46 protein-coding genes and 2 pseudogenes (1 of these 48 running past the window's edge) are annotated in these 45,282 nt (G+C 60.2%); 29 read left to right on the top strand and 19 right to left on the bottom strand.

Features of this window, described 5'->3' with window-relative positions; translation table 11 throughout:
- Positions 1-566: pseudogene (locus ASD70_RS04910) on the bottom strand (CorA family divalent cation transporter); the annotation flags it as partial.
- Between the two features lie 110 nt (positions 567-676).
- Positions 677-1,156 carry an Lrp/AsnC family transcriptional regulator gene (locus tag ASD70_RS04905; RefSeq protein WP_003194418.1) on the bottom strand — a complete coding sequence of 160 codons (480 nt, stop codon included), beginning with the start codon at positions 1,154-1,156 and terminating at the stop codon, positions 677-679.
- 417 nt (positions 1,157-1,573) lie between these two features.
- Here ASD70_RS04905 and ASD70_RS04900 point away from each other — a divergent pair, with 417 nt between their 5' ends.
- Positions 1,574-2,533, top strand: a complete 960-nt coding sequence (locus ASD70_RS04900; protein ID WP_056845805.1) for a DUF6515 family protein — start codon at positions 1,574-1,576, stop codon at positions 2,531-2,533.
- On the opposite strand, the gene ASD70_RS04895 is transcribed toward ASD70_RS04900, so the two are convergent.
- Together ASD70_RS04895 and ASD70_RS04890 are read right to left on the bottom strand one after the other, a co-directional pair.
- Positions 2,530-3,423, bottom strand: a complete 894-nt coding sequence (locus ASD70_RS04895; RefSeq protein ID WP_046069665.1) for a cation diffusion facilitator family transporter — start codon at positions 3,421-3,423, stop codon at positions 2,530-2,532. The genes ASD70_RS04900 and ASD70_RS04895 overlap by 4 nt on opposite strands.
- A gap of 9 nt (positions 3,424-3,432) precedes the next feature.
- Positions 3,433-3,852 (bottom strand): hypothetical protein, encoded by a 420-nt coding sequence (locus tag ASD70_RS04890; protein ID WP_056845804.1) that lies wholly within the window; start codon positions 3,850-3,852, stop codon positions 3,433-3,435.
- A 148-nt stretch (positions 3,853-4,000) separates the two neighbouring features.
- On the opposite strand from ASD70_RS04890, the gene hrpB reads away from it, so the two are divergent.
- Both hrpB and ASD70_RS04880 read left to right on the top strand, forming a co-directional pair.
- Positions 4,001-6,523: an ATP-dependent helicase HrpB gene (hrpB, locus tag ASD70_RS04885; protein WP_056845803.1), complete on the top strand. Its 2,523-nt coding sequence runs from the start codon at positions 4,001-4,003 to the stop codon at positions 6,521-6,523.
- A 95-nt stretch (positions 6,524-6,618) separates the two neighbouring features.
- On the top strand, positions 6,619-7,674 hold the full coding sequence (locus ASD70_RS04880) for a GNAT family N-acetyltransferase (protein ID WP_108240733.1): 1,056 nt from the start codon (positions 6,619-6,621) through the stop codon (positions 7,672-7,674).
- 9 nt (positions 7,675-7,683) lie between these two features.
- Here the strand turns inward: ASD70_RS04880 and ASD70_RS04875 are convergent, their stop codons facing one another.
- Both ASD70_RS04875 and ASD70_RS04870 read right to left on the bottom strand, forming a co-directional pair.
- On the bottom strand, positions 7,684-8,772 hold the full coding sequence (locus ASD70_RS04875; protein WP_056845802.1) for an endonuclease/exonuclease/phosphatase family protein: 1,089 nt from the start codon (positions 8,770-8,772) through the stop codon (positions 7,684-7,686).
- Positions 8,773-8,813: 41 nt separating this feature from the next.
- Positions 8,814-9,473 carry a YciC family protein gene (locus ASD70_RS04870; RefSeq protein WP_005791669.1) on the bottom strand — a complete coding sequence of 220 codons (660 nt, stop codon included), beginning with the start codon at positions 9,471-9,473 and terminating at the stop codon, positions 8,814-8,816.
- A gap of 182 nt (positions 9,474-9,655) precedes the next feature.
- Here ASD70_RS04870 and ASD70_RS04865 point away from each other — a divergent pair, with 182 nt between their 5' ends.
- From ASD70_RS04865 to ASD70_RS04855, 3 genes are all read left to right on the top strand, one after another.
- Positions 9,656-10,384 (top strand): DUF2076 domain-containing protein, encoded by a 729-nt coding sequence (locus tag ASD70_RS04865; protein WP_056845801.1) that lies wholly within the window; start codon positions 9,656-9,658, stop codon positions 10,382-10,384.
- A 120-nt stretch (positions 10,385-10,504) separates the two neighbouring features.
- Positions 10,505-10,981 (top strand): LabA-like NYN domain-containing protein, encoded by a 477-nt coding sequence (locus ASD70_RS04860; protein ID WP_043050665.1) that lies wholly within the window; start codon positions 10,505-10,507, stop codon positions 10,979-10,981.
- 25 nt (positions 10,982-11,006) lie between these two features.
- The gene (locus ASD70_RS04855) at positions 11,007-11,618 is read left to right on the top strand and encodes a 3'-5' exonuclease (RefSeq protein WP_043050666.1); all 612 of its coding nucleotides are present in this window, start codon (positions 11,007-11,009) and stop codon (positions 11,616-11,618) included.
- A 139-nt stretch (positions 11,619-11,757) separates the two neighbouring features.
- Here the strand turns inward: ASD70_RS04855 and ASD70_RS04850 are convergent, their stop codons facing one another.
- Positions 11,758-12,069, bottom strand: a complete 312-nt coding sequence (locus ASD70_RS04850) for a DUF6124 family protein (RefSeq protein ID WP_056845800.1) — start codon at positions 12,067-12,069, stop codon at positions 11,758-11,760.
- 487 nt (positions 12,070-12,556) lie between these two features.
- Here ASD70_RS04850 and ASD70_RS04845 point away from each other — a divergent pair, with 487 nt between their 5' ends.
- A complete protein-coding gene (locus ASD70_RS04845) occupies positions 12,557-12,808 on the top strand; it encodes a hypothetical protein (protein ID WP_046069638.1) in 252 nt (83 codons plus the stop codon).
- Positions 12,809-12,915: 107 nt separating this feature from the next.
- On the opposite strand, the gene ASD70_RS04840 is transcribed toward ASD70_RS04845, so the two are convergent.
- Positions 12,916-13,377 (bottom strand): Lrp/AsnC family transcriptional regulator, encoded by a 462-nt coding sequence (locus tag ASD70_RS04840; protein WP_056845799.1) that lies wholly within the window; start codon positions 13,375-13,377, stop codon positions 12,916-12,918.
- A 160-nt stretch (positions 13,378-13,537) separates the two neighbouring features.
- Between ASD70_RS04840 and yedA the strand changes: the two genes are divergently transcribed.
- The 4 genes from yedA (at position 13,538) to ASD70_RS04820 (ending at position 16,911) form a co-directional block, all read left to right on the top strand.
- Complete coding sequence (gene yedA / locus ASD70_RS04835) at positions 13,538-14,434, top strand: drug/metabolite exporter YedA (RefSeq protein ID WP_046069637.1); 897 nt, start codon at positions 13,538-13,540, stop codon at positions 14,432-14,434.
- Positions 14,435-14,482: 48 nt separating this feature from the next.
- On the top strand, positions 14,483-15,817 hold the full coding sequence (locus tag ASD70_RS04830) for a DEAD/DEAH box helicase (protein ID WP_046069636.1): 1,335 nt from the start codon (positions 14,483-14,485) through the stop codon (positions 15,815-15,817).
- Between the two features lie 176 nt (positions 15,818-15,993).
- Positions 15,994-16,494 (top strand): hypothetical protein, encoded by a 501-nt coding sequence (locus tag ASD70_RS04825; protein WP_046069635.1) that lies wholly within the window; start codon positions 15,994-15,996, stop codon positions 16,492-16,494.
- A 144-nt stretch (positions 16,495-16,638) separates the two neighbouring features.
- Positions 16,639-16,911: a hypothetical protein gene (locus ASD70_RS04820; RefSeq protein WP_056845798.1), complete on the top strand. Its 273-nt coding sequence runs from the start codon at positions 16,639-16,641 to the stop codon at positions 16,909-16,911.
- Positions 16,912-16,963: 52 nt separating this feature from the next.
- Here the strand turns inward: ASD70_RS04820 and ASD70_RS28135 are convergent.
- A pseudogene (locus ASD70_RS28135) lies at positions 16,964-17,145 on the bottom strand (NAD(P)/FAD-dependent oxidoreductase); the annotation flags it as partial.
- Positions 17,146-17,302: 157 nt separating this feature from the next.
- Between ASD70_RS28135 and ASD70_RS04815 the strand changes: the two are divergent.
- Positions 17,303-17,815, top strand: coding sequence for a hypothetical protein (locus tag ASD70_RS04815; RefSeq protein ID WP_056845797.1), 513 nt, complete (start codon positions 17,303-17,305; stop codon positions 17,813-17,815).
- Between the two features lie 36 nt (positions 17,816-17,851).
- Positions 17,852-18,121: a hypothetical protein gene (locus ASD70_RS04810; protein WP_056845796.1), complete on the top strand. Its 270-nt coding sequence runs from the start codon at positions 17,852-17,854 to the stop codon at positions 18,119-18,121.
- Positions 18,122-18,165: 44 nt separating this feature from the next.
- Here the strand turns inward: ASD70_RS04810 and ASD70_RS04805 are convergent, their stop codons facing one another.
- Both ASD70_RS04805 and ASD70_RS04800 read right to left on the bottom strand, forming a co-directional pair.
- A complete protein-coding gene (locus tag ASD70_RS04805) occupies positions 18,166-19,413 on the bottom strand; it encodes a TIGR03862 family flavoprotein (protein ID WP_046069631.1) in 1,248 nt (415 codons plus the stop codon).
- A gap of 170 nt (positions 19,414-19,583) precedes the next feature.
- Positions 19,584-20,504, bottom strand: a complete 921-nt coding sequence (locus ASD70_RS04800; RefSeq protein WP_046069630.1) for a histone deacetylase family protein — start codon at positions 20,502-20,504, stop codon at positions 19,584-19,586.
- Positions 20,505-20,580: 76 nt separating this feature from the next.
- Here ASD70_RS04800 and ASD70_RS04795 point away from each other — a divergent pair, with 76 nt between their 5' ends.
- From ASD70_RS04795 to ASD70_RS04785, 3 genes are read left to right on the top strand one after another with little or no spacing between them, the layout of a single operon-like run.
- Entirely contained in the window at positions 20,581-21,150 is a 570-nt protein-coding gene (locus ASD70_RS04795) for a GNAT family N-acetyltransferase (RefSeq protein ID WP_046069629.1), read from the top strand.
- A gap of 38 nt (positions 21,151-21,188) precedes the next feature.
- Positions 21,189-22,058 carry an acyl-CoA thioesterase II gene (gene tesB, locus ASD70_RS04790; RefSeq protein ID WP_046069628.1) on the top strand — a complete coding sequence of 290 codons (870 nt, stop codon included), beginning with the start codon at positions 21,189-21,191 and terminating at the stop codon, positions 22,056-22,058.
- A complete protein-coding gene (locus ASD70_RS04785; protein WP_046069627.1) occupies positions 22,055-22,654 on the top strand; it encodes an HAD family hydrolase in 600 nt (199 codons plus the stop codon). Before tesB ends, ASD70_RS04785 begins: the two co-directional genes overlap by 4 nt.
- Positions 22,655-22,680: 26 nt before the next feature.
- On the opposite strand, the gene ASD70_RS04780 is transcribed toward ASD70_RS04785, so the two are convergent.
- From ASD70_RS04780 to ASD70_RS04770, 3 genes are read right to left on the bottom strand one after another with little or no spacing between them, the layout of a single operon-like run.
- Complete coding sequence (locus ASD70_RS04780) at positions 22,681-23,667, bottom strand: hypothetical protein (protein WP_056845795.1); 987 nt, start codon at positions 23,665-23,667, stop codon at positions 22,681-22,683.
- Positions 23,668-24,555: a KPN_02809 family neutral zinc metallopeptidase gene (ypfJ, locus tag ASD70_RS04775; RefSeq protein WP_056845794.1), complete on the bottom strand. Its 888-nt coding sequence runs from the start codon at positions 24,553-24,555 to the stop codon at positions 23,668-23,670.
- A gap of 45 nt (positions 24,556-24,600) precedes the next feature.
- Entirely contained in the window at positions 24,601-25,011 is a 411-nt protein-coding gene (locus ASD70_RS04770) for a membrane lipoprotein lipid attachment site-containing protein (protein WP_046069625.1), read from the bottom strand.
- Between the two features lie 185 nt (positions 25,012-25,196).
- Here ASD70_RS04770 and ASD70_RS04765 point away from each other — a divergent pair, with 185 nt between their 5' ends.
- Complete coding sequence (locus tag ASD70_RS04765) at positions 25,197-26,075, top strand: DMT family transporter (protein ID WP_046069624.1); 879 nt, start codon at positions 25,197-25,199, stop codon at positions 26,073-26,075.
- On the opposite strand, the gene ASD70_RS04760 is transcribed toward ASD70_RS04765, so the two are convergent.
- A complete protein-coding gene (locus ASD70_RS04760; RefSeq protein WP_046069623.1) occupies positions 26,076-27,410 on the bottom strand; it encodes an MFS transporter in 1,335 nt (444 codons plus the stop codon).
- A gap of 224 nt (positions 27,411-27,634) precedes the next feature.
- Between ASD70_RS04760 and quiC the strand changes: the two genes are divergently transcribed.
- A complete protein-coding gene (gene quiC, locus ASD70_RS04755; protein ID WP_056845793.1) occupies positions 27,635-29,536 on the top strand; it encodes a 3-dehydroshikimate dehydratase QuiC in 1,902 nt (633 codons plus the stop codon).
- Positions 29,537-29,613: 77 nt separating this feature from the next.
- Entirely contained in the window at positions 29,614-30,279 is a 666-nt protein-coding gene (locus tag ASD70_RS04750) for a TetR/AcrR family transcriptional regulator (protein WP_046069621.1), read from the top strand.
- Between the two features lie 126 nt (positions 30,280-30,405).
- Here ASD70_RS04750 and ASD70_RS04745 read toward each other — a convergent pair whose 3' ends face one another.
- Positions 30,406-31,254, bottom strand: a complete 849-nt coding sequence (locus ASD70_RS04745) for a shikimate dehydrogenase (RefSeq protein WP_056845792.1) — start codon at positions 31,252-31,254, stop codon at positions 30,406-30,408.
- The gene (aroQ, locus tag ASD70_RS04740; protein WP_056845791.1) at positions 31,254-31,700 is read right to left on the bottom strand and encodes a type II 3-dehydroquinate dehydratase; all 447 of its coding nucleotides are present in this window, start codon (positions 31,698-31,700) and stop codon (positions 31,254-31,256) included. Before aroQ ends, ASD70_RS04745 begins: the two co-directional genes overlap by 1 nt.
- Before the next feature lie 207 nt (positions 31,701-31,907).
- On the opposite strand from aroQ, the gene ASD70_RS04735 reads away from it, so the two are divergent.
- The 9 genes from ASD70_RS04735 to ASD70_RS04695 all read left to right on the top strand — a co-directional run bounded on the left by ASD70_RS04735 (position 31,908) and on the right by ASD70_RS04695 (position 42,583).
- Positions 31,908-32,429 (top strand): RNA polymerase sigma factor, encoded by a 522-nt coding sequence (locus tag ASD70_RS04735; RefSeq protein WP_046069618.1) that lies wholly within the window; start codon positions 31,908-31,910, stop codon positions 32,427-32,429.
- Between the two features lie 63 nt (positions 32,430-32,492).
- On the top strand, positions 32,493-33,491 hold the full coding sequence (locus ASD70_RS04730; RefSeq protein WP_056845790.1) for a FecR family protein: 999 nt from the start codon (positions 32,493-32,495) through the stop codon (positions 33,489-33,491).
- Between the two features lie 201 nt (positions 33,492-33,692).
- Positions 33,693-36,350 carry a TonB-dependent receptor gene (locus ASD70_RS04725; RefSeq protein WP_056845789.1) on the top strand — a complete coding sequence of 886 codons (2,658 nt, stop codon included), beginning with the start codon at positions 33,693-33,695 and terminating at the stop codon, positions 36,348-36,350.
- Positions 36,351-36,431: 81 nt separating this feature from the next.
- Positions 36,432-37,052 carry a heme acquisition protein HasA gene (locus ASD70_RS04720; RefSeq protein WP_046069615.1) on the top strand — a complete coding sequence of 207 codons (621 nt, stop codon included), beginning with the start codon at positions 36,432-36,434 and terminating at the stop codon, positions 37,050-37,052.
- Between the two features lie 119 nt (positions 37,053-37,171).
- Positions 37,172-38,920: a type I secretion system permease/ATPase gene (locus ASD70_RS04715; protein ID WP_056845788.1), complete on the top strand. Its 1,749-nt coding sequence runs from the start codon at positions 37,172-37,174 to the stop codon at positions 38,918-38,920.
- Positions 38,917-40,242, top strand: coding sequence for an HlyD family type I secretion periplasmic adaptor subunit (locus tag ASD70_RS04710; RefSeq protein ID WP_056845787.1), 1,326 nt, complete (start codon positions 38,917-38,919; stop codon positions 40,240-40,242). The genes ASD70_RS04715 and ASD70_RS04710 overlap by 4 nt, the downstream gene beginning before the upstream one ends.
- Positions 40,239-41,567: a TolC family outer membrane protein gene (locus tag ASD70_RS04705; protein WP_046069612.1), complete on the top strand. Its 1,329-nt coding sequence runs from the start codon at positions 40,239-40,241 to the stop codon at positions 41,565-41,567. Before ASD70_RS04710 ends, ASD70_RS04705 begins: the two co-directional genes overlap by 4 nt.
- 135 nt (positions 41,568-41,702) lie before the next feature.
- On the top strand, positions 41,703-42,131 hold the full coding sequence (locus tag ASD70_RS04700) for a DUF4160 domain-containing protein (protein ID WP_046069611.1): 429 nt from the start codon (positions 41,703-41,705) through the stop codon (positions 42,129-42,131).
- Complete coding sequence (locus ASD70_RS04695; protein WP_046069610.1) at positions 42,128-42,583, top strand: DUF2442 domain-containing protein; 456 nt, start codon at positions 42,128-42,130, stop codon at positions 42,581-42,583. The genes ASD70_RS04700 and ASD70_RS04695 overlap by 4 nt, the downstream gene beginning before the upstream one ends.
- Positions 42,584-42,653: 70 nt before the next feature.
- On the opposite strand, the gene trmA is transcribed toward ASD70_RS04695, so the two are convergent.
- Positions 42,654-43,733: a tRNA (uridine(54)-C5)-methyltransferase TrmA gene (gene trmA, locus ASD70_RS04690; RefSeq protein ID WP_046069609.1), complete on the bottom strand. Its 1,080-nt coding sequence runs from the start codon at positions 43,731-43,733 to the stop codon at positions 42,654-42,656.
- Entirely contained in the window at positions 43,730-45,025 is a 1,296-nt protein-coding gene (locus ASD70_RS04685; RefSeq protein WP_034117796.1) for an NCS2 family permease, read from the bottom strand. Before ASD70_RS04685 ends, trmA begins: the two co-directional genes overlap by 4 nt.
- 188 nt (positions 45,026-45,213) lie before the next feature.
- Here ASD70_RS04685 and ASD70_RS04680 point away from each other — a divergent pair, with 188 nt between their 5' ends.
- Positions 45,214-45,282, top strand: the start of a protein-coding gene (locus ASD70_RS04680; protein WP_056845809.1) for a DUF4879 domain-containing protein. 378 nt of this gene lie beyond the right edge of the window; the window shows 69 of its 447 coding nt (coding positions 1-69); it begins with the start codon at positions 45,214-45,216; the stop codon falls past the right edge of the window.

Genomic DNA, 45,282 nt, shown 5'->3' with positions numbered 1-45,282 from the left:
TCGCCCAGGGCCGTCAGGTCGTTGATGATCAGCGCAAATTCCTCGGTGGATTTGCGCAACTCCTTCACGTCTTCCTTTTGCAGCCATTGCGGCGGGCGGTTGAGCAGGCGCAGCAACGATCCCGGCTCCAGCGCCAGAAGGCGTTGCAGACGCACCAGCACCCGGCGCGCGGCGCCCAGTTCGGCGCGGTTGGTGGACAGACGCGAAGACAGCAACTGATCCTCGATATGGTCGACGCTGATACTGGTCTTGCGCACGATCTGGGTCAGCACTTCGCCTTGGTCTCGCAGCAGGTGCACCAGCAGTTCCAGGGGCGAGCGAAAGTGTTCACCGGCTTTCACCGACGAGCGCAATTTATCCACCGAATGCAGGGGTTGCAGGCGTGCACTGACCAGCAAGCGGCTGCGGGCACACACCCACAGCGTGGAAATATCCGACGAGACCATGCTGCTGAAGTTGAACACCACGTCGTTGACCACCGCCAGTAAGGCCGAATCCACATGTTCAATCCGTGTGGAGCGCGAGCCTTCATGCAGCGCTTCGAAAAACTCCTCCGGCAGCGACAGNGCCTCGATTTTTGTTTGGCAAGCCGCCTGATGACCTCCAAGAGGAGCGAGCAAGCTCGCTCCTACAGAAGGCGGAGCAAGCCCCCTCCCACATTTGGCCTTCACCGACCTTAAGTGCGCAGGTGGGTCAGGGGCAGTTCGGTGCTGTTGAGCACCTGGTTGAGCACAAAGCTGGAACGCACGCTGGTCACGCCTTCAATGCGGGTGAGGTGGCCCAGCAGCAGTTTCTGATAGTGGTCCATATCCGGCACCACGACCTTTAGCTGATAGTCCGCATCCATGCCGGTCACCAGGCTGCACTCCAGCACCTGGGGCAAGGTGCGGATGGCGGCTTCAAAATTCTCGAAGCGCTCAGGTGTGTGCCGGTCCATACCGATCAATACGTAGGCCGTGAGGCTCAGGCCGAGCATCTTGCGATCCAGCAGGGCAACCTGGCGCGCAATGTAGCCGTCGTCTTCCAGCTGCTTGACCCGGCGCGAGCAGGGCGAAGGCGACAGGCCGATACGCTCGGCCAGCTCCTGGTTGGAGATCCTCGCGTCGCGCTGCAATTCCGCCAAAATACTCAGGTCGTATCGGTCAAGCTTGCTCATTGGGTTGGCCTTTGTCGTAACTATTGCGTTGAATTATCCATGAAGGGTTAAAAATTGCGCAAGCACTGTTTATTGACGCAATCTTCGCAATCATCCGTCGGGCGTTGGCGGGTATCTTTATCAACAGAATCACCGCCTGGACAACAGTCCACAGCAGCGCGCCCAATCAGGCCCGCTGCGGCCGCCGCCCCAGCAGGGTTGAGCCGGCCTCCAGGCTGCACACTGTCCACAAGACGGCGTGAGGTGAGCCAACGTCAAAAGCGTTGAGCATGGACGAAGTTCTCAAGGGGTGGCCGACGGGTCACCCCTTTTCTTTTGCCTTGAGAAAATACTGCCCGCGACTGATAACCTGCCTGAGAACCGGGTGGGGCTTTTTCAGTCTCATCTGTAAGGCCCTAATCCGCAGTGAGGAATAGCATGAAGCGCATCTGGCGTATGGCAGGTGTTGGTTTGCTGGTGGTCAGCGTCGGCACGCAGGTAATGGCCGACGAGCGCGATAACTCACCGGACCCGGCGCAACGGCCTGAAAACAATCAACCACGCCCACAAAACCCGCATTTTGATCGCGGCGGCCAGCACGAGGGGCAATGGCAAGGTCGCCCTCAAGATAATGAGCCAGGGCGACCGGCACCGCAGCCGCAACCCTCCAATAACCTGCCGATCCAGGGTAGGCCCGATACCGTGCGTCAGACCCAGGAGCCGCGCCAGGGGTATTACCGCGATATTCCTCGACGCAACGATGACAACCGGCATTGGGAGGCTGGCGGCCCAGGTTCGCGGCCTGGTTATGATCGTCCTGGTGATAACCGCTGGCCAGGCCGCCCCGACGGGCACGGCAACGGCTGGGGCCCAGGCCCGCAGCACCGTCCCGGCTATGTGGTGGACCGCTTCCCCGACCGTAACTATCGCGTGCCTTACCGTGGCCAGGACTACTTCTACTCCGGCGGCTATTGGTATCGCCCCCAAGGTCCGCGCTACGTGGTAGTGACGCCGCCGTATGGCATTCGTGTGCAGTACCTGCCGGACTATGCGCGTGAAGTGTGGGTAGGTGACTCACTCTTGTTCCTTGCCGCTGGCGCCTACTACGCCTATGAGCAAAGCACCCAGCAATACGTGGTGGTGCAGCCGCCGGCGCAAGTGCCATCGCCTCAGCCTGCGCCGCAAGGCAATGGCTATGATGTGGTTGCCTATCCCGCCAACGGCCAGTCGCCGGCCCAGGTGCAGCAGGACGGCTACGACTGTTATCGCTGGGCCGTGCAACAAAGTGGCTTCGACCCGCGCACCGTTACCTACGCGCCTGACCCGGCGGTGGTGCAAACCTACCGCCAGGCCCAGGGCAACTGCCTGGGCAGTCGTGGGTATCAGGTGCAGTACTAGGCCTTGTTGCCGGTGACCACTTCCAGCGGGTCGGCGTGCACCAGCACTTCGGCACGCGGGTAGGCCTGGTGAATGGCGTCGGCGGCCTGGTCGCTGATGCCATGGGCCACCGACAAGGTCAGTTCCCCCGGCAGTTCCAGGTGCAACTGCACAAACCAGTGGCTGCCGGAGATGCGCGTGCGCAAGTCATGGGCACCCAGTACCCCGGGCACGCCACGGGCCAGTTCCAGCATGTGCTGGCTGACGTCCGGCGGTAGCTCTTCATCCATCAACACCGCGAAGCTTTCCCGGGCAATCTGGATCGCACTCCACAGGATGTAGGCGGCGATGCCCAGGCCAAACCACGCATCGACCTGATGAAAGCCAAAGCCCGCCAACACCAGTGCGATGAGGATGCTGCCATTGAGCAGCAAGTCTGAGCGGTAATGCAACGAGTCGGCACGCACGGCGTTGGAGCCGGTTTCGCGCACCACGCGGTGTTGCAGCATCAGCAGGGCCACGGTCAGCGCCAGCGACAGGATAATCACGCCGATGCTCAGCCACGGTGCGCCGACCGGCTCAGGATGCTTGAGCCGTTCAAAGGCCTGGAGCGCAATCAGCACCGCACTGCCGGCAATAAACAAGGCTTGCGCCATGCCCGCCAGCGACTCCGCCTTGCCATGCCCATAACGGTGATCGTCATCGGCCGGGCGCAGGGCGTAATGCACGGCCAGCAGATTCAACAGCGAGGTCACGCCGTCGAGCAGCGAGTCGGTCAGCCCGGCGAGCATACTCACCGAGCCGCTGAGCCACCAGGCGATGGCCTTGGTGATAATCAGCACACAGGCCACGCCCACCGAGGCGCGAGTGGCCAGGCGCAGAAGCCGGGCGTGTTCGGGGCTGCTGGTCATGGGCTGTCCTTACGCGGCGGGTTGCAGGCCCAGGGACGCAAGTTGCTGCACGCTGCCCTTGAACTGGATCAGCCGTGGGTCGTCCAGCGGCAAGGTACGGCCGGTTTCCTTCTGAATGATGCTCTGCAGCTTGGCGTTGTCGACCTGGCCGTCGGCGCCGATGGCTTCGCGCAGTTTCTCGGGGGCGACCTGGGCGGTCTTGCCGGGTTCGTAGTAGATCGCACCCGTGGCGAAGTCGACCCCAAACGCGATCAAGCCGGGGATGACGTAGAACAGCAGGCCGACGGCATCGAGGACGGCAATGGCCGGGTCGATCTTGCCGTCGATCTGGCCACGGCGGTCGGGATAGAAAATCGACCCGCAGGCGGTGAGTTGGCTCAGCAGGGTGACGGCTAATGCAGCGCCGATGACACGGGAAGCGATACGCATGAAAAGTCTCCTGAACATGTTTATGGGTGACTATAAGCCAGATCTGCCGGGCGCCGATGATCGAATGTGGGAGGGGCGGGTGTTGTTGAGACCACAGCCGGCTTTCAGCAGTTCGCCGTTATACTCGCCGCTCTGCTTTGGAGCCAGTATGAATTCGTTGCCGATCGATGATGTTTTACCCGCCCTGCGTGACGCCTTGGCGCATCGCCATGAAGTGGTGCTGGAAGCGCCACCCGGCGCCGGTAAAACCACCCGTGTGCCCTTGGCCGTATTGAACGAGCCCTGGCTCGCCGGGCAGACCATCCTGATGCTAGAGCCCCGGCGCCTGGCCGCGCGGGCCGCTGCTGAGCGGCTGGCCAGCGAGCTGGGCGAAAAGGTTGGTGAAACCGTCGGCTACCGCATCCGCCTCGAGAGTAGAGTAGGCCCTCGCACCCGGATCGAAGTGGTCACCGAAGGGATCCTGGCGCGCCGCCTTCAGGCCGATCCGGCGTTGGACGGTGTAGGGCTGGTCATCTTCGATGAGTATCACCTGCGCAACCTGGACTCCGATCTTGCCCTGGCCCTCTGCGTGAGTGCGCGTGAACTGCTGCGTGATGAGCCGCCACTCAAGCTGCTGCTGATGTCTGCAACATTGGAAGGCGCTCGGCTCTCGAAGGTTTTGAATGACGCGCCGGTGATCACCAGTGAAGGGCGGATGTATCCGGTCTCCACCCTCTGGGGAAGCCCTTATCAGCCAGGCCAGCCTCTCGACACACGGGTCACTGACACCTGCCTGGCCGCTCTCCATGAGCAGCCGGGAAGTATCCTGGTGTTCCTTCCGGGTCAGGCAGAGATTCGGCGCGTGGCCGAGTCCCTGAAGGAGCAACTGGGCAGTCGTCCAGACGTCATGCTCTGTCCGCTGTACGGTGACCTCGATCTGAACGCACAACGTGCTGCCATTGACCCGGCACCCGCAGGCTCGCGCAAGATCGTGCTGGCAACCAACATTGCCGAGACCAGCTTGACCATCCAAGGGGTCAGGGTGGTGGTGGACAGCGGCCTTGAACGGGTGCCGAAGTTTGATCCGCGTAGTGGCATGACCCGGCTTGATACCCAGCGTATCTCCAGGGCCAGTGCGACTCAGCGGATGGGGCGAGCCGGGCGCCTGGAACCGGGTGTCTGCTACCGACTATGGTCAGAGTCGCAACACGAGCAAATGGCGGGTTACAGCACCCCCGAAATTCTACAAGCCGATCTGGCTGGCCTCGCGCTGCAGTTGGCCCGGTGGGGGATGAAGCCAGATGAAATGACCTGGCTCGACCAACCCCCCTCGGCGCCTTTTGCCCAGGCCAGGGACCTGCTCAAGCGCCTGGGCGCGCTGGATGATAAGGGTCAGCTCACACCTCACGGGTCGGCCATGAGCGAGCTGCCGGCGCATCCGCGCATCGCTCATCTGCTCATCAAGGGCCACGCCATGGGCCTGGATGACCTGGCCTGCAACATCGCAGCCCTGCTGGGGGAGAAGGACATTCTGCGTGGCGCAGGTGCTGATCTTCATACCCGGCTCAGTGCATTGTCTGGCGAGCAGAACGCACGCCGTGGCAGCGGCGCCTTCCAACGCGTTAAGCAGTCTGCCCGGCAGTATCGATCCCTGCTGCGAGGATGTGCCTCCAGCCCGGTCAGCGCGCCTGATCATCCACGCTGGGTCGGTTGCCTGTTGGCATTTGCCTACCCTGATCGAATTGGCCTGCAACGGCGTGCAAGCGTAGCGGAGTATCGTCTTTCCAACGGGCGCGCGGCAGTCTTCGCCGAACCCGATGCGCTCACCAAGCATGAGTGGCTGGTAGTGGCAGATCTGGGCAGTCGGCAGGGCCAGCGTGAGGAACGGATTTACCTGGCGAGCGACCTGGACCCGGCACTGTTCGAGGATCAGCTAAGCGACCTGGTAAGGTCAGTCGATGAGATCGATTGGGATGATAGGGAAGGGGTGCTCAAGGCCGAGCGGCAATTGAGGGTGGGGCAACTGGTGCTTTCCACAACGCCGCTGCCCAACCTCGACGAGCACGCCCGTTCGCTCGCGCTGGTCAACCTCGTGAGGCGCAAGGGCATTGAACTGCTGCCCTGGAACCCTGAGTTGCGTCAGTGGCAGGCTCGAGTCGAGTTGTTGCGTCAGTTCGATATCCAGAATGGCCAGGGCACCAGTCAATGGCCCGACCTCAGCGATGCCAATCTGCTGGATACGCTCGAAGAGTGGCTCACGCCCTATCTGGGCAAGATCACCCGGCTCAGTCACTTCAGTCAGTTGGACCTGTCTTCGATCATCAGGAATCTGCTGCCCTGGCCGCTCAAGCACACATTGGACGCTCAAGCGCCCCAGTCCATCCAGGTGCCCTCGGGCTCGAGCATTCGCATTGACTATTCGCAACACCCTCCAGTGCTTGCAGTGCGGCTGCAGGAGCTTTTTGGGCTGTCAGAAACACCGACAATTGCCCAGGGAAAACAGCCACTGACCTTGCACTTGCTGTCACCGGCTCGCAGGCCGGTGCAGGTGACCCAGGATCTCGCCAATTTCTGGCGCAGTACCTATGCCGAAGTGAAGAAAGACCTTAAAGGCCGGTACCCAAAACATTATTGGCCCGAAGATCCATTGGTGGCCGAAGCGACGGCCAGGGCGAAGCCCAGGAAGCCATGAGCAGCCAACGTCACTGTATAAGGCCCACTTAAATTTATGTGGGCGCACCACGTCTTGACCTTATGGGGCTGGATAAGAGAGAGACTGTGGTGCTTATGAACGAACACACAAATCGAGTCACAAGGGTTGGCCAGATTACCGGGGCAGCAGCCCATGTCATCGTTGATCGCTCAGAAATCGCCGTGCATCTTGAGTCCGGGACTGTCTGTTTCGAATTACAGAGCGCGCACGGCGATTTTAAAATGATTGACCCCTCTTGCTCAGCCAGCAAACTGGCCATTGAGAAATCAACCTCTCCAAGTCACGTGCTCGCGGCGCTGGAGGCATGGTTTGCTGATAACCCTCTGCGCGACAGGGTCGAGGTGCTGTTGCCTGATCCATTGAGTGCCCAACTGTGCGAATTGGGCATCGCCCTCTTTCAGAACGAAAAGTGTTGGGTACTGGCCGAGATGTTTTGGCAGTTGTCATTGCCTTGGTGTTCCAAGGGCATGATCAACAGTTACCCACTTTGTTATGCAGGATCGGGTGAGCCCAGCATCCCGGTTCGCCCTCGGCAGCCTACCGGTGATGTTTATGCCCGGTATATTCCCTGGCTGGGGAAAACCCTGAGTTTCAAAGTGGCTGATATTGACAGGGACCTGGTCCAGTTCAATCGCTGGATGAATGATCCCCGGGTTTCATTTTTCTGGGAGGAGGAAGGGGACCTGGACTATCACCGGGCGTTCCTTGAAACGCAACTTGCCGACTCTCGGGTTATTCCTCTCATCGGCTTTTTTGATGCGCAGGCATTTGGCTATTTTGAGGTGTATTGGGCCAAGGAGGACAGGCTCGCGCCGTTTTGCCAGGCGACGGACTTTGACCGTGGCTTCCACCTGCTGGTGGGCGAAGAGGCCTTCAGGGGGCGCCAATGGTTGGAGGCCTGGTACCCGTCCTTGCTCCACTACATGTTTCTTGATGACGTTCGCACCCAGCGCGTTATGGCTGAGCCCCGCGCAGACAATGAACGTTTGTTGCGTTGCAGCGAAATGCTCGGCTTCGAGAAACTCAAGGAGTTTGACTTCCCACACAAGCGAGCGGCGTTGATCAGTCTGTCCAGGGCCACCTTCTTTGGCTGTGCACAACAACTCTCGGGAAGTCGACTTTCAGATTGAGTTCGGCGTTTAAAACGTAGCGGGCAGGAGAAAACGAGCGATCACTGGCATATGGTTGGAAATACGCAATGTATCTTCCTGCCGTACTTTCGCCTCCACCCGCTTGATCCTTGGGCTGAAGAACAGGTAATCCAAGGTGCGGTCCGGGCCGTCCAGGCTCGGATCATTGGGGTAATAGGTCAACCATTGCTCACGGTTTATTCCGCTGGATTCACTGTTACTCGGGATCATCGGGTATTTGTCCCACAGCAGGTGCAGCTCACTGTCCGGCGAATACTGCCCGCGTTTTTGCGCATCCAAACGCAGGAACTGCCCCAGTGGCAATAAGTTGAAATCTCCTCCGATCAGCCATGGCGTGCCGCGGCCTTCAAACTTGTCCAGCAGCTTCACCGTGGCCTCGACTTGCTCTTGCATGGCACCGCGTCCGGGTATGCCGGCCTCTAGCCGCGTATTGAGCACCGCCAGCTGGCCACCGTCGCTCAGCGGCAGGTAGGTCAACAGCAAGGCGGGCTTGGGCTGGAACTGGCGGCTGATGAAGTTGGCGTCGGCGGACGGCAATTGCAGGCGCTCAGCATGTTCGATCTGGTAGCGGCTCAGTGTCGCCAGCTTGCGACCGACGCTGCCGAAAATGTGCGGGTTGGGCACAAAGTCGGCTTTCCAGTCGAACGCCTGGGCGCTGCAGGGGTAGAGGTCGACCAGGCGCTCTTGCAACAGCGCCAGCTGGTCCTGGTAGTGAGAGGGTTTGGCGCCCTCGTCAATCTCTTGCAGCAACAGGATATCGGGCTGTTCGTCGCGGATCACCCGTGCTACTTCGTCGAGGCTGAACGCCATGTCTTCAACGGTGGGGCGGTCATCCGGGCCGCTGCCGTCGGGGGTGTCGTACCAGAACACGTAGTTCTTGCCGGCCAGGTATTGCACGTTCCAGGTCATCACCTTGAGCGCCTGCCCCGGCAGCAGGGTCGGGGCGCGGGGCGCCACGCAACTGACGGGCAAGGTCTCTTTATCGGCGGGGCGCCAGGTCAAGCTTTGGATCAGCGCCGCCAGCAGGCCGGCGACGATCAACAGGCTCAACAGGGTGATGCGCAATAAACGGGTCATCGGCTCGGCTTATTTGCGTGTCAGAAGAGGCACGGAGCATATCACCGCGCGTCGGCGTCGCCACCGATCAACATGAATAAACGGAACAGCACCACGCTGGTGAACAATTGCAGGAAGCTGTGCGCACTGTCCATCAGCAACCCCAGCAACGGCGCGGGCTCAGGATAGGCCGCCACGCTGGCGCCCTTGAGCAGCCACAACGGAGTCATCACGCACAGCAGGCACACCAGGATTCGCCAGAAATGCCCGCGGGTCAGGCGAAAACTCTCCTTCATCGCCTCCAGGGCCGGCATACCGCGCAGCACCAGCAGGTATTCGGCAAACGCCAACACCACCATCAGCCACAAGCCCGGCAGGAAATACAGCGACAGGCCGAGCAATATCAGCAACGTGCTCATGGCCGTAAGCAAGGCGAAGCGCGGCCACAGGCTCAGAGCCATGGCCCATACATCCTTGGTGCGTGGCGACTCGCCACGGGTGCGGGCGTCGAGAAACAGGATCAGGGCGCCGGTGTACAGCGGGTACACCAATAAACCCACGACCACGCTGTAGCCGGGAAACGCATCCGGGCCCAGCGTGTGGTCCAGTATTTGTTGCAGCAGGGCTTCGAGGATCACCAACGGCAGGCACAACTGCACGATGGCGCCCAGGTTGCGCTGGGTAAAACGCAAGGAGTCGCGCAAAACGTCTAACGGATTCATCAGGATCATCACAGGCCTGGAAGCAGAGGGCGACACTTTAACCGATCGGGGTCCAAGGGGCACAAACGTAAACCTTGAGTAAAGACCATTGAAACAACTCGTAACATCCCCATAACTGGAGGGCACCCGGCCTGACCACAGGCGGGACCAGAATTTTTTATCGGCAATCTAACGAGGTCGCCATGAACAGCGAAGAGCAAACCCTGATCGATGGACTGTTTTCACGGTTGCAGCAAGCCGAAACGGACTCAGCCCCCCGCGACGCCCAGGCCGAAGCGCGGATCAAGGAGCACATGACTCGCCAACCGGCCGCCGGGTACTACATGACCCAGTCGTTACTGGTGCAGGAACACGCGCTTCAGGCTCTGGATGCGCAAAACAAGCAGCAGGCGCAACAGATCCAGCAATTGCAGGATGAACTGCAACGGGCCAAGTCTGCGCAACCGGCGCCAGCGGGCGGCGGTGGTTTTTTGTCGAGCATCTTTGGCGGTAGCTCCCGCGAGCCACAGCCTGCGCCGAACAACTCCGGTGGCGGCTGGCGTGAGCCGGCGCGGCCATCGTTCAACCCGCCTGCACCGCAGCAGAACTATCAGCAACCGCAAGCACCGGCAGCCTCCGCGCCAGTGGGCAGCGGTTTTCTCGGCGGCGCCATGAAGACCGCTGCCGGTGTGGCTGGTGGTGTGTTGCTCGCCGAAGGCATCAGCAGCCTGTTCCACCATAATCAGCAGCCACAGGTGGTGGAAGAAATCATCGAACAACCGGCACCGGCCAGTGACCAGGGTGACTGGGGCAACGATGACCAGAAGTTTGCCGGCAATGATAGTTGGGGCAGCAACAATGCCGACAGCTTCGCTGACAGCGATTATTCCGACGATTCCTCTTCCTTTGGCGACGACGATTCTTTCGTCTGACACCTCTTGGCCCGGGGCGCCACGGCGCTCCGGTCTGATTTTTTCCCGGAAACGCTCCCTTGGCTGGCATACTGGCGCCCTTTCCGGGCGCTGGCGCCTGGCTGTCCATGAGGAAGTGCGGTGAAGAAAATTGCAGTGTTCGCCGATGTACAAAACCTCTACTACACCGTGCGCCAAGCTTATGGCTGCCACTTCAACTACGCCGCCCTGTGGGCTGACATCGGCGCCCGCGGGCAGATCGTCGAGGCCTATGCTTATGCCATCGACCGTGGCGACAGCAAGCAGCAGCAATTCCAGCAGATCCTGCGTAACCTGGGCTTTACGGTAAAACTCAAACCGTATATCCAGCGCAGCGACGGTTCGGCCAAGGGCGACTGGGACGTAGGCATCACCATCGACATCATGGACGCCGCCGACCATGTCGACGAAATCGTGCTGGCCTCCGGTGATGGCGATTTCGACATGCTGCTCGACCGTGTCATTCACAAGCATGGCGTCGAAGCCGTGGCCTATGGCGTGCCCGGGCTGACGGCCAATTCATTGATCCGCGCCGCCAGCCGCTACGTGCCGATCGAAGGCGCGTTGCTGCTCAAATAAATTGTTAGACGGAGTGGGAACAGGTTTGGAACGTATAGCGGTCATCGACTTTGAAACCACCGGCATCACCCCCAGCAGCCACTGCCGGGCTACGGAGATTGGCGTCGTCATCCTCGAGCGCGGACAAATCGTGGACCGCTACCAGAGCCTGATGAACGCCGGCGTGCGCGTACCGGCTTTTATCGAACAACTTACCGGCATCAGCAACGCCATGCTGCGCAGCGCGCCACCGGCTGAGCGGGTGATGAACGAAGTCAATGAATTCGTCGGCACCACGCCCTTGATGGCGCACAACGCCGCCTTCGACCAGAAGTTCTGGGACTTTGAACTGGGCCTGATCCGCCGCACCCGCCTGCAGAAATTCGCCTGCTCCCTGCTGCTGGCCCGCCGCCTGATGCCGGCTGCGCCCAACCACAAACTCGGCACCCTCAACGCCTACGCCAAACTGCCCCACACCGGCCAGGCTCACCGGGCGCTGGCGGATGCGGAAATGGCCGCCAACCTCACGGCGCACCTGGCCCAGCAACTGCGCCAGACCCACGGCCTGCGCGAACTGTCCCATGACCTGTTATGCACCTTGCAGAAAGTGCCTGCCGCCAAAATCAATGAGCACCTGAAAAAGCATCGCGGGTTCTAAACCAGCCACCCTCTCAAGCACACCAAAGATCCAAATGTGGGAGGGGGCTTGCTCCCGATAGCAGTGTGTCAGTCAGCTCATCTGTATCTGACCCACCGCCATCGGGAGCAAGCCCCCTCCCACATGGGTTATGTGTCGCCTATCGAGGCTGTGTGCACGCCAACGCCTGGTCCACCACTCCCTTCGCCATCTCCACCAAATGCATCACCGCCCGCTGCGGCGCCTTCATCACTTCGCCCGACCCATGGGCCGTCTCCACCGCGCAATGCAACAAATCCGCCGCATGGGCCAGGGCCTCTTCGAAGCTCAGGTTGTCATTCAGGATAAAAATGGGCGCATCCGGGGCGGATGCCTTGAGGTAGTAGTCGATGGCGCGACGGTGGAGCAGGGCGTCTTCGCTGAGGAAGTCGGTTTTGGACTGGGGTGGATCGGGGGTGACTTTTTTGACCATGGTGAAACTTCTCCGTCAGGTAAGAAGCTGCAACCGTTCGCTTGCACACGAATTAGGGTGGCAGCAGTACGCAGGTGTGCAAGACCGAGACGGAGTCCGGTAGATCCGAAGATCTCCCGCGTACAGCTGCCATGACACTTAGCGCCAGAGATAAACCCAAGCGTAGAGAGTTAAGGCTATGCATATTACCGTCGTCGGACTTGCACGTCCGGTCACCGAACATTCGATGACAGGGCGAGACTAGCTACCGAATCCGACGGAAACAAGGCCGTGGGATTCTCTCGGAAACGTCCCGCAAATGAAAGGGATCGATCTTGCTGGCCACTGAAACACCGCGCGGTTGATGGCGTTTTTATGTGTCGTCGGAACAGTCAGTAGGTTAAGTCCTGCGTTGCTGTCGGAGCGTTCCGGTTTTCCTTTTGCTCAAGAGGATTTCTCAACAGACCTTTAATCTCCGGCTCTCGTGACCATAAGGAAAATGAGTTTGATGCGAGTCGAAATCAGCGAAAAAGTCATCCAGCTGTTCGTCGATATCATCGGTTTTATCGACCGAAGCGAAGTGACGGAGCAAACCGATTTCATCCATGACTACGACATCATTGATGACGACCTGACCTGCTTTGTCATGCAGATCAAGTGGCAGTTCAAGCTGCAAGCGACGCAGGAGGATTGGGATCGCATTACGACCATCGAGCAGATCGTTGATTTGATCGTCCAGCGCAGATCAAGCCCTTTGTAGGAGCGAGCTTGCTCGCGAAGAACGTCAACGGTGACGCTGGCGTCCTGAATGCACGCGGCGCTCTCAGGTCCTTCGCGAGCAAGCTCGCTCCTACAGTGCGCGGTAGTTCAGCCAGCATTTTTCCCATTGGCTTCCAACTGCCCCAACGGCACCCTCCGCTCTATGGCGCTGGACAAAATAATCGAGGTCTTGCTGAACCCGAACTTCGCTACCCGATTAATCAGGTCTTCCAGCTGCGGCATGGTGCCTACCGCCGCTTGCATGATCACGCACGGGTCGCCCGTGACCCGGTGGCATTCGGTCAGCTCGGGAATTTGCGCCAGGGCGTCGTACACCTTCTGGCTGCCGTGATTGGTCAGCCGCAGTTCAATTACGCACTGAATCGGCAAGCCGACTTTGGACAAATCCACCTTGGCCTGGTAGCCGGTGATCACGCCACTGGCTTCCAGTTTGGCGACCCGCTCGGCCACGGCGGGGGCGGAGAGGTTCACGGTGCGCGCCAGTTGCGCGTAGGAGGCGCGGCCGTCTTCGAGCAGAGCGCTGAGGAGCATGCGGTCGTATTTGTCCATGGTAAGGCTCCAGTTGCGTGTGGCTTTCGAAAGCACGGGTTATAGCCTTCATAACCATGTTTTGAAAAGTGTATGGGCGGTTTAAACAGGTTTTGTAACTTATGTTTAGCCATCTGCCTTTCTAGAATAAGCCTCCCATCTCCTGCCATAGAGCCGCCCAATGCCTGGCCCACGTCGTTTTCCCTTACCGTTGATCGCCGCCTTTTTTGCCTTGTATGTGATCTGGGGTTCTACTTACCTGGTGATCCGTATCGGCGTGGAGTACTGGCCGCCGTTGTTGCTGGCGGGCATTCGGTTTTGCACGGCAGGCGTGTTGATGTATGGCTTCCTCCGGTGGCGCGGGGTGCCGGCGCCGACATGGCCGCAGTGGAAGGCGGCCGGGATGATCGGCATCTTGTTGCTTACCGTGGGCAATGGCGGCGTCAGTGTGGCCGAACACATGGGCGTGTCGTCCGGCGTGGCCGCGCTGGCGGTGGCGACGGTGCCGCTGTTCACCTTGCTGTGTGGGTTTTTCTGGGGCGCGCGTAATACGCGGCTGGAGTGGGCCGGGGTTATCCTGGGCATCATCGGCATCGCCATGCTCAATATGGGCAGTACCCTGCAATCAAGCCCATTGGGGGCGGTCTTGCTGTTGGTGGCGGCGGCCTCCTGGGCCTTCGGTTCGGTGTGGAGCCGACACTTGCCGCTGCCCCAGGGGGCCATGGCGAGTGCCGCGGAAATGCTCGTGGCCGGCGTGGCGCTGTTGATCGTCAGCGCGCTCTCCGGTGAGCACCTGCAGGCCATGCCACCGCTGGAAGGCTGGCTCGCCCTGGCCTACCTGACGGTGTTCGGCTCGATCATCGCCTTCAACGCCTATATGTATCTGCTCAAGCACGTGCGCCCAGCGGCGGCGACCAGCTATGCCTACGTGAACCCGGCGGTGGCGGTGTTGCTGGGGATTGTGTTCGTTGGCGAGACCATCGGCCTGGAAGAAGCCCTGGCGATGCTGGTGATCATCAGCGCCGTGCTGTTGATCAGCCTGCCCCAGTGGCGCAAGCCCAAGGCGGAAATAAGGTAAACTGCCGCGCATTACGCCTTTGCGCTGAATTTTTCCTACGGTAAACACATGACTTTCGCCACCCTTGGCCTGATCGAACCCTTGCTGCGCGCCCTTGAGACGCTTGGCTACCAGACCCCGACGCCGGTGCAGGCGCAAGCCATTCCGGCGGTGCTGGCCGGACGCGACCTGATGGCTGCGGCCCAGACCGGCACCGGCAAGACCGCAGGCTTCGCCTTGCCGCTGCTGCAATTGCTGACCATGGAAGGGCCGAAAGTCGCCGCCAACTCGGCGCGTGCGCTGATCCTGTGCCCGACCCGCGAACTGGCCGAGCAGGTTCACGCCAGCGTCGCCGAGTACGCCCAGCATCTGCCGCTGACCACTTACGCGGTGTACGGCGGCGTGAGCATCAACCCGCAGATGATGAAGCTGCGCAAGGGCGTCGACATCCTGGTTGCCACCCCTGGCCGCCTGATCGACCTGTTCCGCCAGAACGCGCTGAAACTCAACCAGCTGCAAACCCTGGTGCTCGACGAAGCCGACCGCATGCTCGACCTGGGCTTCTCCGAAGAGCTTGCCAACATTTATCGCATGCTGCCGAAAAAGCGCCAGACCTTGCTGTTTTCCGCGACCTTCTCCGATGACATCCGCCTGCTGGCCGGGCAGATGCTCAACGACCCGCTGAGCATCGAAGTGAGCCCGCGCAACGTCGCCGCCAACACCGTCAAGCAGTGGGTGGTGCCGGTGGACAAGAAGCGCAAGGCCGAGTTGTTTGTGCACCTGATGCGCAAAGGCCGCTGGAAGCAGGTGCTGGTATTCGCCAAGACCCGCAACGGCGTGGACGCACTGGTGGATAAGTTGCAGGGACTGGGCATCAACGCCGATGGTATCCATGGCGACAAACCTCAGGCGACCCGCCAGCGCGCACTGGACCGTTTCAAGGCCAGCGAGGTGCAGATCCTGGTCGCCACCGACGTGGCAGCCCGTGGCCTGGATATCGAAGATCTGCCGCTGGTGGTCAACTTTGATCTGCCAATCGTGGCCGAGGACTACATCCACCGTATCGGTCGTACCGGTCGTGCGGGCAACACCGGTGAGGCGATTTCCCTGGTGTGTGCCGACGAGGTCAACATGCTCTCGGCCATCGAGATGCTGACCCGCCAGACCTTGAGCCGCAAGATGGAACCGGACTTCGAACCCGAGCACCGCGTGCCCGACACCGATGCCAGTGGGCAAGTTGTCAAGAAACCGAAAAAACCGAAGAAGCCTAAAACGTCCGGTAGTGGCGGCAAGCGCAACCTGGGTAAGTGGGTGGACAGTGGTGATGTGGCGCCGGCTGAGCCGTCGATCAAGCCGGTGCGCAAGGTGCCAGTGTTCAATACCGGGCCGCGCAAGAAGAAGTAAAGGTTTTATAAGGGTTGGCGCACAGAGTGGGCGGGGCAATCCCGTCCACTGCGGATGGAATCTTCTTGTAATTTTTTTCCGCGTGGTAAAACTGAACTCAAAACGCTCGATCACCACTCAGGTAGGCGTCAGGAAACTGACCGTTAATCAGCAGCCTTTGAGTGGAGGTAATTGATATGGAATTTGCGGCTTCTTTTGCATCGCTATCCTTCAGGCCGGGAGAGGAAACCTTCGGGCAGTACATGAGGCGCGCAGCACAAACGCATAGAGACACTGCTGCCGCGTCAGAGAGGAGTCATGAGGCGCGTATCAGCGCGCTGGAGAAAGAGCTGACCGATATTAAGAAAACCCAACCAGAGGCTTATGCGCACCAAATCAGGTTGTATAAAGAATTGGCTTCTTTGCAGCAGCATCATGTCGGCGTAAATTCTCACGAAACCTTGCCGTTGAATCAGGTTATCAAAGAGGTTGAATATAAGAGCCAGGACAAGGGGCTAGCTCTCAGTCGCGGCTTCAAAGTTGAGCAGGAGAGTTTGAAAGATCAACCCGTGGCGCTTGAAGCTGCGCACCGCACTTACATAGACGCACTGTCGGTAGCCCTGCCAGAAGGTGACGAATTTTTACGAAGGGAACTGGAAGGGTTTGAGCAGAAGTACCCCGATTCCCAAGCTATTTAAGTGCAGCAAATTAAAACTATAGAGAAATGCTTCAACGTAAATTGCGCGGCTCTAAAATATGGTTGAGCTACTAATTAAAGATTTTTCATAGAAGGCTGTCAGAGTTTTCGGCGTTTTAGACATATCTGCCAAGGGGGGAAGTACGTGTTGGAGAATATCCGTAGAACTTATGGTGTACTGCAAGAGTTGCCCAGTGAGCTCGAAGTGCCTGAGCTCGACAGCAAAGCGAAGGACGACAATACCTCATACCGCGTTTCAAATAAGAAAGTTGTAGAGCGACTTTCAGCGCAGGAGCAACTCACCACCTCCTTGCTAGCCTTGCAACGCGCCGCGCAGTCGATAGAAAATGATCTGTCCAGGCGACAGACCAGTTATCAGCGCCATATTCATGGCAGGCTGAGAAGCCAGTTTTTATAAGCATTAAGGCAGGTGGCTGAAGGACGAGCCTTCAACTCAAGTTAATACAGGTTCAGCCACCTGACGCCTCCAGCCATGCCAGTATTCCCTGTCCGCTCATGTACCCACTGGCAAAGCACCCCGTTAACAAATACCCACCGGTCGGCGCTTCCCAATCGAGCATTTCCCCGCACAAAACACGCCAGGCACTTGCTTGAGCATCAGTCGTTCATCCAATGCTTCAAAGGGCACGCCGCGCCCTTTCGTTGAGGCTGAGGCATTTTTTTTATGATTTGTCCGGAAACTTTTCGTAACGCGTAATTTCTTCTTTCTTGGAACTGCCTTTCGCTGGTTCCCACATATAAAAGGCAAAAAGGCTGTATGAAAATAAACTTCTAATTAGGTGGTGAATATGGCATTTCCAGTACTTCCGGTTGTATTTGCAGCGCTAGTGGCAACGGGGCTTGTAGTTGATACTCTCAATGTAGAATCAGCAAAGTCCGACGCCGAAAAAGAAGCAAAAGCCAAAGCGAATCAAGAGAAAATTGATGAATTGACGTCAAAGGTAATGGAGCACGCTGAAGCAGGGCGGCTTTTTCCTGCTCATAGGGCCAATAGGGATTATGTGAACTATGTGAAGGATAATTACAATTTATCGCCAGAGCTCGAGCAGCAGCTTGATGCTGTTCTTGACGATAGCTTGAAAGCCGCTCAGGCTAAATATCAAGAATTGAAGGCTGAGTATCAGGAACGGTCAAAAGAGCTTGAGTTTGATGATGACGGTCATAATCTTTTTAAGCTTCAAGAGGAGATGCTTGGCAAGTTTGAGGGGTTATTAGGTGCAGGCGCGCCGCAACTTAAAGTTATTGAGGAGTCCTTTGGCGTGAACTACTCGTTTCACAAGTATGGGTGGGCAACTAATTAAGGTTTTTGGTGTGTGTGCAAGGGGAAGGATGACGTATTGAAGAAGGTCCCTAAAATGTACCATGTGCGACAAGAGCTTCCTGATGAGCTTGATGTTCCTGAGCCCGAGAGTATAGCGAAGGACTATGGTGCATCGTTTCGCGTTTCAAATAAGAGTGCCGAAGAGCGGCTTCCGGTTGATGAGCATCTCCTCAACTCCCTGCGCGTCTTGCAACGGTCTGTGCAGCCGATAGCAGTCGATTTATCCAAGCGCCAGAGCCGGTATCAGCGTTACGTTCATGGCGGGCTGAGAAGGCAGTTTTTATAAGTATCAAAGCAGGTGGCTCAAGGAGGAGCATCCTTCAACTCAAGTTAAAAACAGATTCGGTTACCTGAAGCATTCAGCCATGCCAATATTCCTTGCCCGCTCATATGCCCACTGGCAAAACACCCCGTTAATAAATACCCACCGGTCGGCGCTTCCCAATCGAGCATTTCCCCCGCACAAAACACGCCAGGCACTTGCTTGAGCATCAGTCGTTCATCCAATGCTTCAAAGGGCACGCCGCCAGCGGTGCTGATCGCTTCATCCATTGGTCGCGTCTTCACTAACGTCAGCGGCAGCGCCTTGATATCCACAGCCAATTGCGCCGGATCATTGAAATGTTCAGTCGGCGCCAACTCGCGCAACAGCGCCGCCTTGACCCCGTCCAAGCCCAACTGACTGTGCAAATGTTTGCTCATCGACCGCGAGCCCCGTGGCTTGGCCAATGCCGCCTGCACCTTGTCCAGCGGCTTGCTCGGCAGCAGGTCGATATGCACCGTGGCCGAACCGTTGCGATTGATCGCTTCACGAATGGGCGCCGACAACGCGTAAATCAAACTGCCTTCGATGCCGGTGGCGGTGATCACGCATTCACCCAGCCGAGGCGGGTCATCGGCCAGGCCAATGGCGACGTTTTTCAAGGGCGCACCAGCAAATTTGCTGACCAGCAACTCACTCCAGGTCGACACGTCGAAACCGCAGTTGCTCGGTTGCAAGCGCACATAGGGCACGCCTTTATCTTCCAGCAGCTTGAGCCAGGCACCATCAGAACCCAGACGCGACCAACTGCCTCCGCCCAAGGCCAGCAACACCGCATCGCTGTGGACAACTTTGTCGCCGTCCGGGCTGTGGATAAGTAAACCGCCTTCGGCATTCCAGCCTAGCCAACGATGGCGCGTGTGGATAACCACGCCTTGATCGCGCAGGCGTTTAAGCCAGGCTCGCAGAAGGGGAGCGGCTTTCATGTCGGTAGGAAACACACGCCCGGAAGTGCCGATAAAAGTTTCGATGCCCAGGCCATGAATCCATTCGCACAACGCTTGGGCCCCGAACGCCCGCAGCAACGGCGCCATATGCGGCGCGCGTTCGGCGTAGCGGGAGACAAACGCCGGATAGTCCTCGGAGTGGGTAATGTTCATCCCGCCCACGCCCGCCAGCAGGAATTTGCGCCCCACCGAGGGCATGCCGTCGTACAGATCCACACCCACGCCTGCCTGGCTCAAGACTTCGGCGGCCATCAGCCCGGCAGGGCCACCGCCGATAATGGTGACATGTTGAGAAGAGGTCTTGGGCATGGCAGGGCTACGGTCGCTTGAATAGGCCAAGCATTCTACCCGACGACGGCGCAGCTGCCTGATCAAAAAACGTACACTTTCCTACAGGCTATACGGCTACTACCTTGCAGGTGCTTACGCTCAAGTTATCCACAGGCCATTCCACAGCCATTGTGGGTAACGCTTACGGTTCAGTGACAACCTGATGACGTCCATACCCGCTGGGCGCTGTGATGCAGGATGCCGTGGCGGCGAGCCAGGGCTGGGCGGTCCTTGCTATAGCCGCCGCCGATTACGCCCATCACTGGAATGTCACGGCCCAGACAGTGGCGCATCACGCTTTCATCGCGGGCGGCGACACCTTCATCCGTCAGCTTGAGGTAACCGAGGGCGTCATCCTTGTGCACATCCACGCCAGCGTCGTATAGCACCAGGTCGGGCTGGTAGAGCGGCAGCAGGTAGTTGAGCGTATCGTCCACCACTTTGAGGTAGTCGGCATCGCCCATGCCCATAGGCAACGGGATGTCCCAGTCGCTCTGGGCCTTGCGCGCCGGGAAGTTCTTTTCGCAGTGCAGCGATACGGTGATGGCGTCCGGCGTGTCGTGGAGGATGCGTGCGGTGCCGTCGCCCTGGTGCACGTCGCAATCGAAGATCAGCACGCGATTGACCCGACCGCTGGCCAGCAGGTAATGGCTGATCACTGCCAAGTCATTGAAGATGCAGAAGCCCGCAGGGTAATCGTAGTGGGCGTGATGGGTGCCGCCGGCCAAATGGCAGGCCAGGCCATGTTCAAGGGCCTGCTCTGCAGCCAATATCGAGCCGCCAACCGCACGCACGGTGCGCCGCGCGAGGGCTTCGCTCCAGGGCAGGCCGAGGCGGCGTTGATCTTCGCGGGCCAATTGGCCGCTCATGTAGCGTTCGATATACCCAGGTTCATGGGCCAGCGCGAGGATGTCCGCTGGGCAAAGCTGCGGGCGCAGAAGATGGCTGTCCTCAGTAAGGCCAGTATCCACCAGGTGGTCGCGCAGCAGGCGAAACTTGTCCATGGGGAACCGGTGGTCTGCCGGGAACTCAGGGCTGTAGTCTTCGTGGTAGATCAATGGCAAAGGCATGGGATTTTCTGACGGGAACCTGCGAAGGATCTTAACAGCGCTGTACACTCACGCACATGGCAAGGGAGGGGGACCCATGGAGCCGATATTGCAATTGGAAAGTGCACGCCTGTTGATGCGCCAGTGGCGCGACAGCGACCTGCCGGACTTTGCGCGCATGTGCGCCGACCCGCAAGTGATGCGCTATTTTCCGGCCAGGTTGAGCCATTTGGAAAGCGCCGCATTGATCGGCCGCATTCGCGGGCATTTTGCGGAATACGGCTTCGGTTTTTGGGCGTTGCAGCGCAAGGATACGGGTGAATTTATCGGCCTGACAGGCCTGCAAAATGTCAGCTTCGAAGCCGGCTTTACCCCCGCGGTGGAAATCGGCTGGCGCCTGGCCCGCGAACACTGGGGCCTGGGCTACGCCAGTGAAGCTGCATGGACCGCGTTGCGTTGCGGCTTTGACCGCTTGCAACTGGATGAGATTGTGGCCTTCACCACGCAAGCCAATCTGCCCTCACAAAAAGTCATGCAGGCCATCGGTATGCATTACGATCCGCAGGCAGATTTTGAACACCCCAAGGTCGCAGCCGATGACCCGCTGCGCCCTCATGTTTTGTACCGCATCACCCGCGCCCAATGGTTGGACACGCTGCATGGATAAGCAGCCCGGAATGCCCTATTGATTGCAGGAGTTGCTCTATGAGCCAAGTATTGGAAGATCTGGTGGACTTGCTGACCCTGGAGCCGATCGAGGAAAACCTCTTTCGCGGTCGCAGCCAGGACCTGGGCTTTCGCCAGTTGTTCGGCGGCCAGGTGCTCGGCCAGTCGTTGTCGGCGGCCAGCCAGACGGTAGAAGAGGCGCGGCATGTGCATTCCCTGCACGGTTATTTCCTGCGCCCTGGCGATGCAGCCTTGCCAGTGGTGTATTCGGTGGACCGCGTACGCGACGGCGGCAGTTTCAGCACTCGGCGGGTAACGGCGATCCAGAAGGGCAACCCGATCTTTACGTGCACCACCTCGTTCCAGTACGACGAACAAGGCTTCGATCACCAGACCACCATGCCGGTGGTGGTCGGCCCGGAAAACCTGCCCTCGGAGCTGGAGCTGACCAAGCAACGTGCGCACCTGATCCCCGAGCATATGCGCGACAAGTTGCTGTGCCCCAAGCCCATCGAAGTGCGCCCGGTCACCGAAAAAGACCCGTTCAACCCGCAGCCGTCTGACCCGGTCAAGTACGTGTGGTTTCGTGCCGACGGCGCCCTGGCGGACTCGCCGGCGCTGCATAAGTACCTGCTGGCCTACGCCTCGGACTTCGGCCTGTTGACCACCTCGTTGCTGCCCCATGGCAAGACTGTGTGGCAGAAAGACATGCAGGTCGCCAGTCTCGACCACGCGCTGTGGTTTCACGCTGACCTGCGCGCCGATGACTGGTTGCTGTATGCCATGGATAGCCCGTGGGCCGGCAACTCCCGGGGCTTTTCCCGTGGCAGCGTGTACAACCGCGCTGGGCAACTGGTGGCCTCGGTAACCCAGGAAGGTTTGATCCGTCATCGCAAGGACTGGGCATGAGCCTGTCGGACGTTAAGCACTGGGTGTTCGACATGGACGGCACCCTCACGGTGGCCGTGCATGATTTTGCTGCCATTCGCGTGGCGTTGGATATTCCGCCTGAGGACGACATCCTCACGCACCTGGCGACCTTGCCGGCGCCGGTCGCTTCGGCCAAGCATGCCTGGTTACTGGAGCACGAGCGCGAGCTGGCACTCGGTTCGGTCGCGGCACAAGGCGCTGTGGAACTTGTGCGTGAGTTGGCCGGGCGCGGTTATCGCCTGGGTATCCTGACCCGCAATGCGCGCGAGTTGGCCCATATCACCTTGGAAGCCATCGGCCTGGCGGACTGCTTTGCCATCGAGGATGTGCTGGGGCGTGATGATGCGCCGCACAAACCTGATCCGGATGGTTTGTTGAAGTTGGCAGCGGCGTGGAAGGTAGCGCCGAGCGAGATGGTGATGGTCGGGGATTATCGTTTTGACTTGGACTGTGGCCGAGCAGCGGGGACGAAGACCGTGTTGGTGAACCTGCCGGAGAACCCATGGCCGGAGTTGGCGGATTGGCATGCCAAGGATTGCTCGGTATTACTCCAGATGTTGCAATCCAGAAAATAGAGATCAAATGTGGGTTTATTCAGTGATTATTGGGAAAACAACACCTTCTCTCCCTCTGGCGAGGTAAACATCTTATCCCCGTCATGCCCCACCCCCGGCACTTCCACCAGCTTGTGAGTCAGTTGCGGATGACGCTGCCTGAGGTAGTCAAAGTAGTTATGCCCACGAATCAGTCGGTACGCGCCCTGGGTCTCGGCCTCGCAGCCTTTATCCAACGCCGGGTGGTTGGGGTCGGTGTCTTGTTGGCCCAGCAGGTAGGTGATATCGCGTGAGACGTAGGCTTGTTCCAATTGCTGTGCGCCTTGCTGACCGACGTAGGCCGGCAGGTTTTGCATGCCGTATTTCCAGTCGTTGAAACCTGGGCAGCGGGTGACATCGAACGTCACCGGCCGCTGCGGGCTGAAGTAGGCGTAGGAGGAGGGGTTGGCCACCACATACCGCAGGCTGATGCCTTCGGTTTGCAGCAACGGGTGGTCATGGCCGGTGAGGGCGAAGCGCTGTACCACCTGGCCACCGCCGGAATGGCCGGCGACCACGATCTCTTTCAACGCCGGGAACAACTTGCGATTGCCCAGTTGCTTGATGATCTGGTCGAGGGCGCCATAGGCGCTGAGATGGCCAGGGCCAGTGGAAGGTTCTCCAGCCATCCAGTCGTTGCCCTGCCAGCGCAGTACCTGGTTATTCAGGTGGTTGCCCTTCACATCCGACTGGTTGAGAAATTGCGGCGCAATCACCAACGTGCTTGCACCAACCCCGGCATGTGCGGCGGCACTTTCGCCACTGTGCAGATAGGTCTGCGCATTGCGCAGGCGCCCATGCACGATGATCAGCGCGCGCGTTATCTTGGGCAACGGCTGGCGCCAGTCCTGGCTCACGCCGACACTGAGGTCGCCGGCCTCCAGGTGAAAACGATCAGGGCTGACCACCTTGACGCCATGGGCTTTTTCGACAGCCCAAGTGGCGGTGGACCAGCTGGCCAGCAACCCCAGCACTAACCCAAATCGCCTATTCATTCAGAGGCTCTTGGCGGTAAAGGTGTCGCATTGAGAGATCTGGCCCTGGGCGAAGCCGGTCTTGAACCAGCGCACGCGCTGGGCCGAGGTGCCGTGGGTAAACGAGTCCGGCACTACGCGCCCTTGGCCCTGTTGCTGCAAACGGTCATCGCCAATGGCGTTGGCGGCGTTCAGTGCCGCTTCGATATCACCCGGTTCCAGCCAGTTAAGCCGTTTCTGTGCGCGGTTGGCCCACACCCCGGCAAAGCAGTCGGCTTGCAGTTCCTGGCGGACCAGCAGGCCGCCATCGCCTTGCATCTGTCGACCTTGCTGGCGTGCGGCCTGGATCTTGGATGAGATACCCAGCAACGTTTGCACGTGATGCCCGACTTCGTGGGCGATCACATAAGCCTGGGCGAACTCGCCGGAGGCCTGAAAGCGCTGGGACATTTCCCGGAAGAAATCCAGGTCCAGGTACACCTGTTGGTCAGCCGGGCAATAGAACGGGCCGCTGGCGGAGGTGGCGCCACCGCAAGCGGAGTTCACCCGGCCACGGAACAGGATCAGCTTCGGGTTCTTGTAGGCCAGGCCGTTTTCCTGGAACACCTGGCTCCAGGTGTCTTCGGTGTCGCCCAGCACGGCCCGCACGAAATCGGCCTGCTGGTCATTGGCAGGCGGCGCCTGGCGCGGCTGGGTGCTGACCGACGGCGCCTGTTCCATCTGGCCGCTCAACTGGCCGAGGATCTGCATCGGGTCCTGGCCGGTCAACCAGCCAATGCCTACGATCAGCACGATGGCCGTCAGGCTCAGGCCCTTGCCGCCGCCAAAGCGCATGCCGCCACCGCCACCACCACTGTCATCGCGGGCATCCACCACGTTGTCGCTGCGTCGGCCTTTTTTCCATAGCATGGGAGCAATCCTCTGTGTGCTAACCGTGAGTGATTATGGTCGGTATTAACGGCAATAGCCTTCACCGGTGGCGACGATCAGGCAGTCTTTTTTATCCGCCAGCCATTTCAGGCCGGTGGCAGCACCGTCGCCAGCGCGCAACAGGTGTGGGCCGTCGGGGCGGGTGAAGGCGATACCGTCTTCGGCGGCTTCACCTTTGAAGGTGCCGGAGGCATCGGCATCGAGGCCGTATTGCATGGTGAGCAGGTAGTGACCGCGGCCAACGCTGTCGTCCTTGGCAATGGTCAGGTTCAAGCCTTCGACGCCGATCCACTTGCCGACCCATTGATCGGTCGGGGGCGTTTCCGGCACCAGGGTCGCCTGTACAGAGGGTGGCGCAGGTTTGGGCGCTTCCTTGGCTTTATCGCAGGCGGTAAGCAGGGCGACAGCAGACAGAACAAAGAAGATTTTTTTCATAGCGGCAAGGCCTTGATTAAAAAGTGTGCAACGCCGGGGCGCGCGTGCAGGGTTGGACTCGATTGCGGTGATTTAGTGCGCTGTTCGCCCACTGTTTGGTTATGCTCTTGGGGCAGACCCATGCCCGGCTGCTAGATTACTCGGTTGAGTGCTACCGCGTTGAACTCGCCACGCAAGAGAATTCCATGACTGTCAGTACCCCGCTTTCCGGCGTCAACCATCCCTTCAAAGGCATTCTGCTGATTGTGCTGGCGACGTTTCTGTTCTCCAGCCATGACGCCTTGTCCAAATACCTGGCCGGGTTCTACCCCATCGTGATGGTGGTGTGGGCGCGCTACCTGGTGCACACCTTGCTGATGGCCGGGATCTTCCTGCCGCAGTCGGGCTTGCGCGTACTGCGCAGCAAGCGGCCGGGCATGCAGGTGGTGCGTGCCTTGTGCCTGTTGGGCACCAGCTTGTTTTTCACCGCGGCGCTGCACTACATCCCGTTGGCGGAAGCCACGGCGGTCAACTTTCTCGCGCCGATCCTGGTGACGGCGCTGTCGGTGCCGCTGCTCGGCGAGCACGTGACGCGTGGCCAATGGCTGGCAGTGATCTGCGGGTTCGTCGGGGTGCTGGTGATCATCCACCCGGGCGGGGAACTGTTCACGCCAGCGGTGCTGTTGCCCTTGTGTTCGGCGATGTTCTTCTGCTTCTACCAACTGCTTACGCGCATCCTCAGTAAGTTCGACACGCCCACCACCAGCAACTTCTTCGCCGGGCTGTGCAACACCTTGGTGATGAGTGCCATGGTGCCGTTCTTCTGGCAGGTGCCGAGCCTGTGGCATGCTGTATTGATGCTGGCGCTGGGGACCTGCGGGATGACGGCGCACCTGATGCTGACCCAGGCCTTCCGCTTCGCGGCACCGGCCTTGCTGGCGCCGTTCGGCTATTGCCAGATCGTGTTCGCGGGGTTGTTGGGCTGGCTGGTGTTCAGTCATACCCCCGATACGACCACGGTGGTCGGCATCGGGGTGATCTGCATGAGCGGGTTGGCCGCTGCCTGGCAGCAGCGGCGGCGTTGATCAGACGTCTACCGTCGGAATCTTGCGCGGCGCCATGAAGTACATCCACACCAGCGCGATGAAGTACATCGCCGGGATCAGGGTGAACAGCACGGTGTAGTTGTTATTGGTCACCGTGAGGATGTGACCGACGATCTGGGTCATGAACATGCCGCCAATGGCCGCGCACATCCCACCGAAACCGAACACCGTGCTCATCATGTGCTTGGGCGTGTAGTCCATCACCAGGCTCCAGATGTTGGCGGTCCAGGCCTGGTGCGCGCCGATGGCCAGGGAGATGGCGAACACCGCGACCCACAGCTGGCTGGAACCGGCCGCCATGACCACGCCGACAATGCAGCAGGCAAACAGCAGCATCGACAGCAGGCGGGCCTTGATCGAGTTCATTCCTCGGCCGATCAGGAATGACGATAGGATCCCACCCCCCACGCTACCGAAGTCGGCAGTCAGATAGATGATGATCAGGGGTATGCCCATCTGCGTCACGTTGATGCCCAGGTTGTATTGCTGGTTCAAGAACGGCGGCAGCCAGTACAGGTAGAACCAGAACACTGGTGCGGTCAGCGAGTAGGCAAGAGCGAAGGCCCAGGTACCACGCATGCGCAGGATGCGGCTGAACGGCACGCGCGGCTGTTCTGGCTCGACTTCCTGTTGCACGTAGTCCAATTCGGATTGTTTTACGGTGGGGTGGTCTTCCGGGTTGTAGTATTTCAAACCCCAGAACAACAGCCAGATGCCTCCGAGCGCCGCCATGCACAAGAACGCCGCCTGCCAGCCCCACACGTGCAGGATCAGCGGCAGCAGCATTGGCGTCATCATTGCGCCGACATTGGTGCCAGCGTTGAAGATACCGGTGGCAACCGCACGCTCGCCAGCGGGGAACCACAGGCGGGTGGTCTTGACGCAGGCCGGATAGTTGGCGGCTTCGGTCAGCCCGAGGATAAAGCGGCAGACCATAAAGCCCACCGCCGAGGTGGCCAGGCCGTGGGCGCCCGTGGCCAGGCTCCACAACAGCACGGCGCAGAAGAACACGCGCTTGACGCCGACCCGGTCGATCAAGCGGCCTTGCAGCACAAAGCCGATGGCGTAGCCGACCTGGAACCAGAAGTTGATGTTGGCGTAGTCCATCGCCGTCCAGCTCATTTCCTTGGCGAGGATCGGCTGCATGACGCCGAGGGCGGCGCGGTCGATGTAGTTCAGAGTAGTGGCGAAGAACACCAGGGCCAACATGCCCCAGCGCGTTTTACCTACGGCCAGGGCGCCGCGGATCTTGTCGCCGATGCCGGCGTGCGGGTTACCCGGGCGTGCGGCCAGGGTTGGGTTTTGCAGAGGCATGAGGTCGTACCCGTTTTTTGAAATTTTTATGGTGTGTTCTGGGTCTTGTTACTTGAACGAGTTGCCCGGTCGATGGTGCGCAGTGGTTAAAAAGTCGTCAATTCGCCAAAGGGGCATAGTGTTCGATAATCGCACCAAAAACTAACCGGTTCGTACATTTTAATTGCTGGGTGTAGGCTGGGGGCGAATAATTTGCCACAAATAACAACTGCCGGGAGTCATCCATGCAACGTTCCATCGCCACTGTTTCCTTGAGCGGCACCTTGCCGGAAAAGCTCGAAGCCATTGCCGCCGCCGGGTTTGATGGGGTGGAGATCTTTGAGAACGATTTGTTGTATTACGACGGCAGCCCTCGCGAAGTTAGGCAGATGTGTGCAGACCTCGGCATCGCCATCACCCTGTTCCAGCCGTTCCGCGATTTTGAAGGCTGCCGCCGCGACCGCCTGGCGCGCAACCTGGAGCGCGCCGAGCGCAAGTTTGACCTGATGCAGGAACTGGGCACCGACCTGGTGCTGGTGTGCAGTAATGCTTCGGCCGATTGCGTGGGCGACGAAAATATTTTGCTCGATGACCTGGGCCTGCTGGCCGAACACGCCGGCAAGCGTGGCCTGCGCATCGGCTATGAAGCGTTGGCCTGGGGCAGGCATGTGAACACCTGGCAGCAGGTATGGAACCTGGTGCGCCAGGTCGACCACCCAAGCCTTGGTGTGTTGCTCGATAGTTTTCACACCCTGTCGCTCAAGGGTGACCCGAGCGGCATCGCCCAGATCCCGGGCGACAAGATCTTTTTTGTGCAAATGGCTGACGCGCCGATCCTGGCCATGGATGTGCTGGAGTGGAGCCGGCACTTCCGTTGCTTCCCGGGCCAGGGCGAATTTGACCTGGCCGGTTTTCTGGCACCGATTATCCAGAGCGGCTACACCGGGCCATTGTCCCTGGAGATTTTCAACGATGGCTTCCGCGCCGCGCCGACCCGGGCGAATGCGGCGGATGGCTTGCGTTCACTGTTATACCTGGAAGAAAAAACCCGCCAACGCCTGGCTGAACAAGGCCCCGCTGCGCCCGTGGACATCCTGTTTGAAACCCCGGCGGCCAGCGAATACGACGGTATCGAGTTTCTTGAATTTGCCGTGGATGAAAGCCTCGGCGCCAAACTGACTCACTGGCTGGAGCGCCTGGGTTTCGCCAAGGCCGGTCAGCATCGCTCGAAGAACGTGAGCCTGTTGCGCCAGGGTGACATCAACCTGATCCTCAACTGCGAACCCTATTCTTTCGCCCACAACTTTTTCGAGGCCCATGGCCCATCGCTGTGCGCCACCGCGATTCGGGTCAAGGACAGCGCCAAGGCCCTGGAGCGAGCGGTGGCCTACAAGGGCCAGCCGTATCGCGGCCTGGTCGGGCCCAATGAGTTGGAGCTGGCGGCGGTACGTGCGCCGGATGGCAGCCTGATTTACCTGGTCGACCCCAGTGAAGGCGGGCTGTACGACACTGATTTCAACCTGCAACCGGCCTCTGTCGCCAGCGGCGGCTTGCTGCGCATCGACCATATGGCCATGGCCTTGCCGGCCGACAGCCTCGACAGTTGGGTGCTGTTCTACAAGAGCCTGCTGGATTTCGAAGCCGATGACGAAGTGGTGTTGCCCGACCCGTACGGCCTGGTGAAAAGCCGTGCGTTGCGCAGCCGTTGCAGCTCAATCCGCCTGCCGTTGAATATTTCCGAAAACCGCAACACCGCGATTTCCCACGCACTCTCCAGCTATCGTGGTTCGGGGGTGCATCACATCGCCTTCGATTGCGCGGATATTTTCGCCGAGGTGCGTCGGGCGAAGGAGGCCGGGGTGCCGTTGCTGGACATTCCGCTCAACTATTATGACGACTTGGCAGCACGCTTCGATTTTGACGATGAGTTTCTTAGCGAGTTGGCGTACTACAACGTGCTGTACGACCGTGACGCACAGGGCGGTGAGTTGTTTCACGTGTACACCGAACCGTTCGAAGGGCGGTTTTTCTTCGAGATCATCCAGCGCAAGAACGGCTATGCCGGCTATGGCGCAGCCAACGTGGCAGTGCGTTTGGCCGCGATGGCCAAGTCACGCAGCGGTGCGGTGCGTCAGGCGCGTTTATAACTGCCGGCCGAGTGCTTCCTTCGGCGAGCGCCGCGGCCCATAATCAGCGCCTGCACAACAATGGCTGTGAGCGCCCCATGACCTCGAGTCCCGATCTTCCCGCGGTGTCAGACGCACCGCGTAAGAGTCGTAAGAACAACCCGGAAAAGACCCGCGAGAATATTCTCCAGGAAGCCATTGTCGAGTTTGTTCAGCAGGGTCTGGCCGGCGCCCGGGTGGACGCCATCGCCGAGCGTATCCATACCTCCAAGCGTATGATCTATTACTACTTCGGCAGCAAGGAGCAGTTGTACGTCGAGGTGCTGGAGAAGCTCTACGGCGATATCCGCAACACCGAGACCCGCATGAACCTCACCGCCTTGGAACCGCGTGAGGCGATTCGCCGGCTGGTGGAATTCACCTTCGATCACCACGACCAGAACGTAGATTTCGTGCGCATCGTCAGCATCGAAAATATCCACAACGCCGAGTACGTCAAACGCACCAACACCATCAAGGCGATGAACAGCAAGATCCTTGAGGGGCTGGGTGAGACCTTGCGCCGTGGCGCCCAATTGGGGTTGTTTCGTGAAGGGCTCGAGCCGTTGGACGTGCACCTGCTGATCAACTCGTTCAGCTTTTACCGGGTATCCAACCGGCATACCTTCAGTGAGATCTTCCAGATCGAACTTTCGGACGAGGCGATCAAGCAGCGGCATCGGGAGATGATTTGCGAGTCGGTGTTGCGCTACCTGCAGGCCTGAGTTCAGCGCAGGACCAATGTGGGAGGGGGCTTGCTCCCGATAGCGGTCTGTCAGCCAAGCATGTGCTGACTGATACACCGCAATCGGGAGCAAGCCCCCTCCCACATTTGAACTCTGTTTCGGCAGTCAGCCATTCATGCTCTGGAAGTGCGCCAGCATTCGATCGGCGTCTGGCACTTGATCACAGAACAACTCAAACGCCTTCACCGCCTGAAACACCGCCATATTGCCGCCATCCAGGGTACGGCAACCCAAGGCGCGGGCATCGCGTAGCAACTCGGTTTCCAGTGGGAAATATACGATTTCCGCGACCCACAGTTCTGTACGCAACAACGCAGCTGGCACCGGTGTCCCGGGCAGCTTGGTCATGCCCATCGGCGTGGTATTCACTAACCCATCAGCCTCGGCCATCGCATTTTCCAGATGAGTGCCGACCTGGGCGCGACCGGGGCCGAAACGCTGCGTAAGGTTATCCACAAGGTCGCGGGCGCGGGAGACGTCCACGTCGAAAATGCTCAGGTGCTCAACGCCTTCTGCCAGCAGCGCATGGCTCACCGCTGCCCCTGCGCCACCGGCACCCATCTGCACCACGTGCCGACGGGCGACGTCATGCAAGTTGCGGCGAAACCCTTCAGCGAACCCCAGGCAGTCGGTATTGTGGCCGATCCGTTTACCGTCCTTGAACACCACCGTGTTGACTGCTCCAATGCCTCTGGCTTCGTCGGATAAGTCATCGAGCAACGGTAGGATCGCCTGCTTGCACGGGTAGGTAATGTTCAGCCCGTTGAAGTGCATCAATTCGGCGGCCCGCAGCAGGTCGGGCAGGGCATTGAGGTCCAGTCGCAGCGGCTCAAGGTCGATCAGTCGATACAGGTAGCGCAAGCCCTGGGCGTCGCCTTCCTCTTCATGCAAGGCCGGGGTGCGGGAGGCCTGGATACCGGCACCGATCAGGCCGGCGAGAATGCGTGTTTTCATCAAGCGCGTCCCTTCAGCGTATGGCTGAAATGCTCCAGGGCCAGGTGGTAGCCGTGGCTGCCAAACCCGGCCATCACCGCTTGGGCGATAGGGGATACAAACGAGTGATGACGAAAAGCCTCGCGGGCATGCACGTTGGATAAATGCACTTCGATCACTGGCACTTCACTGGCCACCAGTGCATCGCGGATCGCGACCGAGGTGTGGGTCCAGGCTGCCGGGTTGATCACGATACCAGCGCAGCGGGCGCGGGCACCGTGGATCCAGTCGAGCAGTTCGCCCTCATGGTTGGTCTGACGAAACTCGATTTTCAGCCCGAGCTTGTCCGCGCTGCGACCACACAGGGCGGCGATGTCGGCCAGGGTTTCGTGGCCATAAGTAGCGGGCTCGCGGGTGCCAAGCAGATTGAGGTTGGGGCCGTTGAGCACCAGCACGATGGGCGGCATAGAGGGTTCTCCACAGTTTCTTATTGGTTGTGGAGACAAAATGTACTGGATGGTTAATTTGGTCAATTGTCGGCAGCGGTTCCGTTCGATTATCGAACCGTTAATCAATGCTACGGCACATGGCAATCAGATTAGATATCAATTGAAAATCATTCTCGACAACGCTTAAGATGCTCGCCTGTTTCCTTAACATTCCAGGGAGTCGGTTTGTCGGACGTGGATCTCAAGGGCTTGTTTCTCAAGCATGCCGATACGCTGCGCGGGTATCTGGCCCGCAAGGTACGGGACCCGCAATTAGCCGCTGACCTGGTGCAGGAGAGCTTCCTGCGCCTGGCGCAAAAGCCTGCCAGCGAGCGCATCGACAACTCCCAAGGCTATCTCTATCGAACGGCGAGCAATCTGCTGATCGACCATATTCGCCAGGAAGCACGGCGCAAGACTGACACCGTGCCCCACGAGGCGCTGGCCGAGATTGAAGATGACGTGGCCGGGTTGGAGGCTCAGGCAATGGCGCAGCAACAGCGACAGGCATTGAAGCAGGCACTGGCAGAGTTGCCGGAGCGCACCCAGCAGATTTTCCGCTTGAACCGTATCGAAGGCATGACCCACGCCCAGGTCGCCCAGCACCTGGACATCAGCGACAGTTCCGTGCAAAAGCACCTGGCCAAGGCCCTGGCGTATGTGATGCAGCGCCTGCAGGAAGGCGAGGTGAAGCCATCCGACGAATGAATTACCGAAAAATGCCAGGCCAGGCGTCACAGCGTCTATATAACGAAAATTCGAGATTCACACGTGAATAGCCAAGGTCCGCAACAGCACAGCATTACCGAGGAGGCGGCCGAGTGGGCGGTGCGCCTGCACGCCGGTGCCTTGAGCGAACAGGAACAGGCCGAGTTGCGCCAATGGATCGCCCGCGACAGTCGTCACGAAGCGGCCTTGCGCTTTGCCGAGCAGACTTGGGCGGCGCTGGGCGAGGTGCACAAGGACGAATCTGTATACCGTCAGCGGCCGCCGACAGCGGTTTCACCGGTACGCCGCTCCACGCGCCGAAGGCCGTGGCAGCGTGTGGCCGCCGCGGCGCTGGTCGCAGTGGTAGTGGGTGTCGGGTGGGTGCGCGGGCCGGATGTGTTGCTGCGCATGCAGGCTGACTATGTCACGGGCAAAGGTGAAGTGCGCACGGTGCACCTGGCTGACGGCAGTACGGTGGAGCTGGATTCCGCCAGTGCTATTCGCCTGGACTTCGATGGGGTACAGCGGGGCATCAGCCTGCTCCAGGGCTCAGCGGTATTTGACGTGGCGCCAATGGCGGGCGAAGAGACCCGGCCCTTCGTGGTGCACAGCGCCGCGGGCCAGACCCGGGCATTGGGCACGCGGTTTGTGGTCGAGCGCGAGGGCGACAGCCAAGCCTGGGTCGGCGTGTTGCAGCACAGCGTCGAGGTGTCTGTGCAGGCTTCGCCAGAAAATGGCACGGCCAAGCGTATCCTCGAGCAAGGCCAGGCTGCGCGTTACAGCCCCAAGGATGGTGTGCTCAGCCTTGATCAGCTTGATGTTGATCGCGCCACCAGTTGGCGGCGCGGTATGTTGATCTTCGATCGGCAGCCGTTGGCCAAGGTTATCGAGCAACTCAACCGTTACCGCCCCGGGCGTGTGGTATTGACCAACCCGGCGCTGGGCGAGCGTGAAGTCAGCGGGGTATTCCGCCTCGACATGCTCGACACCGCCCTTGGCACCTTGACCCGGGAGCTCCAAGTGCAACGCCTGGATCTGGCCGGCCTCAGCCTGATCTATTGACCCTCTCCCGTTAGAAACCTGCTGCCCTTGTAGGAGCGAGCTTGCTCGCGAAAAAGCCGAGGGCACCGCGTTTTCGTTGCCGTTCTTCGCGAGCGAGCTCGCTTCTGCAAAAAAATATTACTGACTTCCCGCGCCTCGCACGTCTTGCTAGGTGAGAAGCATTCGCATAAACAAAAAACGCTCAGCGCAGGGATCACACACATGTCAGCACTCACCAAGGGGCGTATCACCGGCAGTCGGTTGGCCCTGGCCATTCACCTGGGGGTGTTGGCCGTCGCCGCGCCGGTCCATGCCGTGGAACCTGCGGCCGGTACCGCCCAATCCGCGGTGCTGCGGTTCGATATCCCTGCGCAATCCCTCGGCAGTGCGGTGTTGGCTTTCGCCGACCAGGCCGGGCTGCAAGTGCTGTTCGACAGTCAACGCCTGCAAGGCCTGAGCAGCACCGCGCTCAAGGGTAGCTTTGGCGTGCAGGAAGGGCTTGGCCGCCTGCTGGGTGCCGCGCCGGTTGAATACCGCTTTACCGGGGAGCGCCAGGTCACCTTGAACCGGGTTGAGCAACAGGCCGGTGCCCTGGCCTTGGCGACCACTACAGTCACCGGCCTGCATAAGCAGGACTGGGTGTATTCAACCCCGCGCTCGGTCAGCGTGGTCGGGCGCGAACAGCTGGACCGCAACCCGCCCCGGCATGCCGCCGAGATGCTTGAGGAGGCGCCTGGGGTCTACTCCGCCGTCAGCCAGCAAGACCCAGGGCTGTCCGTGAATATCCGCGGTATCCAGGACTATGGCCGGGTCAATATGTCTGTCGATGGCATGCGCCAGAATTACCAGCAGAGCGGTCACCAGCAACGCAATGGCACGTTGTATGTCGACCCGGAATTGTTGTCCGAAGTCGTGATCGAAAAGGGCGCGACCTCCACCCAGGGCGGTGCGGGCGTGATTGGCGGGGTGGCCAACTTTCGTACGGTGGAGGCCGCTGACTTGCTCAAGGGCGGCAAGGAAATCGGCGGGCGCATTCGCCTCACCTCAGGGTTGGGCGGGCGCAGCAACGGTACCCATTTCATCGGCAGCTCGGCGTTTGCCGTGGGCACCGATGTGTGGGACATGCTGGTGGCCGCCAGTGAGCGTCACCTGGGCGATTACAACCCTGGCACCAAGGGCAGCATTGGCGAGTTGCGTACCGGCGCGGCGTTCATGCCGGCCAGTGAAGAGCGCATCAAGAACACCACCGTGGCCTATTCGGGTTCGGTGATGCGTTCGCGCCTGCTCAAGCTGGGGCTGAACCTGCCGTCTGAGCAGCGTTTGCAACTGAGTTACCTGGCCACCGACGTCGACTACGACGACGTCAACATGATGACCGCCGAAAAGGCGCAGTTATGGGAAAAGCTCGGCAGCAGCGACGTCAGGGCACAGAACGTTGCGCTGGATTACAGCTATGCGCCGGACAACCCGCTGATCGACTTCAAGGCCAAGCTCTACTACGTGGACACCCGCAATGAGCAATCCACCCTGGCCCGGGGTATCAACAAGGCTTACGACGTCACCTATCAAACCAATACCTACGGCTTGCAGGCGCAGAACATTTCGACCTTTGCCCTGACGGAACTGGCCGCACTCAAGGCCAACTATGGGCTGGAGTTTTTCTACGACAAGGTACGGCCGGATTCCAATCAGGCCGTGGAAGCTGGCTCTGCGGTGAAGGCCTCGGCAGCCGAAAGCATCACGCCCAAAGGTGATCGTGCGATGGGCAGTGTGTTCGGGCGCCTGGATTTCGACTACGACGGTTGGCTGAACCTCAACGCCGGCTTGCGTTATGACCGCTATCGGCTGCGCGGCGAAACCGGCTTGAACACCCGCACGTTCATCATCGGCACCACCCGCCAGATCGGCGTGCCGGTGAACTACGACGTGGATCGCGAGGAAGGTCGCTTCTCGCCGACCTTCGGCCTGTCGATCAAGCCAGGCGTGGATTGGCTGCAACTGTTCGCCACCTACGGCAAGGGCTGGCGCCCGCCAGCGGTGACCGAAACCATGGTCAGCGGCCGGCCCCATGGCGGTGGTTCGGAGTCGATTCTGCCCAACCCCTACCTCAAGCCGGAGCGATCCACCGCATGGGAAGTGGGCTTCAATGTGCTCAGGGAAGACCTGCTGTTCGCCGAGGATCGCGTGGGCATGAAGGTGTCCTACTTCAACACCCGGGTCGATGATTTTTCCTATATGGCCCTGGGCGTACAGCCGCCCGGTTATGGCAACGTCAATATCGGCAGTGCAGCGTATGTGAACAACCTGGAGACCACACGTTTTCGTGGTCTCGAATACCAGCTCGATTACGACGCCGGGTTTGCCTACGGCCAGTTCAACTACACGCGCATGCTCGGCAGCAACAAATTCTGTAGCAAGACCGCCTGGCTCGGCGGCGTGACCAAGACCCAGAAACGCCCGGGCAACCGTGCGCCGGTGGACGCGATGGTGCCGGACGACGCGGCCAATGCCGGCGTGGGCTGCAGCGCGATCCTGGGCTCCTCCGAACACATGCCCATGGACCGCGGCACCGCGACCCTGGGCGCACGGTTCTTCGAACGCAAGCTGGATGTGGGCGTCCGCGCCCGCTACAGCGCCGGTTATTACGTCAAAGGCGGCGCCGGGGTGACCACTTCGCAAACCGGCGTCTACCCCGCCGACTGGAAGCCGTACACCGTCTACGACCTGTACGGCAGCTATCGCGCCACCGATCAGTTGACCCTGCGCCTGGCCATGGAAAACGTCACCGACCGCGCCTACCTGGTGCCGCTGGGTGATGTGCTGGCCTTCACCCTGGGGCGTGGGCGCACCTTGCAGGGCACCGTTGAATATCAGTTCTGACCGCTTTTGCCCAGTGACGGGCAAAACCACAGCAGGCATTGGCTTGCTGCGGAGTGACCACCCCATGACTTGGAGTTTTGCATGAGCATTTCTATTTCATACAGCACGACCTACGCCGCTAACACCGTCGCCCAGTACCTGAGCGATTGGTCGGCCTACTTCGGTGATCTCAACCACCGTGAAGGTTCGGTCAAAGAGGGTGTGAACACCGGTGGTTTCAATCCTGGGCCGTTCGACGGCACTCAATACGGCGTTTCGAGCAGTGTCAGTGATGCCGCCGTGGTCGCCGAAGGCAGCCTGCATTACACCCTGTTCAATCCGCCGACTCACACGCTGTGGGGTTCGCTCGACGCTCTGACCCTGGGCGACACCCTGGCCGGTGGCGCAAGCAGTGGTGGCTACAGCATCGCCAACCAGGAAGTCAGCTTCACCAACCTGGGCCTGTCGAGCCTGCAGTCCGAAGGCCGTGACGGCCAGGTGCACAAAATCGTGTACGGCCTGATGAGCGGTGACAGTTCGGCATTGGCCTCGGCCATCGATACCTTGCTCAAGGGCATCGACCCAAGCCTGTCGGTCAATTCCACCTTCGATCAACTGGCCGCGGCCGGTGTGGCGCATCAGGACTCGGCTGCGCTCGGCGCAGCCGATGTGGGCCTGGTCGGCATTCAGGACGCGCCTCAAGACTTCGCCATGGCCGCCTGATGCAAAAGAGCCGATGGAGGGTCACGCCTTCATCGGCCTTGCGAATCCTGTGGGCACGCCGCAGGTGCCGTCAACGCACCGGGCGGGCCCTTGCTCGACTCTTCAATGGAACAACCACCATGACTCGGCCCGGTGCCAAGCGCACGAATGAGATGCTGGCTGCACTGACGGCCTATAAAAGTGCCTTCTTCAACATCGGCCTGTTCTCGGCGGTGATCAACCTGCTGATGCTCGCCCCGGCGCTGTATATGTTGCAGGTGTATGACAGGGTACTGGCCTCGGGCAACCAGATGACGCTGTTGATGCTGACGCTGATGATCCTCGGCCTGTTCGGCTTGATGGGGGCGCTGGAATGGGTGCGCAGCCAGGTGGTGATTCGCCTCGGCACGCAGATGGACATGCGCTTGAACCAGCGTGTATTCGACGCCGCCTATGAAGCGCAGCTCAAGGGCGGCACCCAGGCCGCGGGCCAGGCCCTGCACGACCTGACCACCTTGCGCCAGTTCGCCACCGGCCAGGCGTTGTTCGCTTTTTTCGATGCGCCATGGTTTCCGGTGTACCTGTTGGTGATCTTTCTGTTCCACCCCTGGCTGGGCCTGCTGGCGCTGGGTGGTGCGCTGCTGCTGACAGCGCTGGCGTGGGCCAACCACCATGTCAGCCAGGCGCCGATGGCCCTGGCCAGCCAATTGTCGATCAGTGCCAGTCAGCAGGCCACGGCCAACCTGCGCAATGCCGACACCATCGAGGCCATGGGTATGCTCGCCACACTGCGCGGGCGCTGGTTCAGCCAACACCAGGCATTTCTGGTACAGCAGAACCTGGCCAGTGAAAAGACTGCCGTGGTTACCGCCTGGTCCAAGGGCGTACGCCTGGCCCTGCAATCCCTGGTACTGGGTTTGGGCGCCTGGTTGGCGGTCAACGGCGACATCACCCCGGGGATGATGATTGCCGGGTCGATCCTGATGGGCCGGGTGCTCAGCCCCATCGACCAGTTGATCGGCGTGTGGAAGCAGTGGAGTTCGGCGCGTCTGGCCTATGAGCGCTTGTCACTGATGCTCCAGGATAACCCGGCGCGCCCGGTACGCATGGCCCTGCCCGTGCCCAAGGGCCAGGTGAGCGTGGAGCAGATCAGCGCCTGTGCCCCTGGCAGTCGCCGGCCGGCGCTGGCCAACCTGGGTTTCAGCCTGCCTGCGGGCGACGTACTCGGTGTTATCGGACCGTCGGGCTGCGGCAAGTCGACCCTGGCCCGGGTGCTGGTGGGCGCCTGGGCACCGCTGGCCGGCAAGGTGCGCCTTGATGGCGCCGACCTGGCTCTGTGGGACAAGCAGCAACTGGGTCCGCATATCGGTTACTTGCCCCAGGACATCCAGTTGTTCGCCGGCAGCATCGCGCAAAACATCGCGCGCTTTGAAACGGTGGAAGCCGACAAAGTCCTCGCTGCGGCGCAAATGGCTGGCGTGCATGAGCTGATCCTGCAGCTGCCACAAGGCTACGACACCCTGCTGGGCGAAGGCGGCGCGGGTTTGTCGGGTGGGCAAAAACAACGGGTGGCCCTGGCGCGTGCGCTGTACGGCCTGCCGGCGCTGATTGTGCTGGATGAGCCCAACGCCAATCTCGACGAAGTGGGCGAGCAGGCGCTACTGCAAGCCATCGCCCAGCTCAAGCAACAGCACCGCACCCTGGTCCTGATTACCCATAAGCCCAACGTGCTGAGCCTGACCGACCAGTTGTTGATCCTCAAGGACGGCCAGATGCAGGCCTTCGGCCCGACGGCGCGGGTATTGGAAGCGCGGCAGAAACCTTTGGCGAGTAAGCCGGTGTCGACCATGAGCATGAGCTACCGCCTCGGTGAAGGAAAACACGCATGAGCCAGAGTAAACCCACATTAGTCAGCGACCAACCGCACAACGTGCTGGCGCTGGATGACCAGAAATACTCGCGCCTGGGCTGGTGGCTGGTGCTCGGGGGCTTTGCCGGGTTCCTCGGCTGGGCAGCATTGGCACCGTTGGACAAGGGCGTGGCGGTGCCGGGCAAGGTCATGGTCTCGGGCCATCGCAAGACGGTGCAGCACCCGGCGGGCGGGATCGTCGAGCGTATCGAGGTGCGTGACGGTGACCGGGTCAGTGCCGGCCAGGTGTTGTTGCGCTTGAAGGAAACTCCGTTGCGCGGGCAGATGCAGTCGCTGCGCAGCCAATACCTCGCGTCCCTGGCCAGCGAAGCGCGCTTGAGTGCAGAAAGCGAAGGTTTGCCGGCCATCGAGTTTGCTCCTGAGCTGCTGGCCGATCCTGAAGCAGCCTCCACCCTTAGTCTGCAACGCCGGCTGTTCGAAAGCCGTGCCCAGGCTCTGGCCACCGAACAGGCGGGCCTGCGCGAAACCATCGCCGGCTTTGAGGCGCAAATGCGCGGTACGCGGGATTCCCAGGCAAGCAAAGTGCAACAGCGGGCGGCGTTGAATGAACAACTGCAGGGCCTGCGTGAGTTGGCGCGCGACGGCTACATCCCACGCAATCGCCTGCTTGACAGCGAGCGGCTGTACGCGCAAATCGATGGTGCCATCGCCGAGGATGCTGGACGCATCGGCCAGTTGCAGCGCCAGGTGCTGGAATTGCTTTTGCGCATCCGCCAGCTCGGTGAAGACTTCCAGAAAGACTTGCGCGGCCAGTTGGCCGAGACCCGCACTCGCAGCGACGACCTGCGCAATCGCCTGGCCTCGGCTGAGTTTGAACTGGCCAACAGCCTGGTACGCGCACCGGCATCCGGCGTGGTGGTGGGGCTGGAGGTGTACACCGAGGGCGGCGTGATCAAGCCCGGCCAGGCCCTGATGGACATCGTGCCCCAGGGCGAGCCGCTGCTGGTGGAAGCACGGGTGCCGGTGCAGATGATCGACAAGGTGCACCCAGGGTTGCCGGTGGAATTGATGTTTTCGGCGTTCAACCAGTCCACCACGCCACGGGTGACGGGTGAAGTCACGCTGGTGTCCGCCGACCGTCAGGTCGATGAGCGCACCGACGAGCCGTACTACACGTTGCGTGCCCAAGTCAGTGCGGCAGGCATGCAGCAACTGGACGGCGTGCAGATCCGCCCGGGCATGCCGGTGGAAGCCTTCGTCAAGACGGGCGAGCGCTCGATGCTCAACTATCTGTTCAAGCCCTTGCTGGACCGCACCCATATGGCCCTGGTGGAAGAATGAAGGCGTTGCTGTTCACCCTCTGTTTCAGCTGTACATCGGCCGCGCAGGCCTTGGGTTTGTTGGACGTTTATGACTTGGCCCTGCGCAATGATCCAACTTTTCAGGCCGCGATCCAGGAGCGTGAAGCCGGTGAAGAAAACCGCGTGATCGGGCGGGCGGCCCTGCTGCCGAACCTGTCTTGGAGTTACAACAATTCGCGCAATGAATCGGAAGTGACCCAGAGCACCGCGCTCGGCAATGTCACCAGCGACCGTAACTATCGCAGCTACGCCTCGACCCTGACCTTGCAACAACCACTGTTGGATTACGAAGCCTATGCGCGCTTTCGCCAAGGCACGGCCCAGGCGCTGATGGCTGATGAGCGCTTTCGCGGCAAGAGCCAGGAACTGGCGGTGCGGGTGCTGGGCGCCTACAGCCAGGCGTTGCTGGCCCAGGAGCGCATCGAGTTGAGCCGTGCGCAGAAGCGTGCCTATGCCGAACGTCTGCAACTCAATGATCGCCTGCTCAAAGGCGGTGAAGGCACGCGCACCGATGTGCTCGAAACCCAGGCGCGCCTGAGCCTGGCCCAGGCCGAGGAAATCGAGTCCCTGGATGCCCAGGACAGCGCTTTGCGCGAGCTGGAGGCCATTGTTGGCCAGCCGCTGCAGATCGAAGCGCTGGCGCCCCTGGCCCGCCAATTCGATATTGCACCGCTGGAACCGAATCGCTTCGAAACCTGGCGTGAACTGGCCATGGCCAACAACCCTGAACTCAAGTCCCAGCACCACGCACTGGATGTGGCCTCTTATGAAGTGGAACGCAAGCGCGCCGGGCACTTGCCTAAGGTCAGCCTGTACGCCAGCAGCCGCCAGACCAGCTCCGACTCAGAAAGCAGCTACAACCAGAAGTACGACACCAACAGCGTCGGCATCCAAGTCAGCCTACCGCTGTTTGCCGGTGGCTCGGTGTCGGCCTCCACGCGCCAGGCGGCCAACCAACTGTCCCAGGCCCAATACGAGTTGGACGCGCAAACCGCCGCCACGCTGGTGGAGTTGCGCAAGCAATTCAACCTCAACACCAGCGGCGCGGCGAAGGTGCGCGCCTATGAAATGGCGGTGAGTTCTGCGACAGCGCTGGTGACCGCCACGAAGAAAAGCGTCAGTGGCGGCGAACGGGTCAACCTCGACGTGCTCGACGCCGAGCAGCAACTCTTCACCGCCCGCCGCGACCTGGCGAATGCGCGGCATGCCTACCTGCTGGCGCGCATTCAACTGAAGTATTACGCGGGGTTGCTGAGCGAGCAGGACTTGCGGGCACTGGCCGGGTATTTCCAGCCGTCGGCATGAGTGGTTACAACCCGGCGTTCGCCGGGTTTTTTGTGGTTACTAATCTGTGAAACAGCTTCGGGAATAAGGAGCCGGTTGTCGGGTGACAGAGGGAAATTGTTACTTGGCGGAAAATAACCTAACGGATGGGTTACGATGAGAGTAGGTGCTTACAAAGGCTACGTGATTTCGGTGTTTGTCAGGGATGAGCATTGCCCGCCCCATGTGCATGTCAGGGGCAAGGGATGGGATGTACGTTTTCGTTTCAGTTTTTTGGATGGGGATGTCGAGTTGTGGGACGTGGAGCCTGAACGGAGGCGGCCACCCATGGCGGTTTTGAATGAGATACGCGGGGCGATCATGCAGCGGCACTACCTGGCGCGGGCACGCAGGATTTGGTGGGAAAAACTGCAGACGGTTTGCCTGGAGAATCATTCCTGGAATTGGGACGCAGGTGAATTGGTTCCAGGGTTGGTCATTCGACCGGGTGTCTACGTCATTGCAAGCGCACGGCACGACGTTGTCGAGCAACGGACTATTTTGAATCTGATAAGAGCGCCAGATTGTGTGGGGATTAATTTATGAAGATCGTAAAAGCTAAGGTCAAACCTTATGTACCTCTCACTGAAGCTGACGTTGACAAGGCAATCGTCCGAGGGCGCAGGTTGAAACGCCTGTACGCCAACGCCAGCAACGTACGTTATGAAAACGACTGTCTCTCCATTGGCTTCAGCGACGGCAGCCGCATCATGTTGCCGGTGGCTGGCCTGCCGGAGTTCGAAGGCTTTTCAGAGAAAGATTTCCAGCAGTTGGAGGTGACTTTCGGTGGCAAAGCGATTAGCTGTGAGGCTCAGGGCCTGGATGTTTCGATCACCGGCCTGATCGCCACAAGCCAACCGCTGATGGAACTGGCAACCAGCCTGGTGGCATCGCGCAATGGTCGCAAAAGCAGCGCGGCCAAATCCGCCGCCGCCCGCGCCAATGGCAAGAAGGGCGGGCGGCCGCGCAAGGACGTACCAGAAACACCAGACACATGAAGAGCCCGTGTGGGAGGGGGCTCGCCACAGCAAGCCCTCTCTCACATTATTGGGTCGATGCCCCGCGGATTTATCGGCGGGTCAGCAACACACCCGATTCCATATGGTGCGTCCACGGGAACTGGTCGAACATCGCACATTGGGTAATCCGGTGCGTGTCATGCAGTTGCGCGATGTTGGCGGCCAACGTCTCCGGGTTGCAGGAGATGTACAGGATGTTGTCGAAACGCCGGGTCAGTTCGCAAGTGTCCGGGTCCATGCCGGCGCGGGGTGGGTCGACGAACACGCTGCCAAACTCGTAGCTTTTCAGGTCGATGCCGTGCAGGCGGCGGAACGGACGTACTTCATTCAGGGCTTCGGTCAACTCTTCGGCGGAGAGGCGCACCAGGGTGACGTTATCCACCTTGTTTTCATCGAGGTTGCTCAAGGCCGCGTTCACCGAGGTCTTGCTGATCTCGGTAGCCAGCACGTTACGCACGCGCGTGGCCAGTGGCAGGGTGAAGTTGCCGTTGCCGCAATACAGCTCCAGCAGATCGTCCGGGCGATCGCCCAGGGCTTCATAGGCCCAGTTGAGCATCTTCTGGTTCACCGTGCCGTTGGGCTGGGTGAAGGCACCTTCGGGTTGGCGGTAGCTGAAGGTGCGGCCACCAACGTCAAGTTTCTCCACCACGTAGTCCTGGCCGATCACATCGCGCTTGCCCTTGGAGCGGCCGATGATGCTCACGTTCAACTCCGCCGCCAGCTTGTTTGCGGCGGTGTGCCAATGTTCGTCCAGGGGGCGGTGGTAACACAGGGTGATCATCGCGTCGCCGGCCAGGGTGGTGAGGAACTCCACCTGGAACAGCTTGTGGCTCAGGGCGGCGCTGGCTTGCCAGGCGGCCTTGAGTTGCGGCATCAGTTGGTTGATACGCTGGCTGGCGATAGGGAATGCTTCGATCAGGATCGGCGTGCGCTTGTCGTCCTGGGAAAACATCGCGTAGTGGCGCTCGCCACCCTCCCGCCACAGGCGGAACTCCGCGCGCAGGCGGAAGTTCTGCAAGGGCGAGTCGAAGACCTGCGGCTCGGGCGCGTCGAAGGGGGCCAGCAGGTCACGCAGGCGCGTGACCTTGTCTTGCAGTTGAACGGTGTAGGTTGCGGCGTCAAAAATCATGCGTTGAACCAGCCCAGCTTGATCACAAACAGAATCGACAGGATCACCAGTGCCGGGTTCAGCTCACGGTAGCGGCCCGAAAGCAGCTTGATGGCGGTCCAGGCGATGAAACCGAAGGCGATGCCGTTGGCGATGGAGTAAGTGAAGGGCATCGCCAGGGCGGTGATCACCACCGGCGCTGCAACAGTAATGTCATCCCAGTCGATTTCGGCCAGGCCAGAAGTCATCAACACCGCAACGAACAGCAGCGCTGGCGCGGTGGCGAAGGCCGGCACACTGGCCGCCAGGGGTGAGAAGAACAGCGCCAGCAGGAACAGGATCGCAACCACGATGGCGGTCAAGCCGGTGCGACCACCAGCACTCACGCCCGCAGCGGATTCGATGTAGCTGGTGGTGGTCGAGGTGCCCAGCAAGGAGCCGGCCATGGCGGCCGTGCTGTCGGCGATCAGCGCACGGCCCATTTTCGGCATATGGCCGTCCTTGCCCATCAGGCCGGCCCGCTTGGCGACGCCGATCAGGGTGCCGGAGTTATCGAACAGGTCGACGAACAGGAAGGCGAAGATCACGCTGACCAGGCCGATATCCAGGGCGCCCTTGATATCCAGCTGCAGGAAGGTCGGGGCCAGGGACGGTGGCATCGAAGTCACGCCGCCGAACGGAGTGACGCCCAACAGGATCGAGACAATCGTCACCGCCAGGATGCCAATCAGCACGGCGCCACGTACCGCAAGGGCTTCCAGCGCGACGATCAGCACGAAACCGAGGGTGGCGAGGATCGGCGCGGGTTGCTTCAGGTCGCCCAGGCCCACCAGGGTCGCCGGGTTGGCGACTACGATACCGGCGTTGTGCAGGGCGATCAGCGCCAGGAACAGGCCGATACCGGCGGCAATTGCCGAACGCAGGGGCAGGGGGATGCTGTTGATGATCCACTCGCGGATACGGAAGATCGACAGCAGGAAGAACAGCACCGCCGAAATGAACACCGCGCCCAACGCCACCTGCCAGGTATGGCCCATGTGCAGAACCACGGTGTAGGTAAAGAAGGCGTTGAGGCCCATGCCCGGTGCCAGCGCAATCGGGTAGTTGGCGATCAGGCCCATCACGGTGGAGCCGATGGCGGCGGCCAGGCAGGTGGCGACAAACACCGCGCCCTTGTCCATGCCGGTCTCGCCGAGGATGCTCGGGTTCACGAACAGGATGTAGGCCATGGCCAGGAAGGTAGTGATACCCGCGAGAATCTCGGTGCGCACATTGGTGTTGTGTGCTTTGAGTTGAAACAGCTTTTCCAGCATGCCGGCTCCCTGTGACGCTATCTTGCGTCGTTATTTGTTGACCTCTAAGTCAAAGCACAAACTGCGCCAAGCGCCTGTGGTTTCAGAGAGGATCGGAAAAAGCGGCGCATCATACCAGCAGCCGAGGCTGTGTGGCGCATGGCCTTGAGGCATACTGCGCCGACGTTCAATACCGGGTCATTGCCAGCATGAAAAAAGCCAACGCGTGGAGTCTAGCTCTGATCGCCAGTATCAGCCTGTGGCTGGGTGCAGCACCG

It is taken from the genome of Pseudomonas sp. Root569 (assembly GCF_001427465.1).
In the GTDB taxonomy this organism is placed as follows: domain Bacteria; phylum Pseudomonadota; class Gammaproteobacteria; order Pseudomonadales; family Pseudomonadaceae; genus Aquipseudomonas; species Aquipseudomonas synxantha.
This window is presented reverse-complemented; position numbering and strand designations above follow the sequence as displayed.

What these genes read in the sequence shown, in the direction of transcription:
- ASD70_RS04905 (WP_003194418.1), bottom strand. Translation starts at nt 1,156, where the DNA reads ATGAGCAAGCTTGACCGATACGACCTGAGTATTTTGGCGGAATTGCAG.
- ASD70_RS04900 (WP_056845805.1), top strand. Translation starts at nt 1,574, where the DNA reads ATGAAGCGCATCTGGCGTATGGCAGGTGTTGGTTTGCTGGTGGTCAGC.
- ASD70_RS04895 (WP_046069665.1), bottom strand. Translation starts at nt 3,423, where the DNA reads ATGACCAGCAGCCCCGAACACGCCCGGCTTCTGCGCCTGGCCACTCGC.
- ASD70_RS04890 (WP_056845804.1), bottom strand. Translation starts at nt 3,852, where the DNA reads ATGCGTATCGCTTCCCGTGTCATCGGCGCTGCATTAGCCGTCACCCTG.
- hrpB (WP_056845803.1), top strand. Translation starts at nt 4,001, where the DNA reads ATGAATTCGTTGCCGATCGATGATGTTTTACCCGCCCTGCGTGACGCC.
- ASD70_RS04880 (WP_108240733.1), top strand. Translation starts at nt 6,619, where the DNA reads ATGAACGAACACACAAATCGAGTCACAAGGGTTGGCCAGATTACCGGG.
- ASD70_RS04875 (WP_056845802.1), bottom strand. Translation starts at nt 8,772, where the DNA reads ATGACCCGTTTATTGCGCATCACCCTGTTGAGCCTGTTGATCGTCGCC.
- ASD70_RS04870 (WP_005791669.1), bottom strand. Translation starts at nt 9,473, where the DNA reads ATGAATCCGTTAGACGTTTTGCGCGACTCCTTGCGTTTTACCCAGCGC.
- ASD70_RS04865 (WP_056845801.1), top strand. Translation starts at nt 9,656, where the DNA reads ATGAACAGCGAAGAGCAAACCCTGATCGATGGACTGTTTTCACGGTTG.
- ASD70_RS04850 (WP_056845800.1), bottom strand. Translation starts at nt 12,069, where the DNA reads ATGGTCAAAAAAGTCACCCCCGATCCACCCCAGTCCAAAACCGACTTC.
- ASD70_RS04845 (WP_046069638.1), top strand. Translation starts at nt 12,557, where the DNA reads ATGCGAGTCGAAATCAGCGAAAAAGTCATCCAGCTGTTCGTCGATATC.
- ASD70_RS04840 (WP_056845799.1), bottom strand. Translation starts at nt 13,377, where the DNA reads ATGGACAAATACGACCGCATGCTCCTCAGCGCTCTGCTCGAAGACGGC.
- yedA (WP_046069637.1), top strand. Translation starts at nt 13,538, where the DNA reads ATGCCTGGCCCACGTCGTTTTCCCTTACCGTTGATCGCCGCCTTTTTT.
- ASD70_RS04830 (WP_046069636.1), top strand. Translation starts at nt 14,483, where the DNA reads ATGACTTTCGCCACCCTTGGCCTGATCGAACCCTTGCTGCGCGCCCTT.
- ASD70_RS04825 (WP_046069635.1), top strand. Translation starts at nt 15,994, where the DNA reads ATGGAATTTGCGGCTTCTTTTGCATCGCTATCCTTCAGGCCGGGAGAG.
- ASD70_RS04815 (WP_056845797.1), top strand. Translation starts at nt 17,303, where the DNA reads ATGGCATTTCCAGTACTTCCGGTTGTATTTGCAGCGCTAGTGGCAACG.
- ASD70_RS04805 (WP_046069631.1), bottom strand. Translation starts at nt 19,413, where the DNA reads ATGCCCAAGACCTCTTCTCAACATGTCACCATTATCGGCGGTGGCCCT.
- ASD70_RS04800 (WP_046069630.1), bottom strand. Translation starts at nt 20,504, where the DNA reads ATGCCTTTGCCATTGATCTACCACGAAGACTACAGCCCTGAGTTCCCG.
- ASD70_RS04795 (WP_046069629.1), top strand. Translation starts at nt 20,581, where the DNA reads ATGGAGCCGATATTGCAATTGGAAAGTGCACGCCTGTTGATGCGCCAG.
- tesB (WP_046069628.1), top strand. Translation starts at nt 21,189, where the DNA reads ATGAGCCAAGTATTGGAAGATCTGGTGGACTTGCTGACCCTGGAGCCG.
- ASD70_RS04785 (WP_046069627.1), top strand. Translation starts at nt 22,055, where the DNA reads ATGAGCCTGTCGGACGTTAAGCACTGGGTGTTCGACATGGACGGCACC.
- ASD70_RS04780 (WP_056845795.1), bottom strand. Translation starts at nt 23,667, where the DNA reads ATGAATAGGCGATTTGGGTTAGTGCTGGGGTTGCTGGCCAGCTGGTCC.
- ypfJ (WP_056845794.1), bottom strand. Translation starts at nt 24,555, where the DNA reads ATGCTATGGAAAAAAGGCCGACGCAGCGACAACGTGGTGGATGCCCGC.
- ASD70_RS04770 (WP_046069625.1), bottom strand. Translation starts at nt 25,011, where the DNA reads ATGAAAAAAATCTTCTTTGTTCTGTCTGCTGTCGCCCTGCTTACCGCC.
- ASD70_RS04765 (WP_046069624.1), top strand. Translation starts at nt 25,197, where the DNA reads ATGACTGTCAGTACCCCGCTTTCCGGCGTCAACCATCCCTTCAAAGGC.
- ASD70_RS04760 (WP_046069623.1), bottom strand. Translation starts at nt 27,410, where the DNA reads ATGCCTCTGCAAAACCCAACCCTGGCCGCACGCCCGGGTAACCCGCAC.
- quiC (WP_056845793.1), top strand. Translation starts at nt 27,635, where the DNA reads ATGCAACGTTCCATCGCCACTGTTTCCTTGAGCGGCACCTTGCCGGAA.
- ASD70_RS04750 (WP_046069621.1), top strand. Translation starts at nt 29,614, where the DNA reads ATGACCTCGAGTCCCGATCTTCCCGCGGTGTCAGACGCACCGCGTAAG.
- ASD70_RS04745 (WP_056845792.1), bottom strand. Translation starts at nt 31,254, where the DNA reads ATGAAAACACGCATTCTCGCCGGCCTGATCGGTGCCGGTATCCAGGCC.
- aroQ (WP_056845791.1), bottom strand. Translation starts at nt 31,700, where the DNA reads ATGCCGCCCATCGTGCTGGTGCTCAACGGCCCCAACCTCAATCTGCTT.
- ASD70_RS04725 (WP_056845789.1), top strand. Translation starts at nt 33,693, where the DNA reads ATGTCAGCACTCACCAAGGGGCGTATCACCGGCAGTCGGTTGGCCCTG.
- ASD70_RS04720 (WP_046069615.1), top strand. Translation starts at nt 36,432, where the DNA reads ATGAGCATTTCTATTTCATACAGCACGACCTACGCCGCTAACACCGTC.
- ASD70_RS04715 (WP_056845788.1), top strand. Translation starts at nt 37,172, where the DNA reads ATGACTCGGCCCGGTGCCAAGCGCACGAATGAGATGCTGGCTGCACTG.
- ASD70_RS04710 (WP_056845787.1), top strand. Translation starts at nt 38,917, where the DNA reads ATGAGCCAGAGTAAACCCACATTAGTCAGCGACCAACCGCACAACGTG.
- ASD70_RS04705 (WP_046069612.1), top strand. Translation starts at nt 40,239, where the DNA reads ATGAAGGCGTTGCTGTTCACCCTCTGTTTCAGCTGTACATCGGCCGCG.
- ASD70_RS04700 (WP_046069611.1), top strand. Translation starts at nt 41,703, where the DNA reads ATGAGAGTAGGTGCTTACAAAGGCTACGTGATTTCGGTGTTTGTCAGG.
- ASD70_RS04695 (WP_046069610.1), top strand. Translation starts at nt 42,128, where the DNA reads ATGAAGATCGTAAAAGCTAAGGTCAAACCTTATGTACCTCTCACTGAA.
- trmA (WP_046069609.1), bottom strand. Translation starts at nt 43,733, where the DNA reads ATGATTTTTGACGCCGCAACCTACACCGTTCAACTGCAAGACAAGGTC.
- ASD70_RS04685 (WP_034117796.1), bottom strand. Translation starts at nt 45,025, where the DNA reads ATGCTGGAAAAGCTGTTTCAACTCAAAGCACACAACACCAATGTGCGC.